This is a genomic window from Oerskovia gallyi (genome assembly GCF_014836745.1).
GTDB classification, from domain to species: domain Bacteria; phylum Actinomycetota; class Actinomycetes; order Actinomycetales; family Cellulomonadaceae; genus Oerskovia; species Oerskovia paurometabola.
Genome location: NZ_JACSQE010000017.1, coordinates 1 through 56,643, shown reverse-complemented (window position 1 = coordinate 56,643; position 56,643 = coordinate 1). Strand labels below are relative to the sequence as shown.

Below are 56,643 nucleotides of genomic sequence, written 5' to 3'. Positions count from 1 at the left end.
CGGTCCGGCCTCAGGGAGCGAGCGCGAGGTACTGGTGCGCGTACGCGATGACCATCCCGCCCTCGCCGACCCCCGCCGCGACCCGCTTGACCGAGCCCGAGCGCACGTCGCCGATCGCGAAGACGCCCGGCGCGCTCGTCTCGAGCGCGAACGGCCGCCGGTCGGCCGTCCACCCTGACGTGGCCGCCGCGTCCCCGCCCGTGAGGACGAACCCGTGCGCGTCCCGCGCGATCTCGGGCGCGAGCCAGCCCGTCACCGCGTCCGCGCCGATCATGACGAACACGACGGGCAGCGCACGCCGGGTCGTGGCCCCCGTCGAGGTGTCGAGCACGTCGACGGACTCGAGCGCCCCGTCGCCGTGCAGGTCGGCGATCTGGTGGCGCGTCTCGACGCGGATCCCGGGGTTCGCACCGATCTGGTCGATCAGGTACCGCGACATGCTCGCCCCGAGGGACGGCCCGCGCACCAGCATCGTGACCGACCGGGCGTGCCGTGAGAAGAAGATCGCGGCCTGCCCCGCGGAGTTGCCCGCGCCGACGATGCAGACGTCCTGCCCCTGCGCGAGCGCGGCGTCGCTGCGCGCGGCTCCGTAGTACAGGCCGTTGCCGAGGAAGCGCTCGACCGCGGGCAGCGCGAGCGAGCGCCACTCGACGCCCGTCGCGACGATCACGACGGGAGCTCGCACCGTGTCGCCGCCGTCGAGCACGACCCGGTGCGCGCCCGGGTCGACCGCGCCGACCGTGCGCGTCACGACGATCTCCGCCCCCAGGCGCTGGGCCTGCGTGAGGGCGCGGCTCGCGAGGTCGTCCCCCGAGATGCCGTACGGGAAGCCCGTGTAGTTCTCGATACGGGTCGAGGTCCCGGCCTGGCCGCCCGGTGCGAGGCTCTCGACGACGAGCGTGCGCAGCCCCTCCGCGGCCGCGTTGACCGCCGCGGTCAGCCCCGCAGGACCGGCCCCCAGGACGACGACGTCGTACTCGTCGTGCGCCGGTTCCACCGCGAGCCCCACCGCGCGGGCGACGTCCCGCATCGGGGGGTCGGCGAGCCGGGACCCGTCGCGGAGCTCGAGCACGGGGTGCACGACGTCAGCCGCGCCGTCGGGCTCGTCCTCCGGCTCGACCACGACCCGGTCGAACGGGACGTGGTTGCGCGTCAGGAACGTGGCGAGGTCCCGGACCCTCGCGTCGAACCGTGGGCCGATCACGCACGCCTGCGCGACGGGCTTCTCCGACGCGTGCGCCTGGAGCGCGTCGAGGTACGAGCGCGCGAGGCTCGCGACGTGGTCCGGCACGGAAGGGGCCATGGCCGCGAGCGTGTAGAACACGGGGGCCTCGAGCTTGATGACGCGCGACGCCTCGGTCGCGCGACCGCTCGCCGGGAACGCGGTGCTCAGCGTCATGGGGATCTCGCCGAAGAACGTGCCGGGCGTGCGCACCCCGATCACGCGTTCGGTGCCGGCCACCATCTTGGTGATCTCGGCCCGGCCCTCGATCACGACGAAGAACGCGCGCTCGTCGCCCTCGTGCGCGAAGTACTCCCCCGGCAGGAGGCGGATGTCCTCGACGGCGCTCACGAGGAACTCGAGAGGCTCGGGCGGCAGGGGCTCGAACATCGCGACGGCGCGGAGCTCGGCGAGCGTGATCATGCGTGCCTCCAGCGGGCGGGCCACGGCGACGAAGGTCCGCGACCCCGGTGCCGCGGCGCTGTCCCCCGGTGAACGTACCGCGCGCTCGTGATCTCGACATCCGCTCGCGCGGGACCTCCCTGGAACCAGGACATACCGCCCCGCTGTCCGCCCGCAGCGGCTAGGCTCGCCGGGTGACCCATTCCCAGGACTCACCGCAGACCGGCCCTCGCCCCACGACCGGAGCCCGCGACGGGCGCCCGCGGAAGGTCGCCGCGTTCTTCGACCTGGACAAGACGATCATCGCGACGTCGTCGACCGCGGCCTTCTCCAAGCCCTTCTACGCGGGCGGGCTCATCAGCCGTGGCGACGTGCTGCGCAGCGCGTACGCGCACTTCCTCTACATGGTGGGCGGCGCGGACGCGGACCAGACCGAGCGCATGCGCGCGCACCTGAGCGCGCTCGTGACGGGCTGGGACGTGCGGACCGTGTCGCAGATCGTCGAGGAGACGCTGCACGAGTACATCGACCCGGTCGTCTACGCCGAGGCGGTCGACCTCATCGTGAGCCACCACGACCGGGGGCACGACGTCGTGATCGTGTCGGCGTCGGGGTCCGAGGTCGTCGAGCCCATCGCCGCGGTCCTGGGCGCCGACCACTACGTCGCGACCCGCATGGAGATCGTCGACGGACGGTACACGGGTGCGATCGACTTCTACGCGTACGGCGAGAACAAGGCCATCGCGATCCGCGAGCTCGCCGAGACCCACGGCTACGACCTCGACGCGTCCTACGCCTACTCGGACTCGATCACGGACGCCCCGATGCTCGCCGAGGTGGGCCACGGCTTCGCGGTCAACCCCGACCGGACGCTGCGGCGGCTGGCGGGCGAGAGCGGCTGGGGCACGCTGACGTTCACGCGCCCGGTCACGCTGCGCACGCAGCTCTCCCCTCCCCGGACCGCGGCCGTGGTCGGGGGGGCCGTGACGGTCGCGGTCGTCGCGTGGCTCGTGTGGCGGGCCGTGCGCGGGCGCTCGGGCGGTGGGTCGCAGGAGGGCACCGCCGCGTAGCGCGGCGCCCCTGGTCCGAGGGCGTCGGCGTTCGAACCGAGTCCTCGTTGTCCGGGTCCTCCCGGGTCGGGATCGAACACCCCGTGGAGGTTCGCGCGTTCGGCTCCCCACCCCTTGCGCCGCACCTGGGACAGGCGTATCACAGAGGGACAACAGCACCAGGGGCGGGCGGAACCCACGCGCGAGAAGTCCACGCATAGGACTGGCTGACCGGGCTTGACCCGTTGCAGCACTACCCTCGCAGCACGCCTGCTAACCCTCGCCCCGCTGGCGAGCACGGCGTCCCCCCGGGGGCGCCGTTCCCGTGTCCGGGCACGTGTGCATCGGCCCGGGGCCCGGGCGACCGCCCCGCCCGCCCGCGTGCAGCGGACGGTCCCTCGCGCCGAATACGCTGGCTCCATGACCTCAGCGCCGAGCGTGTCCTCGTCCATCACCGTCCGCCTCCAGGTCGAGGCGAGGCCCACCGCGGTCAGCGAGCTCACGACCGCGATCGAGCAGACCGGCGGGATCGTCTCGGCGCTCGACGTCACCGCGTCGGGCCACGAGCGCATCACGGTCGACGTCACGGTCGCGACGCGCGGCGAGTCGCACGCCGAGGAGATCGTCGCGGCGCTACGCGCCCTGCACGGCGTGACGGTGGACCGGGTCTCGGACCGCACGTTCCTGCTGCACCTGGGCGGCAAGCTCCAGATCGAGTCCAAGGTCCCCATCCGCAACCGCGACGACCTGTCGATGATCTACACGCCGGGCGTCGCGCGGGTCTGCGAGGCCATCGCGGCCCACCCCGAGGACGCGCGCCGCCTGACGATCAAGCGCAACACGATCGCGGTCGTCACGGACGGGTCGGCGGTGCTGGGACTCGGGGACATCGGTCCGCTCGCGTCCCTGCCCGTCATGGAGGGAAAGGCCGCGCTGTTCAAGCGGTTCGCGGACATCGACGCGTTCCCCATCGCGCTCGACACGCAGGACACCGACGAGATCGTGCGCACGGTCAAGGCCATCGCGCCCGTCTTCGCCGGGATCAACCTCGAGGACATCTCGGCACCGCGCTGCTTCGAGATCGAGCGTCGGCTGCGCGCCGAGCTCGACATCCCCGTGTTCCACGACGACCAGCACGGTACGGCGATCGTCGCGCTCGCCGCGCTGACGAACGCGCTCAAGGTCGTGGGCAAGGACCTGGCCGAGGTGCGGATCGTGCTGTCCGGGGCGGGGGCCGCGGGGACGGCGGTCCTCAAGCTGCTCCTGGCGGCGGGCGCGCACGACGTCGTGGTCGCCGACGTCGAAGGCGTGGTCCACCCCGACCGCCCGGGCCTGTCGCCCGCGCTCGCGTGGACCGCGATCAGCACCAACCCGCGGCGCGTGAGCGGCACGCTCGTCGAGGCGCTCGTCGGGGCCGACGTCTTCATCGGCGTCTCCGCCCCGGACATCCTCACGGGCGACGACATCGCGACCATGGCGCCGGACTCGATCGTCTTCGCGATGGCCAACCCCACGCCCGAGGTGGACCCGGTCGAGGCCGCGCAGCACGCCGCGATCGTCGGCACCGGCCGCAGCGACTTCGCGAACCAGATCAACAACGTGCTCGCGTTCCCCGGGGTGTTCCGCGGCCTGCTGGACGCCCAGTCGCACAAGATCACCGACACGATGCTGCTCGCGGCGGCCCGCGCGCTCGCCTCGACGATCCACGAGGACCAGCTCAACCCGACGTACATCGTGCCGAGCGTGTTCAACCCCGAGGTCACGACCGTCGTGGCGGCTGCGGTCGAGGCCGCGGCCCGCGCGGAGGAGGCCGCCGCGTCGTCCACCGTCTGAGCGGCGGCCTGCCTGGCTGGACCTCTCGACGAGGCGAGCTGCCCGACGGCGCCGCGCACCGCCGTCGGGCAGCGTGCGTCTTCCCTGGGGCCGGCCGGGCGGAGAGCCGGGGTTCAGCGCGGCGCCGGCGCCCGTCGCAGGTCCGCGAGCGCGTCGACCCGCGAGCAGCACGCGGCGAGCAGCTCCTCGTCGTGGCTGATGAGGAGCACCCCCACGCCCTGGCCGGCGGCCTCGGCCTCGACGAGGCGCACGAGCGTCGCGGTCGTCGCGGCGTCGAGCATCGCGGTCGCCTCGTCGCAGATCAGGTAGCGGGGCTGCTGCGCGAGCGCCCGGGCGAGGCACGCTCGCTGGAGCTGGCCGTCGGAGACCTGGTGGGGTCTGCGCACGAGGAGGTCCGGCGTCAGCCCCACGCGCGCCGCGACGCCCTCGACGTCGATCGGTCGCCGGAGCACCTCGGCGGGCTGGGCGATGATCGAGCGCAACGTCAGCCGCGGGTCGGTCGACGCGCGGGGCGACTGGAACAGCATCGCCACGGACCCCCGCAGCTCCCGCTGGACCGCGAACCGCGTGCCCGTCGCGACCCGGTCGTCGATGCTCACGGTCCCCGCGCGCGGGGCGTCGAGCAGCGCCAGGACCCGCGCGAGCGTCGTCTTGCCCGTGCCCGAGGGGCCCGCCAGGCCCACGATCGTGCCCGCCGGGACGCTGATCGACACGTCCACGAGGACCGGGGGCTTGCGCCGGTAGCCGGCCACGACGCCGCGCGCCTCGAGGCTCATCAGGCCACCTCGTCGCGCAGCGTGCGGTACGAGCGGTCGCCGACCCGGACGAGGGTCGTCGGGCCGCCCGACTGCCGTGTCCCGGGGCGACGCAGGTGATAGACGCAGTCGTCGGGCAGGTCGGTGAGCTGCGGCGGCGACCCTGGCAGCGGGTGCAGCCCGCGCGAGGGCAGGGCGTCCAGGAGGTCGCGCGTGTAGTCGTGCCACGGGTCGTCGAACACCTCGGCCGCCGGTCCCGTCTCCATGAGGCGCGAGGCGTACATGACCGCGAGCCGGTCGGCGACGCCCGTGCGGACCAGGGACGCGAGGTCGTGCGTGATGAGCAGGACCGCGGCGCCGTCGTCGGCGCACTCGCGCAGCAGCCCCAGGACCCTGTCGGTCAGCGCGCGGTCGAGGCTCGCGGTGGGCTCGTCCGCGACGATCACCGACGGGTCCCCCGCGAGCGCCCCGGCCACGGCGACGCGCTGCGCCATGCCGCCCGAGAGCTCGTGCGGGTAGCAGTCCAGGGCCGAGGGGTCGAGGCCCACGCGCACGGCCAGCTCGTCGCTCGTGCGCGCCGAGCCGAGTGCCGCGATCGTCTCGTCGAGCTGCGAGCGCGCGGTGCGCACAGGGGTCAGGTGCGTGGCCGCCGACTGCGGGACGAGGGCCGCGTGCCTCCCCCGGAAGGGTTCGCCCGCGAACACGTCGATGACCCCGTGCGGGGTGGTGACCCTGATCTCGCCGGTCCGGCGGGCCCCCACCGGGAGCTGGTCCATGACCGCCGAGGCCAGGATCGACTTGCCGCAGCCCGACTCCCCCACGAGCGCCGTGACGGTGCCGCGCGGGACGTCGAGGCTCACGTCGCTCGCGGCATGGACCACCGACCCGGACGGCAGCGGCAGGCGGACGGTGAGGTGCTCGACGCGCAGGCTCGAAGTGCTCGAAGTGCTCATAGTCTCAGCTCCGAGGGCTGGGGCGGGGTGACGACCTTGCGCAGCGCCTGGCCCGCGAACGCGACCGCGAGCGTCACGACCACGAGCACCGCCGCCGGGAAGACGAGCGTCCACCACCCGCCCAGGAGCAGGGAGCTGCGCGCCTCCTCGAGGAGCGTGCCGAGGCTCGGCTCGTGCGGCGGGAGGCCGAAGCCCAGGAAGGACAGGGTGGACTCGTGCCACACCGCGTGCGGCAGCAGCAGCACGACCGCGATCAGCGCCTGCGGGGCCGTGGCCGGCACGAGGTGGCGCACCGCGACCTGTCGGCGGTTCGCTCCCGCGAGGACCGCGGCGTCGACGAACGGGCGCTGGCGCAGGCTGAGGATCTCCGAGCGGACGATGCGCGCGACCTGCGTCCAGTGGGTCAGCGCGATCGACAGGACGATGGCCAGGAGACTCCCGCGGAACATCGCCACGATCACGATGCCGAGCAGCAGGTGCGGCAGGGCGTTGACCGCGTCGGTGCTCCGCATGATGATCCGGTCCGGCCACCCGCCCCAGAACCCGGCGGCCGTGCCGACCACGACCCCGATCACGGTCGCGAGCAGCGCGCACAGCAGCGCCACCAGGAGCGAGGTCCGGATGCCCGACGCGATGCGCACGAACAGGTCGCGGCCCGCCGAGTCGGTACCGAACAGGTGCTCGGACGACGGCGCCTGGCGGGCCTGCGCGAAGTCCGTGACCCGGTCGTCGACGCCCGCGAGCCACGGGACCAGGACGGCGTAGAGCACCACGACCGCCAGGACCGCGCCCGCGACCACCAGGTGGCGCCTAGCCATCGGTGCTCACCCGGGGGTCCATCAGCGCGACGACCACGTCCGCGAGGAGGGACCCGAGCATGACCACGACCGTGGTCCCGATCGTCAGGAACGCCAGGAGCGCCATGTCGAGGTCCCGGGCCGACGTCACGATCGCGCCCGCCACCCCTGGCCAGCTGAAGACCTCCTCGACGAGGACCGCACCCACCACGAGCTCGGGCAGCCGCACCCCCACGATGTTGACGAACGGCGCGAGCGAGGTCGGCACGATGTGGCGGCGCGTGACCGCACGCGTCGGGATGCCGCGCGAGACGGCCCCCGCGACGAAGTCCTCGCCCTTCGACGTCACGACGGACTCGCGCACCGCGAGAAGCAGCCACGGCACCTGCGCGACCGCGAGGACCACGACCGGCAGGACCAGATGCCGCAGGACGCCACCGGCGGTGGGGTCGGCACCCGCGTCCGTGAGCCCCGCCGCGGGCAACCACCCCAGCGTGAGCGCCAAGACCGCGATCGCGGCGAGCGACAGGACGAACGGCGGCAACCCCTGCACCACGACGCACAGCGCCGTGACCGCCCGGTCCACGACCCCGCCGCTGCGCACGCCCGCCGTGATCCCCAGCAGGAGCGCGACCACGACCGCGAGCGCGAGCGCGGTACCCGCGAGCAGCAGCGTCCACGGCAGGCGTTCCGCGACGACCTGCGCGACCGGCTGGTTGAACGACCGCGACAGGCCCAGGTCCCCGCCGAACAGGTCCTGCAACCACCCCCAGTACGTCGAGTACCAGGGTCGGTCGAACCCGAGCTGCTCCGAGATGATCGCCTTGTCGGCCTCGGTCGTGGTCATGTACCGGGTGCCGAGGTAGCCGACGAGCGGGTCGAACGGCGAGTACTTCGCCGCCGCGAACAGGCCCGCGGAGACGGCCGCCGTGACGGGCAGGATGAACAGCAGGCGGCGCCCCACCATGGCCCAGACGTCGCGGTGGCGCCCGCGGCGCAGGTCCCGGACCGAGGGTGCGGCGTCCTCCCCGGGGCGGGAGGCGCCGTCGGGCTCGGCCGGCTCGGCCGGGCGCTCCCCGCGCCCTGCCTGGACCGTGGTCACCGGTCTCTCGTCCAGGACTGCAGCGACCACCACGGTCCCCACGTCACGCCGTGCGCGTGCGGTTCGAGGACCGGGCCGGACATCGTCCACCCCGCGTCCTTCGAGACGTACGTGTGGTCGAGGAACACGAGGTACACGTAGCCCGGGTCGTCGATGTACGCGTCCTGGACCTGGCGGTAGGCCGCGTCGCGCTCGGCCTGGTCGAGGCTGCGGCGCCCCACCTCCAGTGCGGCGTCGACCGTCGCGTCCTGGTAGTCGCTGGGATTGTCGTAGATGCTGCCGACGTCGGGCTGGACGAACACCGAGCTCAGGGCGCCGTACGCCTGCGTGTCGGGGTCGAAGGGCTCGTCACCGCCGCCCAGGAGCGTCGAGTCGGTGTTGATGCGCGGGTCGATCCGGTCCCAGGACAGCGCCTCGAGGTTCACCTCGACGCCGACCGCGAGCGCGTCGGACGCGAAGGCCTGCGCCAGGTCGCGGCGCACCGTGTCGACCGAGTTGTACATGAGCGCGATCTGCGCGCGCTGCCCGTCCTTGACGCGGATCCCGTCCGGGCCCACGACCCAGCCGGCCTCGGTGAGGATCTGCTCGGCCCGCGCCGGGTCGTACGCGAAGACCGCGCCGGGCTCGTACGCGTCGCCGTACACCTCGGGGATGGGGGTGGCGGCCACGCGCCCGTGGCCGCCCAGGACGTCGTCGATCATCGACTGCCGGTTCGCGGCCAGGTTGAGGGCCATGCGGACCGCGGGGTCGCCCGAGACGGGGTTGTCGGTGGGCAGGGACAGGCCGCGCCAGTCGGCCGAGGTGTGCGCGGTGACCGTCGTGCCGTCCTTGCCCTCGAACGTGTTCGCGAGCAGCGGCGGCAGGTTGGTGCCGTCGATCTCGCCCGAGGCCATGCGCTGCGCGCGCGTGTTGTCGTCGGGGACGTAGAGCAGCGTGAGCCTCTTGACCTCGGGCGCACCGTCCCAGTAGTCCTCGTTGGCCTCGAGGACCGCGCGGTCCGGGGACAGGTCGACGAGCGTGTACGGCCCGGTCCCGACCGGCGCGGTGTTGAGCGCGGAGTCGGCCGCGAGGCCGGGGGTCGCGACGGCCTCCGACGGCACGATGCCGATGAGCATCTTCGTCAGGAGCGGCGCGTACGAGTAGGCGAGGTGGAGCTCGACCGTGTCGTCGCCCACCTGGACGACCTCCTCGATCATGTCGAACGACGAGCGCGCCTCGGACGCGGACGCGGGGTCCAGGATGGCCTCGTACGTCGCGACGACGTCCTCGGGGCCGAACGTGCTGCCGTCGGAGAACGTGACGCCCGGGCGGATCTTCACGGTCCACACGGTCGCGTCCTCGTTGGCCGTGGGCAGCTCGGCGGCGAGCGCGGGCTCGAACCCTGGCATGCCCTCGCCCCCGGTGAGGCGGACCAGGCCGTCGTACATCTTGGCCTCGCCCGCGGCCCCGAAGCCCGCGACGGGGTTGTACCCCCCGAGCTCGTACCCGTCGGCGAGCACGATGCCCTCGGTGCTCCCGCCCGGGCTCGTGCCGTCGGCGCTCCCTCCCGGCGCGGTGCACGCGGCGAGGACCAGGACGCCGCCCAGGGCGACCACCGGAAGCACAGGACGTACTGCTCGAGACAGCGCCACGACGTTCCCTTCGCAGTGCGCAGCGCTGCGCACCTGGTCAGTAGTTCGGGTTCCCGCCATCGTGGCACCGTTGCGACCGTGTCGCATGAGGAACCGGCCCGACGACGGCGCGCACCGTTTTGTCAGCACCCTCGCCATTTTCGGGAAGCAGTGACGCCGGTCACCCGTTGGGGTCTAGACTCGCCCAGTCGGGGCAGGACAGGCCCCGTCGCTCGACGTGTCTCGCACCCCTCCCACCACCTCGCGGGCGGAGGGGATCTCACGTCACGAGCCCCGCACCAGAGTCGATGCGCACCGGAGGTAAGAGTGCCTGAGAATGTGACCACCACGGAGAACCAGGTCGACGGGCAGCCCGAGTCGCCGGGTCTGGAGAACCTTCTCCACGAGGAGCGCAGCTTCCCGCCCAGCCCTGAGTTCGCCGCTCAGGCCAACGCCCAGCCGGCCCTGTACGAGGAGGCCAAGGCCGACCGTCTCGCGTTCTGGGCGCGTCAGGCCACCGAACTCGTGTCGTGGCGGACGCCGTTCACCGAGACGCTCGACTGGTCGAACGCGCCCGTCGCGCGCTGGTTCGCCGACGGCACGCTCAACGCGGCGTACAACGCGGTGGACCGTCACGTCGAGGCGGGCAACGGCGACCGCGTCGCGATCCACTTCGAGGGCGAGCCGGGCGACACGCGCACCGTCACCTACGCGGACCTGCAGCGCGAGGTCTCGCGCGCGGCCAACGCACTGAACGCGCTCGGCGTGACCACGGGCGACCGCGTCGTCATCTACCTGCCCATGATCGTCGAGGCCGTCGTCGCGATGCTGGCCTGCGCCCGCATCGGTGCCCCGCACTCCGTGGTGTTCGGCGGGTTCTCGGCCGACGCGCTGCGCAGCCGCATCGCGGACGCCGAGGCCAAGGTCGTCATCACCGCGGACGGCGGCTACCGCCGTGGGTCCGCGTCGGCGCTCAAGCCCGCGGTCGACGAGGCCCTCGCTCCCAAGGAGGGTGCCGAGGCCACGACGGTCGAGCACGTCCTCGTGGTGCGACGCACCGGGCAGGACGTGGAGTGGACGCAGGGGCGCGACGTCTGGTGGCACGACGCCCTCGAGGCGGCCGACGTCCAGCACACGCCCGTGTGGGTCGAGGCCGAGCACCCGCTGTTCATCCTCTACACGTCGGGCACCACCGGGAAGCCCAAGGGCATCCTGCACACGACGGGCGGCTACCTGACGCAGGCGTCGTACACGCACAAGAACGTGTTCGACCTCAAGGCCGAGACCGACGTCTACTGGTGCACCGCGGACATCGGCTGGGTCACGGGCCACTCCTACGTGACGTACGGTCCGCTGCTCAACGGCGCGACGCAGGTCATCTACGAGGGCACGCCCGACTCCCCGCACCAGGGCCGCTGGTGGGAGATCATCGAGAAGTACAAGGTCTCGATCTTCTACACGGCGCCCACCGCGATCCGCGCGTGCATGAAGTGGGGCGAGGAGATCCCGAACAAGTTCGACCTCACGAGCCTGCGTGTCCTGGGCTCGGTCGGTGAGTCCATCAACCCGGAGGCGTGGATGTGGTACCGCCGCGTCATCGGCGGCGACAAGGCACCCATCGTCGACACGTGGTGGCAGACCGAGACGGGCGCGATCATGATCTCGCCCCTGCCGGGCGTGACCGCGACCAAGCCGGGCTCGGCCCAGGTGCCGCTGCCGGGCATCGTCGCGGACGTGGTCGACGACAACGCGCAGCCGGTGCCGAACGGTGGCGGCGGCTACCTCGTCCTGTCGGAGCCGTGGCCGTCCATGCTGCGCGGCATCTGGGGCGACCTCGAGCGCTTCAAGGACACCTACTGGTCCCGCTTCCCGGGCATCTACTTCGCGGGTGACGGCGCCAAGAAGGACGAGGACGGCGACATCTGGCTGCTCGGGCGCGTCGACGACGTCATGAACGTCTCGGGCCACCGCCTGTCGACCACGGAGATCGAGTCCGCGCTGGTGTCGAACCCGCTCGTGGCCGAGGCCGCGGTCGTGGGCGCCACGGACGAGCTGACCGGCCAGGCCGTGGTCGCGTTCGTCATCCTGCGCGGCGAGCACGCGGCCCGCGCGGCCGACCCGGAGGGGGCCGCGGCCGTCGAGCTCGAGCTGCGCAACCACGTGGCCAAGGAGATCGGGCCCATCGCGAAGCCCCGCAAGATCCTCGTGGTCCCCGAGCTGCCCAAGACGCGCTCGGGCAAGATCATGCGCCGCCTGCTGCGCGACGTGGCCGAGAACCGCACCGTCGGGGACGCGACGACCCTCGCGGACTCGTCCGTCATGACGCTCATCGCGTCGGGGCTGGCGAAGCCGGCGGGCTCGGAGGACTGAGGCGGGCCCGGCGCGCCGAGCTGGTCGGTGCGCCGGGCGACCGGCACCCGAGGCCCGACAGGCCTCGGGTGCGGACGCCGCACGTGGCGCGCGCTCCGCCGTCGGGCCTCGTGGCCTTCCCCGGCCCTGCCGGGCGCCCTACGCCGGCTCGGGAGCGGCGTCCTTCGACGGCCCGACGCCGTCGCTCGCCTCCCCCGCCTCGGCCGCCTCGTTCGCAGGGCTCGTCGCGAGGACCACGCAGCCCGCGAGCGCGACGAGCGCCGCGACGGCGACCGCCGGGTCCCAGCCCGAGCGGATCGTGTCACCCAGGACGGCGATGCCCACGGCCCCCGGGACGACGACCTCGACGACCGACAGGATCGCGGCGTTCGTCCCGACCTTGCCGTGCTCGAGCGAGCGCAGGTAGGCGAGCGCACCCACGACCCCGAACACGACGATGGCGATCGCGAGCGGCTGGAAGATCGTGTCCCAGATGTCCCCCGAGGCGTGCGCGCCTCGGGCTGCGACGGCCGCCCCCGAGTACCCGAGCGCCCCGATCAGCGCGAGCAGCACAGGGGTCCCGGCCTTGTAGAACACCAGCGCGAGGACCGCGAGCCCCACGGCCACCCCGATGAGCACGGGCGTGAACCAGTCCGGCGGGACAGGTGCGGGCTGCTCACCGCCCGCGATCCCCAGCACCACGAGCGCTGCCACGATGGCCGTCATGGCGACGACGTCGATCCGCCGCATGGGCACGGACAAGAACATCCTGGCGAGCAGCACCGTGACGACGAGCGAGCTCGCGAGCACGGCCTGGACCACGAACAGCGGCAGGTGGTCGAGCGCGACGAGCGAGAACAGCCACGCGACGAGGTCGACCGTGAACGCGAGGATCACGAGCGGCTGCCGCACCACGGCGAGCCCCTGCGCGCGGCGGGCCGCGACGGCCTGCATGACGGTACTGACGCCGTAGCCGATCGCGGCGGCGACGGCGGCGAGCAGGCTGAGGAGCACGGGACCAGTCTCCCCGGTGGGAGCGGGCGGCGCGCGGCGACGCGCCCCGGCCGGGTCGCCGCGACCAGCGAGGTCCAGGGGCCGCGCTCGCTCTGACCCGTCCGGGTGCGGGTTCTGTCACACGAGCCTCCCCTGCCGTTCACGGGGTCGAAACGCACCGTGGCTACGGTGACGGCCATGCGCATCGAACCCCTCACCTTCCCCGCGCCCGGTGGCGGCGCGCTCACCTCCCCGTCCCGCCACGGCGGGGCCACGGTCCGGTCGGGCCGTCCGGGGGATCCGGCAGGCCCGGCCAGGACGGCCGACCTACGCCGGGCCGCCCCGGTCCGAGCGCCCCTGCCGGGCTCTCGCTGCTCGACAGCCTCGCCGCCAGGACGGCCGACCTGTCGCACCTCGCCGACGTGCTGATCGACTGCGTCCAGGGCGGCGCGAGCGTCGGCTGGGTCGAGGCACCGACCAAGGAGGCTGCGACGGCCTGGTGGTCCGCGTTCCTCGCAGACCCTGACCACCGCACGTGGGTCGGTCGTGACGAGTCGGGGAGGATCGTCGCGACCGCCTCGCTCGCCCTGACCTCGAAGGCCAACGGCACGCACCGCGCCGAGGTCGTCAAGCTCCTGGTCCACCGTCAGGCGCGCGGTCACAGGTTCGCACCGGGGCTCATGGCGACGATCGAACGCTTCGCACGCGCCGAGGGGCTCACGCTGCTGACGCTCGACACCGAGACAGGCAGCCTGGCCGAGTCCCTGTACCGGCGCTGGGGCTGGACAGAGGTCGGCGCCGTCCCCGGGTTCGCGAAGGTCGCGGGTGGCGCGCTCGTGTCGACGACGATCTTCTACAAGCTGCTCGGCGGACGCTGACGGCACACGCCCGGCCTTCCGGCGCCCGGCCCGGGCACCGGACGCCGCACACCGGACGCGCGCTACCCCTCCGCGAGGACCTCCAGGATCGCGGCGCCGTACCGCTCGCGCTTGGCGGCGCCGATCCCGCTGACGTCGGACAGGTCGTCGATCGAGGCGGGGTGGCGCTGCGCGAGCGCCCGCAGGGTCGCGTCGTGGAAGACGACGTAGGCCGGTACCCCGCTCTCCTTCGCGGTCGCGCTCCGCCAGGCGCGCAGCCTCTCCATGCGCGCCGCGGCGTCGGGGGTCAGCTCCGCGTCGGCGGCAGCGGCCGCGGGCTTGCGGGTGCGCGAGGCCTTGGTCCGCACGTCCCGGCGCAGCCGGACCTCCTGCGCGCCTCCGAGCACCGGGTCCGCGGCCTCGGTCAGGCTCAGGGTCCCGTAGCCCTCGCTGTCGACGCCGAGCAGGCCCTGCGCGAGGATCTGCCGAACGACCGTGCGCCACTCGGTGGCGCTGAGGTCCGCGCCGACCCCGAAGACGGGCAGCTGGTCGTGCCCGAGCGAGGTGACCCGCGGCGTCGACTTCCCGGTGAGGATGTCGACGACGTGCCCGGCGCCGTAGCGCTGCCCCTGACGTTCCAGGCGCAGGACGGTCGACAGGACCTTCTGAGCGGCGACGGTCCCGTCCCACGACTCGGGTGGCGCGAGGCACGTGTCGCAGTTCCCGCACGCGGGCCCGTCCTGGCCGAAGTACGCGAGGAGCTGGACCCTGCGGCACGTGACGGTCTCGCACAGGGCGAGCATCGCGTCGAGGTTCGCGCCCATCCGACGCTTGTGCGCCGCGTCGCCCTCGGACGTGTCGATCATGCGCCGCTGCTGGACGACGTCCTGGAGCCCGTACGCGAGCCACGCGGTCGAGGGCAGGCCGTCTCGTCCGGCGCGGCCCGTCTCCTGGTAGTAGCCCTCGACCGACTTGGGCAGGTCGAGGTGCGCGACGAACCGCACGTCGGGCTTGTCGATGCCCATGCCGAACGCGATGGTCGCGACCATGACGATGCCGTCCTCGCGCAGGAACCTCGACTGGTTGGCTGCGCGCAGGGTGGCGGGCATGCCCGCGTGGTAGGGCAGCGCCGGGATCCCGTGCGCGTTCAGGTGCTCGGCGGTGGTCTCGACCGAGGCGCGCGAGAGGCAGTAGACGATGCCCGCGTCCCCGGCGTGCTCGGCCCGGATCAGGTCGACGAGCTGGGTGCGCGGGGAGTCCTTGGGCGCGATGCGGTACGTGATGTTGGGGCGGTCGAAGCTCGAGACGAAGGTGCGCGCGTCGTGCAGCTCGAGCCGTCGGACGATCTCGTCGGCCGTCTGCCGGGTCGCGGTCGCGGTGAGCGCGATCCTCGGGACGTCGGGCCACGTCTCGGCGAGCACCGTCAGCCGCAGGTAGTCGGGTCGGAAGTCGTGGCCCCAGGCCGAGACGCAGTGGGCCTCGTCGATCGCGAACAGGGACACCTTCCCCGCCTGCAGGAGACGCACGGTCTCGGGCACCCCGAGGCGTTCGGGGGCCAGGTACAGCAGGTCGAGCTCTCCGGCGAGGAAGGCCTCCTCGACCGCGCGGCGCTCGGGCAGCGACTGGGTCGAGTTGAGGAACCCGGCGCGTGCCCCGAGGGCGGACAGCGCGTCCACCTGGTCCTGCATGAGTGCGATGAGGGGCGAGACGACCACGCCTGTACCTGGCCGCAGGAGCGCGGGGATCTGGTAGCACAGCGACTTGCCCCCACCTGTGGGCATGAGGACGAGCGCGTCCTGCCCGCGCAGGACGGTGTCGATGATCTCCGCCTGGTCGCCCCGGAAGCGGTCGTACCCGAAGACGGTCGTCAGGACGTCGAGCGCGGTGCGCGTCTCGGGCAGGGCGGATGCTGTCACGGGGTGGGTGCTTCCTTCACGCTCGGGTCGGCCGGTGTCCGGGGGATCGCGGCCCATCCTTCCTCAGGAGGCTGCCCGCGACCAGCACGAGGTAGGCGACGAGCAGCGCTGCGGCGCCCCAGGACAGCGCGGCGTAGGACGAGACCGCGATGACGATCCCGGCGAGCACCCCGCCGACTGCTCCGCCGAGGTTCATCGCGAAGTCGGACAGTCCCTGGACCTGGGTCCGGTCGGTCGCGGGCGTCGCGTCGATGAGCAGCGCCGACCCGGCCACGAGCCCGCACGACCAGCCCACGCCGAGCAGCACGAGCCCGACGGTCAGCCGCGCCGAGTCGTCGCTCGGCGCCCCGGCGACGATCACGGCCGAGGCGAGCAGGATCGCGCCGCCCACCACGAGCACGCGGGAGTGGCCGACCTTGTCCGCGGCCCACCCGATCACGGGGCTGAGCACGTACATGCCCGCGATGTGCGCGCTGATGACGATCCCGATGATCTGCAGGCTCGCTCCGCCGTGCCCCATGTGCACGGGCGTCATGGACATGAGCCCGACCATCACGAGGTGGCTCACGACGATCGCCGCGAGCGCGAGCTGCGCGGCGGCGGACGCGCGGATCACGGCCCACCCGGCGGCGAGCCCGGCGCGGAAGCCCGGGCGCGGCGGCGCCGGGGTGCCGGTGGGGCTCGGCACGTCCACGAGGCCCGACGGCGCCGCGTCGGCGGGTGCGCGGGCGGCGGTCCGGCTCGTGCCCGCCACCGCACGGGCCGCGGCCACGTGGAGCGGGTCGGGGCGCAGGAGCAGCCACACGGAGGCTGCGGCCGCGGCGAACGCGAGGGAGGCGACGAGCAGCGGTGCGGCGGACGTGCCGTGCGCACCGTGCTCCCCGGCCGGGCCGGGCAGGAGGCCGAGCTTCTCGGTCGCTCCGGCGAGGTTCGGTCCGAGGACCGACCCGATGGTCGTCGCCCAGATCACGACCGAGAGGTCGGTGGCGCGGCGTTCGGGGCGGGCGAGGTCGGTCGCGGTGAAGCGGGACGCGAGGCCGGTCGCGGACCCTGCCCCGAACAGGAGCATCCCGGCGAGCAGGAGGGGCCAGGTCTGGAGAAGGGTCGCGGTCGCCGCAAGGAGCGCCCCCAGGAACGCGACGACGTACCCGGTGGTGAGCGACCGGCGTCGGCCGTGGCGTTCGGCGAGGCGTGAGAGCGGCAGGGCGACGATCGCAGCGCCGACGACGGCCGTGGTCTGGGCGAGGCCCGCGACGGCGTCGGAGCCCGAGAGCTCGGACGCGATGAGCGAGCTCACCGAGATACCGGTCGCGACCCCGATCCCACCGAAGACCTGGCTTGCGGCGAGGACGGAGACGGTCCGCCGCTGGACGCGGTCGACGGGCTGGTCGACGGTCGGGTCGGCAGGCTCGGGCAGGGGTTCGGGGGTCACCTCGGCAGCCTAGTGGCGGGCGCCACCACCGAGCTGTCAGGGCGAGCGTGACCTGGATCCCCCGCTGGTCCTGACATCTCCGTGTCGAGGACCCGCAGCACGGCCCGCACGGCCTCCCGCCCGGCCCGGTTCGCCCCGATGGTCGACGCGCTCGGCCCGTACCCGACGAGCTGGACGCGGCGGTCGGCGACCACGGTCGGCCCGTCCATCACGATCCCGCCCCCGGGGCCGCGCAGCCCCAGCGGCCCGAGGTGGTCGAGCGCGGCCCGGAAGCCCGTGGCCCACAGGATCACGTCCGCGCCCTGGTGCGTCACGCCGTCGGGACGGACGCCGGGGTCCCACGCCACGCCGTCGGGCACGACGCGGGAGAACATCGGCAGGCGCCGCAGGACGCCCGACGCGATGCCCGCCTCGTACGCGGGCGTGAGCGGCAGGCCCGTGACCGACACGACGCTCTCCGGCGCGAGACCCGCGCGCGTCCGCTCGTCGACGAGGGCCACGGCGTCGCGCCCCCGGTTCTCGTCGAACGGGCCACCGACCCACACGGGCTCGCGGCGCGTGACCCACGTGGTCGAGGCCGCGTGGGGAGCGATCTGGAGCAGGAACTGGGTCGCGGACGCGCCGCCGCCCACGACGACCACGCGCTTGCCCGCGAAGTCCTCGGCGGCACCGAAGTCGTGCGTGTGGAGCTGCGTGCCCGCGAACGTCTCACGGCCCGGGTACCAGGGCCAGAACGGCTTGGTCCACGTCCCGGTCGCGTTGACGAGCGTCCGGGCGCGCCAGGCCACGGGCCCGTCGGGCGTGGTCGCCTCGACGAGCAGCGCCCCCGAGGCGTCGTCGTGCACCTCGCGCACCGCGACGGGCCGCAGCACCCGCAGGTCGTTGACCTGCTCGTACGCGCCGAAGTACCGCCCGACGGCGGTGCTCGCGCTCTCCTGCGGGTCGCCCGCGTCGAGGGCCAGGCCGGGCAGGTCGTGCACCGCGTGCGTCTGCGCCATCGTGAGCGACGGCCAGCGGAACTGCCACGCGCCCCCCGGGGCGGGCGAGGAGTCGAGCACCACGAAGGTGCGCAGGGCTCCCGAGGCCGCACCGTCGTCGGGTGCGCTCGACGGACGGCCGTCACGCCCGAGCGGGACGAAGCCCCGCCGCCGCAGGTGGAACGCGGCCGAGAGGCCGGCCTGTCCGGCACCCACCACGAGGACGTCGACGTCGAACGGCTGTGCCTGGGCGGACGAGGTGCTCACTCCCGTTCCAACCCCGCGCGCGCCGGGACTCATCCGGGACCGCCCGTGACGCGCCGCACAGCGGGCCGGGCATGCGCGCGCACCGCGGGGACGGCCCGTGAACGTCCGGTGGACCTTGACGGCCGCCTGGGTGTCCGCCCGGTGCGACCTGTGCGCAGCGGGCACCCTGGAGGGGTGACCCCGTTCGACGTCCTTCCCGGCGCGCCCCTGCCGGGCGCCTCGCTGCTGTCCTCGTCCGTGCCGCTCCCCGAGCCCGAGACCGGCACGACCCTGCCCCCCGCGGTGCTGCGCGAGCTCGCGGGACGCAGCGACTGGGTGTCGTCGTGGTGGACGGTCGGGCTGCTCGCGGCTGCGGCGGTCCTGGTCGCGGTCCTCGTCGCGTGGGACCGGCGGCGGCGCGCTGCGGCGCGCCGCGCGGACCCCGGCGACGGCGCGGACGGCGGCGGCACGGACGGCAGCGCACGCGGGCGCGGCGCGTGGCGCACCTGGGTGGGGACCGTCGCGTCGGGGCTCCTCGTGATCCTGGCGGTCACGGCCGCGGTCAACGCCTACGCGGGCTACGTGCCCAACGTCGCGGCCTTCCGCACCACGATGGCCGGGTGGGGACTCGTCGACCCGCCGCCCAGCCACCGGGACGAGCCGTCGGAGCGCGACGGTTCCTCGAAGGCGGGGTCGGTGACCTCGACCCCCGTCACGGCCCCCGACCTGCGCATGGCCGACGGCACGACCTGGGTCTACACGCCGCCCGGCTTCGACCCTGCGGCGGCCACGCGCTACCCCGTCGTCTACCTCTTCCACGGCAGCCCGGGTCAGCCGAGCGACTGGTTCGCCGCGGCCGACAGCGCGAACGTCATGGACACGCTGCTGGAGGCCCGCCTGGTCGAGCCCATGATCCTCGTCGCGGTCGACGTCAACGGGAAGGGCCCCTCGGCGCGGGACACCGAGTGCCTCGACTCGACCACGGGCGGCGCCCAGGTCGAGACGTACGTGACGGACGTGGTGATCCCCTGGGTCGACGAGAACTTCCCGACCGTGCCCGACCGCGCGCACCGCGCGATCGGCGGGATGTCCTCGGGCGGCTTCTGCGCGCTCAACCTGGGACTGCGACACCTCGACACGTTCGGCGCGATCATGGCGCTCGAACCGTACGGCGACCCGGGTGACGGCGGCCGCAGGATGCTCGCGACGCGGCAGGAGTTCGACGCCAACTCCCCCAGCCACTACCTCCCCACCATGGACTTCCCCCAGCCCGTCGCGGTGTTCCTCGACGGCGGCACCGAGTCGCCCCGCAAGGACCGCGAGGCCAACCGCCGGCTCGCCGCGGTGCTCACCGAGCGCGGCCAGACCGTCGAGCTGCGCGAGGAGAAGGGCCAGGGGCACACGTGGGCCATGGTCCACGTGGGCCTGCCGTACGGGTTGATGTTCCTCTCCGAGCACCTGGCGCAGCCCTGAACCGGACGCTCGACGACCCGCCGACGACTCGGTGACCGCGTGCCCGACGTGATGGGATGGAGCCATGCGCTCCCCCCTCGAGATCGGCCCGCTCGACCTGGCCACCGCGGACGAGGTCCGCGCCCTGGCCGCGGCCGCCCAGGAGTCCGACGGCGTCGCCCCCCTCTCCGAGCAGCCCCTCCTGCGCCTGGGCGTCGACGACGAGGACCTCACGCACGTCGTCGCGTACGACGACGAGGGAACGGTCACCGGGTACGCCCAGGTCGACCGCGGCGGCGACGTCGCGAGCGCCGAGCTCGTGGTGCACCCGGCCGCGCGCCGCCGTCGGACCGGGCGCATGCTGCTGCGCACCGCGCAGCGCGACGCGACCCTGCCCGCGCGCTCGGGCGAGCCAGGCCAGCACGGTGGCGTCCTGCACGTGTGGGCGCACGGCGACCTCCCCGCCGCGCGGGCGTTCGCGGCCGACGCGGGGCTCGTCGTCGTGCGCGAGCTGTGGAAGATGGGGCTCGACCTGCGGTCCGGGACGTGGGAGCGCCCTGAGGTCCCCGCGGGCCTGAGCCTGCGCACGTTCCGCCCCGGTCCCGACGACGCAGCGTGGCTCCGCGTCAACGCGCGCGCCTTCGCGCACCACCCCGAGCAGGGCCGCCTCGACCAGGCCGACCTCGACGCCCGCGTCGCCGAGGACTGGTTCGACCCCGAGGGCTTCTTCCTCCTCGAGCGCGCGGACGGCTCGCTCGCCGGTTCGCTGTGGACCAAGGTGCCCACCGACCAGACCGGAGACGTGCGCGAGGGCGAGATCTACGTCGTCGGCGTCGACCCCGACGCCCAGGGCCAGGGGCTCGGGAAGGTGCTGACCGCCGTAGGGCTCGCGCACCTCGCCGCGCGCGGGCTCGACCGCGCCGTCCTCTACGTCGACGGCGACAACGCCGCCGCGACGAGGACCTACCTCGGGGCGGGGTTCGGCAAGGACACGGTCGACGTCCAGTACGGCCCGCCGGCAGTGAATCCCGTCACCCAAAGTTCACCGAGTGATGCCACCATGAAGTCATGACCGACTCCACCGTCCGTCCCGGCGTCCGCACCCCCGCGCGCCCGGACCAGCAGCCGGAAGCCGTCCGGGCGTCCAGCCCGCGAGCCGTCCTCGACCCCGAGCTCGCGGCGCACATCGCCGAGCACATCGCCGAGGAGGAACCGGTCACGGGCACGATCGACGTGGAGGTGCTCGACGCCGCGCCCCTACCGGCCGACCGCTTCGCCGACCGCGAGCTGAGTTGGCTCTCGTTCAACCAGCGCGTGCTCGAGCTCGCGGAGGACGAGTCGCAGCCGCTGCTGGAACGCGTGCGGTACCTCGCGATCTTCGCGTCGAACCTCGACGAGTTCTTCATGGTCCGCGTCGCAGGACTCAAGCGACGCATCGCGACGGGCCTCGCGGTCACGGCCGCGTCCGGGCTGACCCCGCGCCAGGTCCTCGACGCGATCAGCGAGCGCGCGCACGAGCTCATGTCCCGCCACGCCGCGGTGTTCTCCGACCAGGTGCAGCCCGCGCTCGCGACCGAGGGCATCTCGCTGCTGCGCTGGGAAGAGCTCGACACGCGCGAGCAGGAGCGCCTGCACAAGTTCTTCCGCAAGCAGATCTTCCCCGTCCTCACGCCGCTCGCGGTGGACCCCGCGCACCCCTTCCCGTACATCTCGGGGCTCTCGCTCAACCTCGCGGTCGTCGTGGTCAACCCGACGACGGGCAAGGAGCACTTCGCGCGCGTCAAGGTGCCGCCGCTGCTGCCGCGCTTCATCGCGGTCGACTCGCGCGGGCGCCCGTCCGCACCCAGCTCGCAGGCCGCCGACCCGGACAAGGGCCCCACGTCGTTCGTGCCGCTCGAGGACGTCATCTCGCAGCACCTCGACCACCTGTTCCCCGGCATGGAGGTGCGCGAGCACCACACGTTCCGCGTGACGCGCAACGAGGACGTCGAGGTCGAGGAGGACGACGCCGAGAACCTGCTCCAGGCCATGGAGAAGGAGCTGCTGCGCCGCCGGTTCGGCCCGCCCGTGCGCCTCGAGATCGCCGACGGGATCAGCCCTCGCATCCGTCAGCTCCTCGTGCGAGAGCTCGACGTCGCCGACGACGAGGTCTTCAAGCTCGCCGCGCCGCTCGACCTCACGGGGCTCAACCTCATCGCGGACCTCGACCGCGCGGACCTGCACTACCCGCGCTTCGTGCCGACGACGCACCGCTTCCTCGCGGAGGTCGAGAGCGCGAGCCCGACCGACGTGTTCGCCGCGATCCGCGACCGCGACATCCTGCTGCACCACCCGTACGACTCGTTCTCGACGTCGGTCCAGACGTTCCTGCAGCAGGCTGCTGCCGACCCGAACGTGCTCGCGATCAAGCAGACGCTGTACCGGACGTCGGGCGACTCGCCCATCGTCGACGCCCTGATCGACGCGGCCGAGGCCGGCAAGCAGGTCCTCGCGCTCGTCGAGATCAAGGCCCGCTTCGACGAGCAGGCCAACATCTCCTGGGCCCGCAAGCTCGAGCAGGCGGGCGTGCACGTCGTGTACGGGATCGTGGGGCTCAAGACCCACTGCAAGCTCTCGCTCGTGGTCCGCCAGGAGCCCGAGGGCCTCGTGCGCTACTGCCACGTCGGCACGGGCAACTACAACCCCAAGACCGCACGCCTGTACACGGACCTCGGGCTGCTCACTGCGGACCCCGAGGTCGGCCAGGACCTCACGCGGCTGTTCAACCAGCTCTCCGGCTACGCACCCCAGTCCCGGTTCCACCGGCTCCTCGTCGCGCCCCGCTCGGTGCGCTCGGGGCTCGTCGAGCGGATCGAGCGCGAAGCCGTCGCGGCTCGCGAGGGGCGCGACGCGTGGGTCAAGTTCAAGGTCAACTCGGTCGTCGACGAGACCATCATCGACGCCCTGTACCGGGCCTCGCAGGCCGGTGTGAAGGTCGACCTCGTGGTGCGCGGGATCTGCGCGATCCGCCCCGGGGTCCCCGGACTGAGCGAGAACATCCGGGTCCGGTCCATCCTGGGCCGGTTCCTGGAGCACTCGCGGATCTTCGCGTTCGCCAACTCGGGCGGGCCCGCGATCGCCGACGGCCCCGAGTCCGGGCCCGAGGTCTTCATCGGGTCGGCCGACCTGATGCACCGCAACCTCGACCGCCGCGTCGAGACCCTGGTGCGGCTCGTGGACCCCCAGCAGGTCTCGGACCTGATCGACCTCATCGACGTCTCGATGGACGACGGCACGGCCTCGTGGCACCTGCAGAGCGACGGGTCGTGGGAGCGGCACGCGGTCGGCCCCGACGGTCCGCTCATGGACATCCAGTCGACCCTGATCACCCGACAACGCCGGCGGCTGGGCATGGGTCGATGAGCTCGTCCTCGTTCGCCCCGCTCGTGGACACGCTCGGCCCCACGCACGTCCCCCACGCCCCCGTGATCGAGTCCGCGGGCGGGCTCGTGTGGCGGGTGCGCGACGGTGAGCTCCAGGTCAAGCTGGTGCACCGGCCGCGCTACGACGACTGGTCGTGGCCCAAGGGCAAGCTCGACCCGGGCGAGGCCTTCCAGACGGCCGCGGTGCGCGAGGTCGCGGAGGAGACGGGCAGGCCCGTCGTCCTCGGCGTACCGCTGCCGGGGCTCCAGTACCTCACGCCCGAGGGCCGTGTGAAGCGCGTGCACTACTGGGCCGCGCGGCAGGCCAAGCGGGTCCGCGACGCGGGCCCCCTCGCCGCGCGTGCGCCCGTGCCCCCGGTGTCCGTCGACGAGATCGACGACTCCATGTGGCTCGGCGTCGAGGACGCGGCCCGGCGCGTGACCCGCAAGGCGGACCGCGGGCCGCTCGCGGCGCTGGCCGAGGAGTTCGCCCAGGACCGGCTCGCGACCCGCGTGGTCGTGATCGCCCGCCACGGCAAGGCCGTGACCCGCGCGGCGTGGCACGGCGCCGAGGAGGACCGGCCCCTCACGCCCGCGGGGCACGCGCAGTCGGCCGCCCTGGTGCCCGTGCTCGCGGCGTACGGCGTCAATGCCGTGGTCACGAGCCGGTGGAACCGCTGCGAGCAGACCATCTCTCCGTACGCCGAGGCCGCGCGGCTGGACCGGATCTCGATCGACCACCTGTCCGAGGCCCAGCACGAGCGGTCGCCGTCGCGCGTCGCACGCACGGTGCGCGAGCTCCTCGAGTCCGAGCGGTCGACCGTGCTGTGCACCCACCGGCCCGTGCTGCCCACGGTGCTCGACGTCCTGGGCCAGCACTCGCGACGACCGGTCGCGAACGCGCTGCCGAGCAGGGACCCGTTCCTGGAGCCGGGCGAGATGCTGGTCGCGCACGTCGCGGACACGGCCAAGGGCCCGAGGGTGCTCGCGGCGGAGAAGGTCGCACCGCCGCTGCACTGACGCGGCGGGTGCCAGAGCGGGCCGACAACCGTCGTCACGCGCCGCGCAGGGCCTGCGTCGGCGAGAGCTTGGCCGCACGCGACGCCGGGTAGGCGCCGGCTGCTGCACCGACGAGCACCGCCAGGACGATCCCCACCACGCCCGCCCACAGGTCGACCTTCGGCGACATGCCGGTGGCGATCCCGTAGCCGAGCGTCACGAGCACACCGATCACCGATCCCGCCACACCGCCGACCAACCCGAGCAGCGCCGCCTCGACGACGAACTGGAGCCGCACCTGCCCGGACCGGGCGCCGACGGCGCGGCGCAGGCCGATCTCTCCGCGCCGCTCGAGCACGGCGATGACCATCGTGTTCACGATGCCGATCGCGCCGACCAGGAGTGCGATGGTCGCGAGTCCGAGCGCGAGCGCCCGATACGAGCCGTCGACAGCGGTCTGCGCCTTCTCCAGCCGGGACGGCGCCCCCACCTTCACGGCGAACGGTGCGGCGGGGTTCGCCGTGGCGGGGATCACGGGTCGGACCGTGGTCGCCTCACCGCTGCGCGTGCGGACGTAGATCGTGGTGATCGCCGCCTCGTCGACGTTGGCCAGGGCCCACCGGTCACCGATCAGGGCCTTCGTGTCGAGCTGGGGCGCGAGCTGCGAGGGCGAGAGGATCCCCAGCACCCCGTACCAGGCGTCGCCGATCCAGACCCGCTGCCCGATGCTGGACACCCCGAGCAGTCGGGCGGTCGAGGACCCGAGGACGACTGCCGGCAGCGCCGAGGTCGACTCGTCGAACCACCTGCCGTCGGCGAGAGTCAGGTCCATCGTGACCGCGAGCTCCGGCTCGACGGCCGCGACCGTGAGCCCGTTGCCCATGGTCCCGGGGACGAGGTCCGTACGGTACGCGTGCAGGCCTTTGAGGTCCCGGGTCGCTGCGGCGCCCTCGACGGGTCCGATCCGGCGGATCATCTCCGAGGCGGTGTCGGGGAGCGGGACGACCCCGTCCGGGCCGTCGCCGGGCGCGACCTCGAGCACGTTGGACCCGAGGGCCTCGAGCTGTGCCCGCGTGTGCGCCTGGTTGGTTCCGGCGATTCCCATGACCGCGACGAGAGTGGCGATCCCGATCCCGATCCCGAGGATCGACAGGAGGGCTCGCAGGGGACGCGACCTCGGGCCGAGCGTCGCTGTGCCGACCATGTCGGCGAAGGACAGGCGCGTCGTCATGCGAGCGTCCCCTGGCGGACGTCCTGCTCGATCCGCCCGTCGCGCACGCGGACGAGCCGGGGCAACGACGCGGCGATCGTCTCGTCGTGCGTGATGACGACGAGCGCCGTCCCGCTGAGGCCCCGCAAGAGCTCCATGACGGACGCGCCCGTCGCCTGGTCGAGGGCGCCGGTCGGCTCGTCGGCGAACACCACCTGTGGGTCGTGCGCGAGTGCTCGGGCCACGGCCACACGCTGCTGCTCACCGCCCGAGAGCTGCCCCGGTCGGTGGTCGGTGCGGGAGCCGAGCCCCACGCGATCGAGGGCGTGCCGTGCTCGTTCGTGACGTTCCTTGGGCGCGAACCCGGCGTACAGCAGACCGAGCTCGACGTTCCGGGTGGCGTTCACGTGTCCGATGAGGTGGAACTGCTGGAAGACGAACCCGAAGGCCCGCGACCGCAGGGCCGCCTTGTCGCCGTCTGTCATCGTCGCGGTCGATCGACCGCCCACGACGACGTCTCCCGTGGTCGGGCTCTCGAGGGTGCCCATGATGGACAGGAGCGTCGACTTCCCGGACCCCGACGGCCCGACGACCGCGACGTGCTCGGACGGGCCGATCTCGAGGTCGATCCCGTGGAGCACACGCAAGGTTCCGCCCCCTGTGGGGAACTCCTTGGTGACGTCACGGATCGCGATGGCCGGGGCGCCGTCCGTCGTCACGGGATCTGCACCCGGTCGCCCGCCTCGAGCGCGTCCGAGGAGACCTGGACCCGTGCCTCCGCGATGAGCCCGAGCTCCACGGCGACGAGCTCCACACGACCGCCCTTCGTCACGCGCTCGACGGCGTAGCCCCCTTCGGCGAGCGCGAGCAACGCGGTCACCGGGACGATGAGCGCGTCCTCCGCGACGTCGGTCGACACCTCGATCGTGACCGCGGACCCCGCGAGCGGGGCAGCTGCCGCCTGGTCGGCGATGTCCACCCGCAGGACCGTCTTGGCCCCTGCGCCGTCCCCGCCCGTACCTGCTGCGCCTCCACCGCCGTCGCCCTCCTCGCCGTCACCGGCGTCGGCGTCCGCCGAGGCACCGGGCGCCGAGCCTACGGCCGCGATGGTCCCCTCGAGCACGTCTCCGGAGGGGACACGGACCTGGACGACGCCGCCGATCGAGAGCGCGGCCTGCTGGGACGCCGTCACGGGCGCCTCGACGAACGTCGTCATGCCCGTCCACTGCGCGATGTCGGCGTTGGCCGCCCCTCCGAGGCGGCCCGCGACCTTCTCGACCCGGATGGAGGGAGAGCTCAGCACGGTCACCTGGCCGGGCCCCACGGACTGCGCACGAGCGACCGCGAGCGTGTTCTTCGCTGCCACGACCTGCTGCTCGGCGTCCTTGACGGCTTGCTTCTGCACGGTCAGGTCGGGCGGCGCGTCGAGTGCCTTGCGCGCCTTCTTCGCGGCATCGAGCTGCGCCTGCGGGAGCGTGGTGCTCGCGCCGCTCGCGGCTGCCTCGTCGAGCGCCGTCGCGGCGTCGGCCACAGCGGCGTCCGCCTGGGCGATGGTGAGCGCGTCGGGCCGGACGTCCGCGGCGAAGAGCGCCTTCTTCGCGGTCACCACCCCCTGGTTGGCGGCGACCAGTCCGGCCTGCGCGTCATCGACGGACTTCTTGCCCTCGCTCGTCTCCGAGGGTGGCGTCTTGCCGGCGGCACGGTAGAGGGCTGCGACGGCGTCCGAGGTCTTGGTGTCGTAGACGTCGGAGGAGGCATCGCCGACGTCGTGGCCGAGGGCCGCGAGCGAGGACTTGAGGATGAGCACGTCCGGGCCGGCGTCCCCGAGCTTGAGCGCCCGCCACAGGGGGGTCGTCCCGGTCAGGAGGAAGACCGGCCTCCCGTCCACCTCGTAGAGCACCTGCCCGGCCGCGATCTCCGCCCCGGCCGCGGGGAGGGCCGTGAGGACGCCCTCCCCGGAGCCGGACAGCTGCGTGACCGCCCCGCGGGTCAGGTTCCCCGTCAGCCGCATGCCCGCCGAGAGCGCACCGCGTTCGACGACGGCGGTGCGCACCTCGGTCGACGCCTTCTTCTCGTCCTCGTCCGCCCCGGCGAGCCACGTCCCGCCGAGCGTCGCCGCGCCGATCACGCCGAGCGTGCTGAAGGCGATGACGAGCTTGGCGATCCGCTTCACGGGGCCTCCGTGCCGCCGTCGGACGGCGCTCCCCCGCTCGGAGGTCCCCCACTCGTGACGTTCGCGTAGATCGGTCCCTCGATCGCCTTCATGTACGGTGCGATGTCCAGCCCGCCGCCCTCGACCTTCACGGCGGCCTGGTAGTCGAAGTGGGGCGTGGGGTCGCCCGCGTCGGCGATCGGCTTCGAGCACGCGCTGCCGAGCTGCTGCGCCTGCTCGACCGTGAGCCCCTCGGGGATGACCACCATGTCCACGACCGGGTCGGCGATCATCGCGAACCCGGCGTCGCGGGCACACTGGGCCCACGCCCGGCTCGCCGCGGCCACGTCGTCGTCGACGAGCGTGTCCTCGACGGGGAGGTCGACCGTGGTGGACGCGTCGAGCAGGTCCTTCGCGCCGGAGAACTCGGCACGGCACTTCTTGATGTCCGCGTCCCGGTCCTCCCCGTCGACTCCGATCGGCGAGGTGTCCGTGTCTCCGAGGATCTGGGCTCCCTCGATCACGAGGAACCCCTTGAACGAGCCCTCGGTCTCGGCGTGCACGCTCAACCCGACGTCCGTCAGGCAGTCCGCGTAGTCCGCCGTCTTCTCGTCGGCGTACCCCCCGCGCACGGCGCCGCCGCCCTCTTCCTCCAACGAGGCGACCCCGTCCGAGGTCGAGGAGCAGGCGCTCAGCAGCAGCACGAGCCCCAGGGTCCCGACGAGGCCCGACCGGGCCGCGGCACGACCGCGCGCGCCCGCCCTCACTTCTGCCCCTCGAGCACGTAGTGGTCAATCGCCAGCTGGATCTCGTTCATCGAGTCCTCCACCCCTTCGAGTACTTCTCCATGCTCGGTGACGAGGCGTTCCTGCGCCTCACCGACGGCCGAGAAGAACGCCTCGTCATAACCTGACTGCTGCCTGCACCCCACGTCGATCCTCGCCGCCTCGACCTCGTCGACGGGCGCCGGCCGCATGTGGGAGTCACCGGTTCCCGCCCAGCCCTCACGGGCGTCCACGGTCTTCAGCACCGAGACCCGAAAGTCGAGGGGCGTGCCGCCCGCGTCGCCGACCGGCGGATCCGCCTTCACGACGCACTCACGCCACCGCTCGACGCTCGTCGTGATGCGGATGCGCTGGTCCTCCAGGGCCATGTCCTGACTCTTGGCGTTGAGCTGCAGCAGCACGTTGGCGGGGGACGCGATATCCGGCACGGGCCCGCGGGACTCCTCCGTGCACGCCTGCTGTGCTTTCGCGTATCTCTCTTCCTCACCGGGTGGAATACTCCCGGAAAGATCAGCCGGCGGCTCGATCAAACGCGGGTCCCTCGGCGCCCGATAGCCGAATTCTTCGATAACGTCCCGCTCGAGGTTCGGATACCCCAGAGCGCTGAACGCGTGCACCGCGGGCTGATTCACGTCCCATGTCCCCACCGTGTATTCCAGCCCGGACTCCGCCATGCATTCAGCCATGAATGCGTCGACCGCAGCACCGTAGAGCGCGAGGTCGACGAAACGACTCTCGAGCGGGAGGGCGAAGGGTGAGTCGAACCGGCCGGACGCGGCCTCGCCGCCTGCCGCCGCTCCGGAGCACCCGGAGAGCAGCAGGACGGCGAGGGCGCACCCGGCCGTGAGTCGCACAGACCTCACGGAACCGTCGCGTCTCAGATAAACCGTGCCGACGTGATCGAGTCCTGGAGCCACGAGCCGGCCAGGTCCGACGACACGTAGCCACGGTTCAGGACCCAGGTCCTACCGGTGTAGTTGAGGTCCTGGGACCAGGCGGCGTTGGACGTACGTCCACTGTTCTTGAGCGAGCTGGCCATGTCGTCGAACCCGAAGTTCCGCATGTCGGGGATCCCGTACTGGAACGACACCTTCTTGCCGACGTTGCCCGGGTTGTAGTTCGCGTGCTCCCATGCACACGCATACCCGGCGGCACAGTCGGACGAGGCCGAGGCGGGCGCGGCGGCGATGACGCCACCCCCTCCGATGGCGGCAGCGACTGCTGCTGCGGCCATGAGCTTGCTGATCTTGCGCATACGATATCCCCCAAATGTATCGAGTGAACAAAAGATCTCCGAGAGCGATCCGGCACGTCAACTGTGCCGGCGGGCGTCCGGAGAAGTCCCAATAATGACCGACCGGTAGTGAAGTTTCGGAGCCATTCGTTGGCGACCTCGGGAAGCCTATTGGGCCCCTTCAGAGCGTGTCAAGGACACATTCTGCTTCACTTCGTCACGGAAAAGCTCGCACCTGCCACGAGCATGGTCCGGAGCAAGAAGAGATGCCGTCCGACCACCTGGGACACGGCGACGAGCGGAAGAGGGCGTCGCACGGCGCGGCCGCGGGCCCCACGGCGCGGCGACCGGGCAACACGACGGGGATTCGGGCGGCACGACGGGGCATTCGGGCGGCACGGCGCGCACCGAGCGACACCGCTGCTCACGATGCTCTCCCCGAGGGAGACACGCCCCGGGCGTGCCCTCGGCTCGCGATACGGGAAGGGTGCACGCCGACGTGAGCGACGCGCTGCCGGGCCGGCCCTGCGCCCGGCGTCCGGCGTCGTCGTTCAGGGGCGGCCGCTCTGGACCAGGTCGCCGAGCGTCGCGCTCCCGGTCGCGCGGACCGCGACGCACCGCCCGGCGACCTGGTCGGTTCAGAGCAGGATCGGCGACAGGATCCAGTACATGATCGCGGCCACGAGCGCGGCGGCGGGGATCGTCAGGACCCACGCGATGCCGATGTTCTTGGCGACGCCCCACCGCACGGCCGACAGGCGCTTGGTCGCGCCGACGCCCATGATCGCGGACGTGATGGTGTGCGTCGTGGAGACCGGGGCGTGCAGCGCGAACGCGTTGACGTAGAGCACGATCGCGGAGACGGACTCGGCGACGAACCCGCGCGCCGGGTCCAGCTCGATGATCTTGCGGCCGAGGGTCCGCATGATGCGCCAGCCGCCCGAGTAGGTCCCGGCGGAGATCGCGGCGGCCGCGGCGAGCTTGACCCACAGCGGGATGCCCTCGTCGGGGCTTGCCCAGCCGACCGTCAGGAGCGCCATGAAGATGACGCCCATGGTCTTCTGCGCGTCCTGCAGGCCGTGGCCCAGGGCCATGGCCGCGGCGGACACGGTCTGCGCGAGGCGGAAGCGGCGCGTGGTCTTGGAGGGGGCCGCGCGGCGGAACGCCCACAGCAGGCCGACCATGACGATGAACGCGAGGCCGAAGCCCACGAGCGGGGAGAAGATCATCGGCAGGACGACCTTGTCGACGATCGAGGCGCCGTAGATCGCGAGCCCGCCCGCGAGCCCGGCGCCCACGAGGCCGCCGATGAGCGCGTGCGTCGAGGACGACGGGAGCCCGAACCACCACGTGATGAGGTTCCACACGATCGCGCCGACCAGGGCGCACAGCACCACGACGAGCGCCGTGTGCGGTGGCACGTCCTCGAGGTCGACGATCGAGGTCGCGATGGTCTCGGCGACCTCGGTCCCCAGGAGTGCGCCGGCGAAGTTCATGACTGCCGCCATGATGAGCGCGGCGCGCGGCGTGAGGGCCCTCGTCGAGACGGATGTGGCGATCGCGTTGGCCGCGTCGTGGAATCCGTTCGTGTAGTCGAAGCTCAGCGCGAGCGCGACGACGAGGACGACCAGAGCGAATTCCACGGGGCTCAGGACTCCTTGAGCGCGATGGTCTCGACCATGTTCGCGACCTTCTCGAACGCGTCGGCGGCCTGCTCGAGGATCTCGATGACCTCCTTGAGCTTGATCAGGAGGATCGGGTCGGAGACGTTGTCGAAGAGCTCGGCGAGGAGCTTGCGGTGGATCTTGTCGGCCTGGTTCTCGAGGCGGTTGACCTCGACCCAGTACTCGGCGAGGTCGTTGAGCGAGCGCAGGCGCGGCATCGCCTCGGCGGTCAGCTCGGCCGCGCGCTGCAGGACCTGGACCTGCTCGCCGACGCGGGCGGGCAGCTCCTCGATCTTGTACAGGACGATGAGGTCCGCGGCCTCTTCCATGTAGTCCATGCAGTCGTCGAGCGCGGAGGCCAGCCCGTAGATGTCGTCGCGGTCGAACGGCGTGACGAAGGTCTGGTTGAGGCGTCGCATGATGGTGTGCGTCGCGTCGTCGGCCAGGTGCTCGGTCTCCGCGAGCTTCTTGGCGAGCTCCTTGCGGGTCGGGCGGTCTGCGCCGAGCAGCTCGGCCAGGAGGTTCGCCCCGGTGACCAGGTGCTGAGCGGAGTCGGCGAGGAGGTCGAAGAACGAGGTATCGCGCGGGGTGAGGCGCAAGCGCACGGGAGGCTCCGAAAGGGCTGGACGCTGGTGGGTTTTCACAGGCAGATGACGACCGCACGAAGCGATCGTCACCCGGATGTCACAGGTGTTCTGTTGGAAGGTGACGCTGTGGTGAGTTGCGCCGAGAGGGCGCGTTAACGCATCTCTAACGCTCGTCAAATGTAACCGAACTGTCGCCTGAACGTTCAATCGCTCGCGGCGACCGGCGGGAGCCGCCGAGGGCCTCGAAAGGGCAGGCCGGACGGTGCTCACGTCGTGGTGGGAGCGACGCCGGGCCGGGAGCGCCTGTCGGCGCGAAGGCCGCTCGAAGCGGCTGATGTTGGAGCCCGGGGCTACCGCGACCCGACGTCGTGAACCATCGTACGCCCGCGTCCCGGAGGCTTCGAACCCGCAGGTCACAGGGCCCGTCGAGCCGTGGAGCGGGCCCCGGGGTCCCGACGCTCGGGGAACGCGGAGCAGCCCGACGGCGCCGCGTCAGTCGAGCTTGTCGGCCCGCCACAGCGCGGCGGAGTGCTCGAGCTCCTCGGCCGTGCGCAGCAGCGACGAGGCGCCGCGCGTCATGCGCAGCGCGGAGTCGGGGTCGCCGGCCTCGCGCGCGTCGGCGTCGAACGCGGCGCCCGTGGCGAGGATGCGGCAGAACGCGGCGGCTCGTTCGAGGGCCACGGCGAGGTCGCCGGCGAAGACGCCCGAGAGCACGGCGTCGGCGAGCTCTCGCACGTCCTCGGGTCCGGGCGGGCTGACGACGCCGGCGACGACCTCCTGGACGGGGGCCGCGTCGACGCCGAGACGGTAGCGCAGCGCCACGGTCTGCGGGTCACGGCGCACCCACTCGCGCAGGACGTACAGGCGCCAGAGCGCGCCGGGGAGGGTCGCGGGGGCCGAGTCGGCCCAGAGGCCGGACACGACGTCGAGGCCTTCGGTCTCGACGAGGCGGATGAGGCGGTCGACGACCTGGGGGTCCTCGGCGGCGCGCGCGCCGTGCACGATCGCGGCGGCGGTCGTGTGGGCGATCTGGTCCCGCAGCGCGGGGTCGAGGTCGCCGGGGAGCTCGTCGGCCTCGCGCGGGTCGAGCATCGCGGGGCGGCGCGGACGGTGACTGGGTGTCGGTTGTTCGCTCACCTCTCGATCGTACGCAGGGTGCCCGACGGCGGAGCGCGGGGCGGGTGCACAGGTGACTGGTCGTCGCCGGGCCGCGGTCGACGGCCGACGGCCGACGGCCGACCCGACCCTCGCTCCGGTACAAGCGTCCCGACAACATGCTCGCTGCAACTATTGCCTTCAGCAACCATCTGGGTTTATGGTTGCTTGCAGCAACTAAGGAGTTCTCTCGCGTGCCCCTCTCCCCCATCCCCTCCCTCGACGCCCCCGCCACCCTGACGGCCGACCCCTCGACGCCACTGAGCACCCCCCACAGCCACGTCCTCGACCTGCCCGTCAAGGAGCTCACGGTCGCCCTCGAGGAGCTCAACCGCGCCCAGCGCGAGGTCTCGGCCCGCCTCGCGCGCGAGCTGGACTTCCCCCGGGCATCGCTCGGTGCGCTGCGCCTCCTGCAGCGCTGCGGCCCCCTCCAGGTCACCGAGCTCGCGCACCACCTCAAGGTCGACCTGTCGGTCGCGAGCCGACAGGTGACGCACCTCGTCGACGCAGGACTGGTCGAGCGGACGGCGTGCGACGACGACCGACGTGCCCGCAGCGTGACGCTCACGCCCGAGGGCAGGGAGAAGGTCGACGAGACCTTCCGCCTCCTCATGAGCCGCACGGCCGAGACGTTCGCCGGCTGGACCGCCGAGGACCTGCGCGCCTCGATCGACCAGCTCGGACGCCTCACCGAGGCGCTCTCGCGCGCCTGACGACCCGCCCCCTCGCGCCTCGCGCCCCAGAACTACCGCCCAGGGCGACCCGCCCACCCGTCCCGGCCTCCGCCGTCGGGCACCGCTATGACGTCTCGACGACAAAGCACGACCTATGAATGTGAGTCCCGTATGAGCGCAACCACCACCATGACCCGCAGAGAGGTGCTGGAATCACTGTCCGGCATCCTCCTCGGGATGTTCGTCTCGATCCTCGCGACCTCCGTGGTCTCGAGCTCGCTGCCCAAGATCATCAACGACCTGAACGGGTCGCAGTCGTCGTTCACCTGGGTCGTCACCGCGACCCTGCTGACGACCACCATCTCGACCCCCATCTGGGGCAAGCTCGCCGACCTGACGAACCGCAAGGTCCTCATCCAGCTCGCGCTGGTCGTCTCGGTCGTCGCGTCGGCCCTCGCGGGCCTGTCGCAGAACGTCGGCACCCTCATCGCGTTCCGCGCCCTCCAGGGCATCGGTGCCGGTGGGCTCATGGCGCTCGCCATGGTCCTCATCTCCGACATCATCTCCCCGCGCGAGCGCGGCAAGTACATGGGCCTCATGGGCGCGATCATGGCCGTGAGCCAGATCGGCGGCCCCCTCCTCGGCGGTGTCCTGACCGACACCGTGAGCTGGCGCCTCAACTTCTTCGTGGGCCTGCCGTTCGCGATCGCCGCGATCGTCGTGCTGCAGCGCACGCTGCACCTGCCGCCCATCCCCCGCCGCGTCGTGAAGATCGACTACTGGGGTGCGCTGCTCATCAGCGTCGGCGTCTCGACCCTGCTGCTGTGGGTCACGTTCGCGGGCAACAACTTCGAGTGGGTCTCGTGGCAGAGCGCCGTCATGGTGATCGGGTCGCTGCTCGCCCTGGTCGCGGCCGTCCTCGTCGAGAAGAGCGCGGTCGAGCCCATCATCCCGCTGCACCTGTTCAAGAACCGCACGTTCGTCCTCGCGGTCCTCGCGAGCGTCGCGGTCGGCGTCGCGATGTTCGGCACCGCGGTCTTCCTCAGCCAGTACATGCAGGTCGCGCGCGGCAAGACGGCGACCGAGTCGGGTCTGCTGACCATCCCGATGATCGTCGGGACGTTCATCGCCTCGACCCTGATCGGGCAGCTCATCACGCGCACCGGCCGCTACAAGGCCTTCATGGTCACGGGTGGCGTGCTGCTCGTCGGGTCGCTGTTCGCGCTGTCGACGATCGACTACCACACGAGCTTCGTGCTCATCAGCGTCTACCTGTTCTTCCTGGGCGCGAGCATGGGCATGCTCATGCAGAACCTCGTGCTCGCGGTCCAGAACACCCTGGACGTCTCGGAGATGGGCGCCGGCACCTCGACCGTCGCGTTCTTCCGCACGCTCGGCGGAGCGATCGGCGTCTCCGTCCTGGGTGCGGTCCTCGCGAGCAAGGTCACGAGCTCCATCCAGGAGGGCCTGGCCAAGATGGGCGTGCCGAGCGACGGGACGGGCGGCACCGTGCCGGACGTCTCGACGCTCCCCGCCCCGATGCGCGACCTCGTCGAGCGCTCGTACGGCGAGGGCATCGCGGAGATCTTCCTCGTGGCCGTGCCCCTCGCGGTCATCGGCCTGATCTGCGTGCTGTTCCTCAAGGAGGTCCCGCTCGGCACCAAGTCCGGTCTCGACGAGCGCCTCGAGCGCGAGCTCGCGGCCGGCCTGCCCGACCTGACCGACGAGATCGAGCAGGAGCACGAGGGCGACTTCGCGGCCGCCGAGGGCTCGGTCCTCACGGGGGCCGGGGACAGCCCCGCTCGTGGGGGCAGCACCTCGCGCTGACCTCCTTCTCGCAGGACCTCACCCGGGGCCGTCGTGGATGCGTGTTCCACGGCGGCCCCGCCGCACGCCATGATGGGGCGTGTGATCCCGCCCTCGCCGACCGACCAGCCGGAGCCGACTGTGTCCTCAACGCCCACCACGCCCCCCGCCGACGAGTCGCCGCTCTACGCGCTCGAACGCGAGCTCCGCGTCCTGACGCGCCGAGCGGGCTCGTCCGCGAACGCGATGGCCAAGCGCATCCACCCCGACCTCGACGCGAGCGCGTACCCGCTGCTCGCCCACATCTGGGCTAACCCGGGCGTGCGCGGGTCGGACCTCGCGCAGCAGTTCGGGGTGGGGCGCGCGACGATCTCGCGGCAGCTCGCCCGGCTCGAGTCGGTCGGGATGGTGGACCGCGAGGTCGACCCCGAGGACTCCCGCGGCCAGATCATCACGCTCACCGAGGCCGGGGAGACGCTGCTGCGGACCACGCACGAGCGTCGCGTCGACTCGATCTCCCAGGCCCTGAGCGACTGGTCGCCCGACGACGTCGCGGCCCTCGCCGCCCTGCTCCACCGGTACTCGGAGGACGTCGTGCGCTGGCAGGCGTCGCGCTGACATGACGTCGGGTGACGCGCCGACGGGGCGGCCGGGCGTCGCGCCCCCGGCGTGGTCTGCCCGACGGCGCAGCCGCCTCCGCGTCCTGGCCCTCCTCGCGGCCGTGGTCGCGCTGGGCCTCGTGGTGACGACGCAGGTCCCCGACCCCGTCGGTGACGTGGTCGGGGACCTGCTGTACGCCGTCGCGGTCTACGTGGCGCTCGTGCTCGTGGCCCCTCGGCTGCGGCCGTGGGTGGCCGGGACCGTGGCGCTCGCGTGGTGCTGGCTCGTCGAGGTCCTGCAGGCGACGCCTGTCGTGGCGGCCGTGCTGGACGTCGTGCCCGCGGCCGCGTGGGTGCTCGGGAGCACCTTCAACGCGCGCGACCTGGTGCTCTACCTCGTGGGCGTGCTGCTCGCGGTCGGCCTCGACACCCTCGCAGGTGTCAGGACGTCGGAGGTGTCAGAACGAGCGTGACCTCGAGGTCACGCTCGTTCTGACAGGTGCTGCAGTGCCGCGGGCTCAGGCGCCGGCGTCCTCGAACGTCAGGCTGAGGCTGTTCATGCAGAACCGGTCGCCCGTCGGGGTCTGCGGCGCGTCGTCGAACACGTGACCCAGGTGCGAGCCGCAGTTGGCGCACCGCACCTCGGTACGGACCATGCCGTGGCTCCGGTCCTGGATCAGCTCGACCGCGTCCGACTCCTTGGGCGCGTAGAAGCTCGGCCACCCGCAGTGCGAGTCGAACTTGGTGTCCGACCGGAACAGCTCGTGCCCGCAGGCCCGGCACCGGTAGACGCCCTCGCGCTTCTCGTCGAGGAGCTCGCCGGTCCAGGGGCGCTCGGTACCGGCCTGCCGGAGCACCGCGTACTCGTCAGGAGCCAGCTCCTCTCGCCACTGGGCGTCGGGCTTGGCCACCGGATACACCTTCTGCGAGAACAGGCTTCCGGTCGTGTCGTGGGTCTCGTTGGTCATGCTCCACCTCCGACAGCGACAACCGTGCCGGGTCTCCGGCTGTTCCCGGACGGTCCTGCCGCCGAGGGTGACGGGGCGCTTCCGCCGGGACGCAGAGGACCCCGGTGATGATCCGAAGATCACCACCGGGGTCCTCAAGCACGTCGTCACCCTCGGCGACGGAACCCGTCACGCTCGGCGGGCGAGCGGACGAGCGCGTCCGTCAGTACGACGACGACGAGTACACCGTCGCCGAGCCGCCACCGCGCTGCGCGCGACCGCGACCGCCACGACGACGAGCCTGCGCACCAGCGCCACCCTCGCCGCCCTGCGCCGACTGGCCGCGACCACCCTGGGCGCGCTGCGCCGTCGGGCCTGCGGACTTGGCCGGGGCCGACGTCCGCGTCGCACGCGTCCCACCGTTGCGCGACGGCGTGCCACGACGGGCCTGCGTCTGCGGCGGCGTGATGTCCGCGGGGCGCACGTACTCGGCGACCTCGCCGACGAGCGACGTGATCGCCGCGTCACCGGGGGCGACGGGCTGCGGCTGCGCCGTGATCTTCGCCTTGCGGGTCAGGTCCTTCACGTCGCTGCGCTGCTCGGGGAGCATGACGGTCACGACGACGCCCTCGGAGCCGGCGCGAGCCGTACGGCCCGAGCGGTGCAGGTACGCCTTGTGCTCGGCCGGCGGGTCGACGTGCACGACCAGCTCGATCTCGTCGACGTGGATGCCGCGCGCCGCGATGTCGGTCGCGACGAGCACGCGGACCGAACCGTTCGAGAACGCCTCGAGGTTGCGCTCACGCGCGCCCTGGCCGAGGTTTCCGTGCAGGTCGACCGACGGGATGCCCTGGGCCGTGAGCTGCTTCGCGAGCTTCTTGGCCTGGTGCTTGGTGCGCGTGAACAGGACACGACGGCCCGTGCCCGACGCGAGCTGCTGCACGACGTCCTTCTTCGCGTCCGCGTCACGGACCGCGAAGATGTGGTGCGTCATGTTGGAGACGGGCGACTCGGCCGAGTCGACCGAGTGGCTCACCGGGTTGCTCAGGTACCGCTTGACGAGCTGGTCCACGCCGTTGTCGAGCGTCGCGGAGAACAGCAGGCGCTGGCCGCGCGTCGGGGTCTTGTCCATGATGCGCTTGACGCCGGGCAGGAAGCCCAGGTCGGCCATGTGGTCGGCCTCGTCGAGGACCGTGATCTCGATGCCGTCGAGCGACAGGACGCGCTGGTTGAGGAGGTCCTCGAGGCGGCCCGGGCACGCGATGACGATGTCGACGCCCGCGTTCAGGGCGCTGACCTGGCGGCTCTGCGCGACGCCACCGAAGATGGTCGTCGTGTTCAGGCCCAGGGCCTTCGCGAGCGGCTCCATCGTGGCGTTGATCTGGTTCGCGAGCTCACGCGTCGGGCACAGGACCAGGGCGCGGGGGCGACGAGCGGCACGGCGCGTGTCCGACTGGGACAGGCGCGTGACGACCGGCAGCGAGAACGCGAGGGTCTTGCCCGAGCCCGTGCGGCCACGGCCCAGGACGTCGCGGCCCTTGAGCGTGTCCGGCAGCGAGGCCACCTGGATGGGGAACGGCGACTCGATGCCCTGGCTCGAGAGCTCACGGACCACCGTGGTCGGGATCGCGAAGTCGGCGAACGTCAGGCCCTCGGGCACGACGGTCGGGACCGACGAACGCTCCACGGCGGGACGCTGCTCGCGCTGCTCGCGGGGAGCGCGCTGCTCACGGTTGCCACCGGCAGGGCGGCCCTGGCCGGCGCCGCGGCCGTCGCGCGAGTCGCGCTCACGGACCGGGCGACCGTCACGGGTCACCTTGGCGGGACGCGAGTCGCGGTTGTCGCGCTCGTCGCGGGCCGGGCGGGCCCGGTCGTCACGAGCCGGGCGGTTGGTGTCGCGGGACTGCTGTCCCTGCGACGAGCTGGTACGGGGGGCTGCGGCGTTCGGGCGCACGGCAGCACGAATGGGGTTGTTCAAGGGTTTGCCTCTCGGGCGTAGGGTCGGGGTTCGCCGCAAGAAATCCAGGGAACTCCACGACGCTGGGCGCGCAGAGATGCGCAGCCACGGTCCCCACTCTCTCATGACTGGGGCGCGCGTGCGTCGATGGTGATCGACGTCTCCACATCCCTCACCGATCCCTCACCTCCCCGGTGGCTCGCCCAGGAGCTCGCCCGGACCTCGCACGTCCCGCACCTGCGGGCGTGGTGGAATGTCGCCCGTGGACTTCATGAGCTCCGTGGGCGACGTCATCGGTCAGATCTGGTCGGCGGCCACGACCCCCGTGCCCGCACCGGCCTCCGCGGTCGTGCTGTCGATGTCGCTCGTCGCGCTGATCGTCGTGGTGTTCACGCCCGTGTGGCGGGTCGCCCGGCACGTCGTGACGATCGCGCACGAGGGCGCGCACGCCATCGCGGCCCTGCTCACCGGAAGGCGTCTGACGGGCATCCGCCTGCACTCCGACACGTCGGGCCTGACGGTCTCCTACGGCAAGCCGCGCGGCTTCGGCATGGTCCTCACGGCCTTCATGGGCTACGTCGGCCCGGGCCTCGTGGGGCTCGGGGCGGCCGCGCTGCTGCGGGCGGGCTACGCCGTCGGGCTCCTGTGGCTCCTCGTGCTGCTGCTGACCCTGATGCTGCTGCAGATCCGCAACTGGTTCGGCCTGTGGTCCGTGCTGGTGAGCGGCGTGGCGCTCGTCGTCGTGTCGTGGGCCGCGACGCCGCCCGTGCAGAGCGCCGTCGCGTACGCCGTGACGTGGTTCCTGCTGCTGGGCGCGATCCGGCCCGTCCTGGAGCTGCAGATCTCCCGCAGCCGCGGCAAGGCCCGCCAGTCCGACGCCGACATGCTCGCGCGGCTCACCGGCATCCCCGGGCTCGTGTGGGTCGGGGTGTTCCTGCTCGTGACCGTCGGAGCCGCTGTGCTGGGCGGGTACTGGATCGTGTCGCCGGCGGCTGCGTGAGCCTGCTGGCCCACCGCAGCGGGTGACGGTCCCAGGGCGAGCCTCACCCACCCTGCCTAGCATCGGGACATGGCTCTCTCCCCCGCGTCCTCCGCCGTCTCGCTCGCGGCGCTGCTCGGCTCGTCCGGCGTCGTGCACCTGGTGCGTCCGCAGGTCTTCGAGCCCTTGATCCCCGACGCTCTCGGGGACCCGCGCCCGTGGGTCACGTGGAGCGGCGTGGCCGAGCTGGCGTGCGCGACGGCGCTGCTCGTCCCGGCCACGCGTCGCGCCGGGGGCCTCGCGAGCGCCGCGCTGCTGGTGGGCGTCTTCCCCGGGAACGTGAAGATGGCGCTCGACTCGCACCCCGGCGCCCGGTCGTGGGCCCGCAGGCCCGTGGTGGCGTGGGGACGCCTGCCGGTCCAGGTGCCGCTCGTGGCGTGGGCGCTGGGAGTCGCGCGGCGCGGCTGAGCGCCCTTCGCCGTCGACGTCGTCAGAGCGCACGACGACGGGCCGCCCGCTGTTCGCGGACGGCCCGTCGTGGTGATCGGGTGCGTAGCCCTGGCCGGGCCGGGAACCTTCCGAGGAGGAGGGGGGTCGGCTCCCGGGACGGGCGGGCCGCGCAACCGGTCGAGACGTGGTGCGGGCTGTCAGGCCCCGCAGGTGGTGCCGGGCCGGTCAGGCCTGCGGCGCGGGCCGGTCAGGCCTGCGGCGTGAGGACGAACCCGGGGCCCTCGGTCGCACGAGGGTCCGTGTCCAGCGTGAGGTTCGCGAGCGCGATCGAGGTGGTCGGCTCGACGAAGACTCGTGCGTCGCCGCTCTCGACGACCGTGTCGTCGGGCTGCGGGCTCGGGACGAGGGCCAGCTCGAAGTCGCCGGACTGCGGCGCCGACTCGGCGATCCGGAGTCCGCCACCGTCGGGCACTCCGGCCCGCGTGGTGAGGTCCTGGACTGCATCGCGGGCGTTGTCGGTCAGGGTGAGCATGGAAGCTCCTCTCGGTTGCCTGGGGACGCACGGGCAGTCTTGCGACGAACCCTCGGCGTGCGCCTTTCGGTTGCCTCCAACCAAACAAGGATCGGGCCCGATCGCAAGGCCAGGGACTGATTCACGGCGTGTCTCTCAAAAAATGGGATCGAGCGCGACAAGCCCTCGCGGATCGGGTTAGGGTCCGCGCCCGCGGGAGGCGCGGGCCCCCGCGGCCGCCGCCGCTGGGCCGCCGTCGGGCCGCCGCTGGGCCGCCGTCGGGCCGCCGTCGGGCCGCCGTTGAGTGCGGAGTAGTTGTCGTGCATCGTGCCGTTTCACGACAACTACTCCGCACTCGACCCCGGCCGTCGGGCGCCGGTGGGAGCATGGGCCGTCTACAACGCCGCCCAGCCGGGCCGCGGCGTCCGGGCTCTGTGCCGCGAGGTGATGGCGCTCGCGGGTCCGGGAGCGGGCAGGCAGGCGATCGACCTGGGGTGCGGCGCGGGCGTCGAGTCCGCCGCGCTGCTGGCTGCGGGGTGGCGTGTCCACGCGGTCGACGGCGACCCGGCCACCCCGTCGCTCGTCCGAGCCACCGCGGGCGGCGAGGGGGGAGACGCGCTGAGCGTCCCCGTCGTGCCGTTCGCCGACCTGGTGCTGCCACCCGCCGACCTCCTCTATGCCGGGTACTCGCTGCCGTACGCGTCGCCGGACGACTTCCCGCGCGTCTGGGCCGAGATCCGCCGCGCGCTGCGCCCTGGCGCGTGGCTGGCGGTGAACCTGTTCGGCGTGCACGACTCGTTCGCGGGGACGATCGACGGGACCTTCCTGACGCGCCCCGAGGCCGAGGCCCTGTTCGACGGGCTCGACGTCGTCGAGGTCCGCGAGGAGGACGAGGACGGCGAGTCGTTCAGCGGCCCCAAGCACTGGCACGTCTTCGACGTCCTCGCGCGCGTCCCGCGCTGAGGCTCCGCCGGGGCTTCCCCGGCCCGACGACGCCGCTCACCACTCGTGGTCGGGTCGCCGTGGGCAGGGGCTCGGCGCGTAGACTCTGCGCGGGCCTTGGTGCCGCCTCGGACGAGGCGCGCGCACGGTGCCCGGGCCTCTAGCTCAATGGCAGAGCTGCGGACTTTTAATCCGTAGGTTGTGGGTTCGAGTCCCACGGGGCCCACCGTCCTGATCTCACCGCACGGGCCGCTTCCCCTCGAAGAACCGGTCGAGGTCGGCTCGCCGCATCGCGCCCTCGCCCCCTCCGACGGTGAGCTCGGCGACGAGCCGCCGGGACAGGTCGCGCAGCGGTTCGTTGTTCACGCTCGAGTGGTGGCACATGAGGTCGAACGCCTCGTCGGCGGGCAGCCCGTAGATCGCCATGACGGCGCCCTTGGCCTGCTCGATCGTCGAGCGGCTCGCGGAGGACGCCCGGATCGCGGCCGTGGCCTCGCGCTGGGCGAGCTCGCGCTGTGTCGTCGTGAGGTCGATGAAGTAGCCCGAGACGTGCGTCGTCTCTCCCGTGCGGCGGTCGAGGCGCCCGCGCCCGACCACGCCGAGCGTCCGGGTGCGTCCCAGCGCGTCGACGATGCGGTGGACCGAGCTGAAGGGGTCACCGGTGGTGACGGCGGCGAGCAGGACGTCCTCGACCCGTTCGCGGTCCTCGGGGTGCTTGTGCGCGAGCATGAGCGCGGTCGTGGGCATGATCTCGCCGGGCCGGAAGCCGTGCATGGCGTACAGCTCGTCGGACCACCACCAGCTCTGGTCGGACAGGTCGAGGATGAACTGGCCGACGATCTGCGGTGCGCCGCGCAGCAGGGCCTCGGCGAGCTCGGGGTCGAACCGGCGAGACGGGTTGTACGAAGTGGTCAAGTAGGCCCCCAGGGCATGGGAAAGGAGCGGGCCTACTTCCAGACTCCTCGGTGATACTAGCCCGGATCCGTTGCCTCACCAGCGAGGACAGCGTCCCGACGGCGGAGCGCCGGCGCGTGGGCAGGCTCGCGGTCGTGCGGGTCGGGGAACGACGAAGCCCCCGTCGGCCGGGGCCGGACGGGGGCTTCGTGAACGTTAGGTGGTGGCGCGATGCAGGGGGTACTTCGCGCCACCGAGGAAGACATTACCCCCAACCGGCGCGGGTTGACGAACCGCGTTCGGATGGCGGGCAATCGGACGCACTCCTGCCGATCTCACCCGCTCCCCGCTCCCCGCTCACCCGGGCAATCGGCCGAGCTCCTGCCGTCGCCTAGGGCAGCACGATCTCGAACGAGGGGTCGACGGTGTCGAGGAATCCGAGGAGCCGACCCCATGCCCCCGCGTCACCGTCGACCTCGACGGTCCCCGCAGCCGTCAGGTCACCCAACGTCTGTGGCGCGACGACGGCCTGGAGGAAGCCCGGCTTGGCGGCCGTGAACGTCGCCTCGGGGGCCGTCGCGTCCTCCGCGCCCGGGACCTGGTGCGTGAGCACACCGTTCGCGAGGCGCACGCGGTGCCGCTCACCGTCGACCACCCAGTCCAGGAGCACCGTCGCGTCCCACGCGCGCGGCCCGTCGATCCGGATCGCGATCGAGTCGAGCGCCTGCTCGACGGAGAGCGCCGCCAGGATGTCGGGCGCGGCCGACGCGGTGGGCGTCCCGAAGTTCCCGTCCCGGAGCTCGACGGCCCCGGAGAGGAAGAAGTTGCGCCAGGTGCCGTTCTCGCTGCCGTACCCGAGCTGCGTGTAGGCCTGCACCTGGAGCTCGCGCGCCTCGGTGTGCGCCGGGTCTGCGAACAGGACGTGGTTGAGGACGGTGACGACCCAGCGCAGGTCGCCGGCCTCGAACGACTCGCGCGCCTTCGCGACCGTCGCGTCCGCGCCGCCCATGAACTCGACGTAGCGCCGCGCCTCCTCGACGGGCGGGTGCTCCCAGAGGTGCGCGGGGTTGCCGTCGAACCACCCCATGTACCGCTGGTAGACCGCCTTGACGTTGTGGCTCACGCTCCCGTAGTAGCCGCGGGCGTTCCACGCGCGCTCGAGAGCGGGCGGAAGGACGATCTGCTCGGCGATCTCCTTGCCCACGAGGCCCTGGTTGAGCAGGCGAAGCGTCTGGTCGTGCAGGTAGGCGTAGAGGTCCCTCTGGGTAGAGAGGAACCCGACGAGCTCGTCCCGACCCCACGTGGGCCAGTGGTGCGAGGCGAACACGACGTCGGAGCGGTGCCCGAACAGGCGGATCGCCTCGGTGAGGTACTCGGCCCACACGTGCGGGTCGCGCACGAGCGCTCCGCGCAGCGTGAGCGTGTTGTGGAGCGTGTGGGTCGCGTTCTCCGCCATGCACAGGGCCGAGCGCTCGGGGAAGAAGAAGTTCATCTCGCTGGGGGCCTCGGTGCCGGGCGTGAGCTGGAAGTCGATCGTGACGCCGTCGACCACCTCGCGCTGCCCCGTCTCGGTGACGTAGAGCGAGGGGAGGATGAGCGAGACCGTGCCCGTGCTCGTCGTCTGCCCCAGGCCGGCCCCCACCTGGCCGCTCGGACCCTTGGCGAGCGCCGCCCCGTACATGTACCCGGCCCGCCGTGCCATGGCGGTGCCCGCGTAGACGTTCTCGGACACGGCGTGCTCGACAAAGCCCGACGGCGCGATCACCGGCACGGTCCCCGCGTCGACGTCCTCCTGCGTGGTGACGCCCTTGACGCCGCCGAAGTGGTCGACGTGCGAGTGCGAGTAGATCACCGCGGTCACGGGGCGCTCGCCCCGTTCGCCGCGGTAGAGGGCGAGGGCGGCCGCTGCCGTCTCGGTCGAGATGAGCGGGTCGATCACGATGACACCGCGTTCCCCCTCGACGAAGGTGATGTTCGACAGGTCGAAGCCTCGGACCTGGTAGATCCCCGGCACGACCTCGAAGAGCCCTGCCTTCGCGACGAGCCCGCTCTGCCGCCACAGGCTGGGGTGGACCGTGCCCGGGGCCGGCCCGTCGAGGAACCCGTACCCGGTGGTGTCCCAGACGACCCGACCGGCGTCGTCGAGCACGTGCGGCCGGGAGGGCTCGGCCAGCAGGCCACGCGCCGCTGCCTCGACGTCACGCGTGTCGTCGAACGGCAGGGTCTCCTGGGCGGTGCGGAACGACGCCGCGACGCTCTCGACGACAGGATCGGACATGGAGGCTCCTCGGACGACGCGGGGCCGCTCCCCGTCGAGCGGCATCTCCCACGCTAGGCCCGAGGCGCGAGGGGCGCGCGGGCTGGTCCCGGACAGGCGCCGTGCGCGCGTGACGACTGACCTGCACGTCCCATGCATAGACGTGGTGTCGTCCCACTCAGTGAGCGCCGCCAGCATTCCCAGGATCGACACCTAGGGTTTGAACGACGGCCCGCCCCCTGTGTGGCAGAAAACACCACGTACCAGGAGGTTCTTCGAATTGCGGGCAGCGGCCTCCTACATGCAGAGTGGGACAATGGTATGGGTTACGGTAGGGCTGGTTCTCGTGGTGCTCGGCGTGCTCCTCGCCGCCCGCGCCGCGTGGGCCGTGCGTGCCGGTGAGCAGCGCGGGCGTCCTAGCACCGGCGGTCACGGCATGGGCATCGCCCTCGGCGCAGGCATCGCCTTCTGGGGAGCGGTGATCACCACGATCGCCCTCATCGTCGGCTGACCTCAGAATCAGCTGACCACGCCCTGACCTGACCTGTCAGGATCGGACGCATGAAGCGATCCTTCGACGACCTCGTCTCCGAAGCGGCCACCGTCTCCGTCGACGGCTGGGACTTCTCCTGGCTCGACGGTCGTGCGACCGAGCAGCGGCCCTCCTGGGGCTACGCCCGTTCGATGGGCGAACGGATGGCCACCGCGAGCGCAGCCCTCGACCTCCAGACGGGCGGCGGCGAGGTCCTCGCCTCGATCCCCCGGCTCCCGCGGCTGACGGTGGCGACCGAGGGCTGGCCCCCGAACGTCGCCCAGGCCACGCGGCTCCTGCACCCGCTCGGCGTCGCGGTCGTCGCCGATGCGGACGAGCCACCCCTGCCGTTCGCGGACGAGGCCTTCGACCTCGTGGTCAGCCGCCACCCGGTGAAGCCGTGGTGGTCGGAGATCGCTCGCGTCCTCGCCCCCGGCGGCACGTACTTCGCGCAGCACGTGGGCCCGTACAGCGTCTTCGAGCTCGTCGAGCACTTCCTGGGCCCGCAGCCCGAGGAGGTCCGCAACGGCCGCCACCCCGACGCCGACCGCGCCGCCGCCGAGGCTGCCGGGCTCGAGGTCGTCGACCTGCGGTTCGAGGAGCTGCGTACCGAGTTCTTCGACATCGGCGCGGTCGTCTACTTCTTGCGCAAGGTCGTGTGGATGGTCCCCGGGTTCACGGTCGAGGAGTACCGCCCGCAGCTCGCCGCGCTGCACGAGCAGATCGAGGCCGAGGGGCCCTTCGTCGCGACGACGACGCGCTTCCTGGTCGACGCACGCAAGCCGGGCTGAACGTCCGGACGGCCGCGGCGCCGTCGGGCACGGGGAGAGGTGTCTCCGTTGACACCCCGGCCGAGCCGCCGGCGTCGGCGCCGACGCGGCCGAGCGGGTCTCAGCCGCCGAGCCCAGCATGCCCCCGCGTGAGGTCTCCGAGGGCCGCGAGCGCCCGGCGCTTGCGGTCCGCGGGGTCGATCGTGCGTTCGTCCCCCGGGTTGGCGCGGCGCACGGGCTTGCCCGCACGGTCGGCGGACTCCACGACGCGGGGCATGCCGGGGGCGCCTGCCGCCCGTGTCGACCGGGAGCGCCGGTGCGGGGTGCTCGGGGCGAGGAAGTAGGGGCGTTGCGTGCTCATGGGCTCTCCTCCGGTCGTCGCCGCCCCGCTGCCGGGGCCGTCAGGTCGATCGTGAAGCACTGTCGTTTCGTCCGTGTTGCGGGCGCAGGACGTCGACGTGTCGTCCGTGGGTGCGTGCGGCACACCCGGTGCCTACCGACCAGTAGCCTCCTCGCATGACGACGCACGAGCGCGAGATCACGTCCCCGGTCGACCTGTGCCTGCCCGACGGCCGACTGAACCCGGACGCGGTCGGGTGGACGCGCGCCCCCCTGCACCGTGCGAACCTGCGCGGCTGGGGGCGGACCAAGCGCTGGGAGTACTGGGGCGTGGTCACGCCGACCCACGTGGTCGGGATCGTCGCGTCCTCGATCGACTACGCGGGAGTCCACGGCCTGTACGTCCTGGACCGGACGACGGGCGAGGAGACGGTGACCGACGTCGTCGTGCCCCTGGCCCGGGGCGTGGTCATGCCCGAGCGCAGCGGATCCGGTCGCGTCGAGGCGCGCGCGAAGAGGCTCGCGATCGTGATCGACCAGGCCCCCGAGGCCACCCGCATCCGGGCGGCCTCGCGCGACGTGAGCCTCGACCTGACCGTCCCGCTCCCGCCGGGGCACGAGTCGCTGGGGGTCGTCGTCCCGTGGGGCGACCGGCTGTTCCAGTACACGGTCAAGGACGTGGCCCGCCCTGTCCACGGCTCGCTCACGGTGCGCGGCACCCGGCACGACGTCAGCGCCGACGACTCGTTCGCGGTGCTCGACCACGGGCGCGGCCGGTGGCCCTACGCCATGACGTGGAACTGGGCCGCGGGCAGCGGGCACGGCCGCGGCATCCAGCTCGGCGGCGGATGGACGGACGGCACGGGCTCGACCGAGAACGCGCTCCTGGTGGACGGGCGGATCCACAAGATCGGTACGGAGCTGGACTGGACGTACGACCGCACGGACTGGCTCGCGCCGTGGCGCGTCTCGGGGGACGGGGTCGAGGCGCTGTTCACGCCCTTCCACGAGCGGGTCGCGCGCACCGAGCTGCTCATCGTGGGCAGCGAGACGCACCAGTGCTTCGGCACGTGGTCGGGCCGCGCCCGCACGGACGAGGGCGCGTGGGTGGACCTGGACGGCATGGTCGGCTGGGCCGAGGAGGCACGGCAGCGCTGGTAGCCGCGCCGTTCTCAGCAGGCCCGACGGCGCCGCTCGTCTCACATATGGACCGCGCCTCGGCGCGGCGCGCTCCCGGTGCCAGACTGCCGCCCATGGCGACCGTCCACGACGAGATCACTCCCCGGCTCTCCCGCTTCGTGCTGTCCCAACCCGTGTTCTTCGTGGGCACGGCCCCCCTCGCGGGGGACGGGCACGTCAACGTCTCCCCCAAGGGCATGGGCGGCACGTTCGTCGTGCTCGACCCGCACCGGGTCGCCTACCTCGACTACACGGGCTCGGGGGCGGAGGTCGCGGCACACCTGCAGGAGAACGGGCGCATCGTGGTCATGTTCTGCGCGTTCGAGGGGCCACCGAACATCGTGCGCTTCCACGGCCGGGGCCGGTACGTCCTCGCCCGCACCCCCGAGTTCGACGTGCTGCGCCCGCTGTTCGCCAAGGAGCGGGAGTCGGGGCAGCGCGGCATCGTCGTGGTCGAGGTGGACCGGGTCTCCGACTCGTGCGGGTTCTCGGTGCCCCTCATGGACTTCGTGGCGGACCGTGACGTCCTGGACCGCGCGCACGACCGTCGAGAGCCCGAGTACTTCGACGCCTACTGGCAGAAGAAGAACGCGACGAGCATCGACGGGCTGCCCGGCGTGGACATCGCGCCGCTGGGCTGAGAGGCGCGAGCGCTACGTCGCGTCGAGGTACGCCCGACCGCGCGGCGAGATGCGGTAGCCCACGGGCAGGCTCTCGGTGAGGCCGAGCTCCTTGAGCCGCCGGACCCGGATCTTGAAGTAGTCGCGCTCGACGCCGATCGAGGTCGCGAGCTCGCGTGCCACGACCTCGGGCCGGGCGACGATCAGGTCGAGGTAGTCCCGTGTCCACGGCGCGGGCGCCGCCCGGTCCATGCGGGCGAGCCGTGCGCGGAGCGCCTCGACCTCCTCGGCGGACAGGTCGGCGTCCTGCCGCAGCGCGACGCGCGGGTCCTCCCCCACGCGCCGCAGCCCGATCCGGTACAGATCCCCCTCGCCCTTGGCGGCAACCCAGGCGAGCGCCGCGTCGGCCGAGCGGAACCCGGCGGCGCGCGCGTCGTCGTCGGGCAGGTCGGGGACCCCGTCCACCTCCGGGACCCGGTCGATCGACGTGACCTCCACGACCCCGATCCGCGTCCTCATCCGGCTGCCTGCCCGCACGCGCGGCGCGAGCCAGCGGCGGTACGCGAGGGACACCGTGCCGTCCTCGAGCCCGCTGAGCGTCTGCCGGGTGAGCAGCATGTCCCCAGCGTACGAAGGCTCGCCCGACGGCGCAGCACCGCTCCCCGGCCCTCGCCCCGACGATCGGGGAACGCCGGGCCGTCAGGTGGGCTCGGCGTCCGGCCCCTTCGGCCGACGCGTCCCGGCCGGGGCCGCCCCGCGCAGGAGCTCGACGCGCACGACCGCTCCCCCGCCGGGCCGGGCCACGACCAGCAGCCTGCCGCGGTGCGCCTCCACGATCTTGGCCACGATCGCGAGCCCCAGGCCGTTGCTGCTGCGGTCGGGCCGCGCGTCGTGCTGGGCGGTCCGTGCGTGCGCGAGCCGGTCCACCTGCCGGGCGAACGGTTCGAGCGCGATGCGCAGTCCGTCCTCGGTGAGCGGTCGCCCGCTGTTCTCGACGGTCAGGACCACGGGTGCCGTGTCCTCGAGGCGGATCGTGACCCAGCCGCCGTGCGGCAGGTTGTGCCGGATCGCGTTGCGCAGCAGGTTGTCGACCACCCGGGCGAGAAGGACCTCGTCGCCCGGCACGATCGCGGGCGTGCTCTCGACCGCGATCCGGACCCCGCGGTCGGTGGCCTCGCGCGCGACGTCGTCGACCGCGTCCTCGACCACGACGTCGAGATCGACCGGCGCACGGGCGACCGGTGCCCGGTCGAGGGCCGCGAGCTGCAGGAGGGCCGCGACGAGGTCGCTCGCCCTCCTGTTGGTCACGTCGAGGCGTTCGAGCAGGCGCGGGAGGTCGACGGCGTCGGGGTCGGCTCGCGCGACGTCGAGCATGGTCTGGGTCACCGCGAGCGGGGTCCGCAGCTCGTGCGAGGCGTTGGCGGCGAACCGCTGCTGGGCCGCGAACGACCGTTCGAGCCGTTCGAGCATCGTGTCGAACGTGTCGGCCAGGTCGGTGAACTCGTCCCGCCCCCGCCTCGTGTCGCGGGCCGAGATGCGGTGCGACAGGTCGCCCGACGCCGCGACCTGCGCCGCGGTGTTGAGGTCCGCGAGGGGGCGCAGCACCCGCCCGGCGACGAGCCATCCGCCCGCCGTCCCCACGACGGCGAGCACGCCCATCGCCACGGTGCAGGCCTGGATCAACGCGTCGAGGATCTGGCCCCGCGACGCGATGAACAGGTGAGCGTCCGACGGGTTCGCCGCCGTGAGCGGGTAGTTCGGCACGAAGCGCATGACGGCGTACACGATGACGGACATCGCGAGCCCGGCGGCGAGCAGGAACGCCACGTAGCTCAGGGTCAGGCGGAGCCGGGCGGTCTGGCGCAGGATCCTCACGGCGTCTCGACGCTCGGCGCCCCGACGCGGTAGCCCACGCCCGGCACGGTGTGCACGACCCAGGGGTCGCCCAGGCGCTTGCGGAGCGTCGAGACGGTCACCCTGACGGCGTTGGTGAAGGGGTCGGCGTTCGCGTCCCACGCACGTTCGAGCAGGTCCTCGGCGCTCACCACGCCACCGTCGGCCGCCAGCAGGACCTCCAGCACCGCGAACTGCTTGCGGCTCAGGCGCACGTGCTCACCGTCGCGGTACACCTCCCGGCGGAACGGGTCCAGCCGCACCCCGGCAGCCTCCAGCACGGGTGGGAGCGGGGCCGGGCGGCGTCCCAGTGCCCGCACGCGCAGGATCAGCTCGGGCAGCAGGAACGGCTTGGTCAGGTAGTCGTCGGCGCCGATCCCGAAGCCGCGGGTCTTGTCGTCGAGCGTGCCCGCCGCGGTGAGCATGAGGACCCGGGTCGGCAGGCCTCGGGCCACGATCGACCGGCACACCTCGTCGCCGTGGACCCCGGGCAGGTCGCGGTCGAGCACCACGACGTCGTACGCGGTGTGGCTCAGGTTCTCGAGCGCCTGCTCTCCGTCGAGCGCGACGTCGGCCGCGACGGCCTCACGCCGCAGCCCGGTCTGCACGGCCTCGGCCAGGAACGGCTCGTCCTCGACGACCAGCACCCGCATCGGTCCTCCACCTCGCTCGTCGGCCCGGCCCCTCCGACGGCGGGCCTGCCCCGCCAGTCTAGGAAGTGGGGTGTGTCGAAAACGTCTGCGAAAAGTGAGACACCGGGACAACATGCCGACGGGTGCAGTGGTGGTCATGGACACACGTACCCCACCGCCCTCGTTCGCCCCGGTGCCCACCCCCGCACCGCCGCTGGACGGCCCGGCCCGACCTCCCCGCCCGAGCGCCCGCAGGCGCCGTCCACCCCTCCTCGTCGCGGTCGTCGCGGTCCTCGCGGTCCTTGCGTCGCTCGCGTGGGCCTTCGGGCCCGACGCCGACCGCGGCCTGCGCACGTTCGTCGCCGACACGCTCGGCACCGAGGTCCCGGCCCCCGGCGCCGGAGCAGCGGGTGCCGAGGGCCGGGCGGCCACGGACCTCCCCGCGCAGGACGACCCGCGCCAGGAGGACGACACGATCGACCCGTTCGACACCACGCACCCCGCGATCTCGGGCCTCGACGACGACCTGCGCGCCGCGCTCCAGGCCGCCGCGCAGGACGCCCGGGCCGCAGGCGTCGACTTCTGGGTCACATCCGGGTGGCGCAGCACCGGCTACCAGCAGAGCCTGCTCGACCGGGCGGTCGACCGCTACGGCTCGCTCGACGAGGCCCGCAGGTTCGTCAAGACGCCCGAGACGTCGGAGCACGTCTCCGGCCAGGCCGTCGACATCGGTCCGACCGACGGCGCCGACTGGACGATCCGCAAGGGTGCGCGCTACGGCCTGTGCCAGACGTTCGCCAACGAGATGTGGCACTTCGAGCTCGCCACGACGCCCGGTGGCGAGTGCCCGCAGCCGCTCCCGGACGCGGCGGGCTGACCAGGCTCAGCCCAGCCGCAGCTCGGCGTTGACCGCGCGCACCAGGCCGGCCGGGAGCTTGGCGACCTCCCGGTCGTAGGTCAGCAGCCCGTTGGTCTCGTCCTCGACGTCCGAGAGCTGGGTGTACACCGTCGCGGCCAGACCGCGGGCGATCGCGGGGAGGATCTGCTCACGGTGCAGCGCCTCGAACGCCGCGCCCAGCGCCTCGGGATCGCCGTACCCCTTGTACCCGAAGTCCTTCTCCCCGGCGACGTGCCCCTCGACCCGCAGGTTGTAGCCGCCGTACTCCGAGAGCACGAGCGCCCGCCGGTCACGCCGCGGCGGCACGCGGAACGGCTTGAAGTACACGTGCAGGCTCCGCAGGTTCCCGGCGCCCTGGTCGTGCCAGCCGCTCGCGTGGTCCACCGACCGCGTGGGGTCGAGGGCCTTGACGCGGGCCGCGACCTTGGCCGCGTCGAACTGACCCCAGGCCTCGTTGAACGGCACCCACACGGCGAGCCCCACGGCGTTGCGCAGGTGCTCGACGGTCGCGTCGACCTCGCGGAGGAACTCCTCGCGCCCCTCGGCGTCGCCCCGGCCGAACAGGGCGTGGAACCGGTCGCTCAGGCGCAGCGGCAGGAGCACGGGCGCCTTGACGACCGCGGGACGGTACGGGCCGCCCCCGTTGACCATGTCCTGCCACACGAGCATCCCGAGCCGGTCGCAGTGGTGGTACCAGCGCAGGGGCTCGATCTTGATGTGCTTGCGCAGCATCGTGAACCCGAGGTCCTTCATGGTCGCGATGTCGTGGACCATGGCCTCGTCCGACGGCGCGGTGAGCAGCCCGTCCGACCAGTACCCCTGGTCCAGGACCCCGGCGTGGAAGTACGGCTCGCCGTTGAGGAGCAGACGCGGCACCCCCTGCGCGTCGGGTCCGACGCCGAACGACCGGAGCCCCGCGTAGCTGCGCACCTCGTCGTCGCCGAGGGTCACGGTCACGTCGTACAGGTGCGGGTCCTCGGGCGTCCACAGGTGCGGGTCGGGCACGGGGACGCGGGCGACCACGCCCACGGGCGCGTCGACCTGCGCGACGAGCGTGGCGCCGTCGTGCACCTGGATGCGCGCCACGGGCGCGTCCTGCCCGACGCCGCCGCTCGCCCCCGCGGGCCCCTCGCCCGCGTGGACGGTCACGTCGAGGCGGCCGCCCGGGAGATCGGGCACGAGCGTGAGCCGGGCGACGTGCAGGGCGGGCACGGCCTCGACCCACACGGTCTGCCAGATGCCCGACTGCGCCGTGTACCAGATGCCGCCCCGCGCGAGGTTCTGCTTGCCGCGCGCGTGGAAGCTGGTGTCGCTGACGTCGGTGACCTCTACGAGGAGCTCGTGCGCCTCGCCGGGCGCACCGGCGAGGGCGTCCGTGACGTCGCACGCGAACGGCAGGTAGCCGCCGGTGTGACGCCCTACCTCGACGCCGTCGACCAGGACGCGGCACGACTGGTCGACCGCGCCGAAGTGCAGCAGGACGCGGCCGTCGCCGGGCACGAACCCGTCCGGGAGCGACAGGTCGCGGCGGTACCAGAGCGCCTCGTCGGGCTGGACCTGCCGCTCCACCCCGGACAGCGGCGACTCGGGCGAGAACGGCACGACGATCTCGCCGTCGAACACCTCGGGCGCGGTGCCGCCCAGCGAGCCCACCGGACCGGGACCCTGCGCCGTGACGGCGTACTCCCAGACCCCGTTGAGGTTCAGGTAGCTGTCGCGGGCGAGCTGCGGGCGCGGGTACTCGGGCAGCGGCGCGGCACGGTCGAGCGTGGCGGTCCAGCGCGTGGGCAGGGTCGCGCCCCCGCCGCTACCCCCGGCCACGGGCCGCGTCCAGCACGGGCCGGCGCGCGACCGTCAGCACGTGCGTGTCGGGCCACTCGACCGTCTCGCCCGTCGCGGCGTCCGTCAGCGTCGCCACGGGCGCGAACGAGTGCTCGACGAGCCACTCGTTGCGCCACGCACCGCTCTCGGGCCCCAGCTCGAAGCCGGCCCCCGCCAGCAGGTCGGCCCACGCGTCGCCGTCCAGGTCGCAGAACCGCTCGTGGCACTCGGACAGCCAGTTGTCGGCGTAGTCCTTGGTCGTGAGGAACTCCATGGCGTCGCGCAGCGTGAGCCGGAACGTCGCGGGCGCGACCTCCTCGACCGCGAACGACGCACCGGACAGGCGCGGGAAGTCGTGCGCGAACTGGCGCATGCGCGAGGCCGTCGACAGCCCGCGGACGTGCGCGGCGACGTCGGGCCGCGCCCACGCGTCGAGGTCCGTCACGACGCCCGGGCGCGCGCCGTCGTCGTCCCGGAGGGTCAGGTGCACCACGCGGTCGCCGTCCGCCGGACCGCACACGTCGCTGTTGATCCACACCCCGCCCGGGCGGGTGTGGACGAACGTGCGCTGGGCGAACCGTCCGACGTCGGGGACGCCCTCGCCGTACGAGGAGATCTCGTGCGTGAGCGCGATCGTGACGGTCGTGTCGACGCTGCGCTCGGGCATGACCTCACCGCGCAGGATGTTGGCCTGCACGAACCACACGTTGGGGTTCGCGAACACGCCCTGCGTCTTCTTGTGCTCGGCCTCGGCCACGAGGTGGCGTGCGACGTCGACCCCGAACAGGTCCGACTCGTGCAGGCGCGGCTCGGCCGCGACGTGCTCGAGCAGGCCGCCCGTCGCGCACCCGATGTCGACGATCCGCCCGGGGAGCACGTACGGGCGCACCTGCTCCCACTTGCGGCGCGAGGCGTCCTCGAACGCCGCGGCGTACGTCCGGTAGTCGCGCGTCGCGGTCAGGTCACCGTCGCCCGAGACGACGGGGTCGGCGAAGACCTGGGCGATCTGCGCCTCGAGCCCGTAGCGCCGGAAGAAGCCCGGCACGACGGGGTGCGCGACGTCGGTCCACGTCGGGTCGCCCGCAGCCAGGCGCCCGACGGCGTCCCACGGGCGGGCCGGGCCGTCGCCCTGGGCGTCGGTCGCGTCGAGCTCGACACCCACGACGCGGTACCCGAGCTCCTGGTAGGCCGCGATGACCTCCGGGGTCGAGCAGGCCACGACCGTGTCGTGCGGGTCGAGCGTCACGGCGTGACCGGTCGCCGTCTCGACCGTGGTCGCCACGAGGTGCGCGAACCGCGGGTGCGGCGCCACGTCCGGCACCGGGACCACGAGGCTCGGCAGGTGCTCGACCGCCGTCACGTGCTCGATGAGCGCCTCGCGCCGGTGCCCCGGGACCGGGTTGCGGCGCGTGCCCGCGTGGTTCGCGGACGTCACGGCCCACACGACCACCGCGTCCGGGGAGCAGCGGACGGGGACGCCGTCGAGGTCGCTCACCAGCCCGGCGCGCAGCGCCCGCAGGTAGTCGACCTGGAAGCGGGTCACGAGGTGGTGGCGCCCCGGGAAGAGGACATGACGGACGAGCGGGGCTGAAGGCACCCGCGTACCTTCGCTCGCCGACGGGGTCCATCGCAAGCGGGACGCCTCCCCTCGTCACCGTCGGCGTTCCGTGCCATCGTGGAAGTGGCGCCGACGACGCCACCCCCTGTGGATCTGCCGTGGACAAGGAGCACCCGATGGTCTCGACGACGAACGCATTCAGCAGCTTCTCGGTGAACGACCTGGACGCCGCGCGGGCGTTCTACGCCGACGTCGTGGGCGTCGAGGTCGACCAGACCCCCATGGGCCTCGACCTGCGCCTCGGGTCGGGCGGGCACGTGTTCGTCTACCCCAAGAAGAACCACGTCGCGGCATCGTTCACGGTGCTCAACTTCGGGGTCGACGACGTCGAGGCCGCGGTCGACGAGCTCATCGCGAAGGGCGTCGAGTTCGAGCGCTACGTCGGGTTCGACCAAGATGCCAAGGGCATCGCCCGCGGTCCCGAGGGACCGGCGATCGCCTGGTTCAAGGACCCGGCGCGCAACGTCCTCGCGATCCTGAGCAACCCGTGAGCACCGCGGTCTCGTCGCACGAGCACCTCCTGGCGGCGCACGGCGACGCCATCGGGGCGTTCGACCACCTGGTCCGGCGGGTCCAGGACGACCAGTGGGACCTGCCCACGCCCGACGACGAGTGGAGCGTCCACGACCTCGTCAACCACCTGGTCTCCGAGCAGCTCTGGGCTCCCGAGCTGCTCGCGGGCCGGACGGTCGCCGACGTCGGCACGGTCTTCGACGGCGACGTCCTGGGGGACGACCCGGTCGACGCGTGGATCGACGCGTCGACCCAGTCGCGCGAGGCGTTCCTGGCCCCCGGCGCCCTGGACCGTGCGGTGCACCTGTCGTACGGCGACGCCCCGGCGACCGAGTACGCGCACCAGATGACGTTCGACCTCACGGTCCACGCGTGGGACCTCGCGCAGGGCATCGGCCTCGACGCGGACCTCGGCCCGCAGCTCGTGTCGTTCGTCCTGGGCTACGCCCAGCGCCGCAAGGGCATGTTCGCGGCGAGCCGTCTGTTCGCGGGCCCGCTCCCCGTGCCCGACGACGCACCCGACCTCACGAGGCTGCTCGCCCTGGCCGGACGTCAGGCCTGAGCGTCGCCGGCCGCCTCGGTGCTGGTGGCTTCCTCGGTGCTGGTGGCTGCCTCGGTCTGGCGGCGGGCGATGCGGATCATGTCCTCGCGGGGCACGACCTTGATGCGCTCGCGCCCGT

52 protein-coding genes and 1 tRNA gene are annotated in these 56,643 nt (G+C 72.7%); 23 read left to right on the top strand and 30 right to left on the bottom strand.

Features of this window, described 5'->3' with window-relative positions; translation table 11 throughout:
* Positions 1-10: 10 nt before the first annotated feature.
* Positions 11-1,669 carry an FAD-dependent oxidoreductase gene (locus H9640_RS18010; protein ID WP_318243837.1) on the bottom strand — a complete coding sequence of 553 codons (1,659 nt, stop codon included), beginning with the start codon at positions 1,667-1,669 and terminating at the stop codon, positions 11-13.
* A gap of 149 nt (positions 1,670-1,818) precedes the next feature.
* Here H9640_RS18010 and H9640_RS18005 point away from each other — a divergent pair, with 149 nt between their 5' ends.
* Entirely contained in the window at positions 1,819-2,694 is an 876-nt protein-coding gene (locus H9640_RS18005; RefSeq protein ID WP_191792144.1) for an HAD family hydrolase, read from the top strand.
* Between the two features lie 399 nt (positions 2,695-3,093).
* Positions 3,094-4,506 (top strand): NAD-dependent malic enzyme, encoded by a 1,413-nt coding sequence (locus H9640_RS18000; RefSeq protein WP_191792143.1) that lies wholly within the window; start codon positions 3,094-3,096, stop codon positions 4,504-4,506.
* A gap of 113 nt (positions 4,507-4,619) precedes the next feature.
* Here the strand turns inward: H9640_RS18000 and H9640_RS17995 are convergent, their stop codons facing one another.
* The 5 genes from H9640_RS17995 to H9640_RS17975 are packed head-to-tail and all read right to left on the bottom strand — an operon-like array spanning position 4,620 to position 9,717.
* Positions 4,620-5,282 (bottom strand): ABC transporter ATP-binding protein, encoded by a 663-nt coding sequence (locus tag H9640_RS17995; RefSeq protein ID WP_191792142.1) that lies wholly within the window; start codon positions 5,280-5,282, stop codon positions 4,620-4,622.
* Positions 5,282-6,214, bottom strand: a complete 933-nt coding sequence (locus H9640_RS17990; RefSeq protein WP_191792141.1) for an ATP-binding cassette domain-containing protein — start codon at positions 6,212-6,214, stop codon at positions 5,282-5,284. The genes H9640_RS17995 and H9640_RS17990 overlap by 1 nt, the downstream gene beginning before the upstream one ends.
* The gene (locus H9640_RS17985) at positions 6,211-7,032 is read right to left on the bottom strand and encodes an ABC transporter permease (protein WP_191792140.1); all 822 of its coding nucleotides are present in this window, start codon (positions 7,030-7,032) and stop codon (positions 6,211-6,213) included. Before H9640_RS17985 ends, H9640_RS17990 begins: the two co-directional genes overlap by 4 nt.
* Positions 7,025-8,113: an ABC transporter permease gene (locus H9640_RS17980; protein WP_318243836.1), complete on the bottom strand. Its 1,089-nt coding sequence runs from the start codon at positions 8,111-8,113 to the stop codon at positions 7,025-7,027. The genes H9640_RS17985 and H9640_RS17980 overlap by 8 nt, the downstream gene beginning before the upstream one ends.
* Positions 8,110-9,717 carry an ABC transporter substrate-binding protein gene (locus H9640_RS17975; RefSeq protein ID WP_318243835.1) on the bottom strand — a complete coding sequence of 536 codons (1,608 nt, stop codon included), beginning with the start codon at positions 9,715-9,717 and terminating at the stop codon, positions 8,110-8,112. Before H9640_RS17975 ends, H9640_RS17980 begins: the two co-directional genes overlap by 4 nt.
* Before the next feature lie 345 nt (positions 9,718-10,062).
* Between H9640_RS17975 and acs the strand changes: the two genes are divergently transcribed.
* Positions 10,063-12,093 (top strand): acetate--CoA ligase, encoded by a 2,031-nt coding sequence (gene acs, locus H9640_RS17970; protein ID WP_191792138.1) that lies wholly within the window; start codon positions 10,063-10,065, stop codon positions 12,091-12,093.
* A 138-nt stretch (positions 12,094-12,231) separates the two neighbouring features.
* On the opposite strand, the gene H9640_RS17965 is transcribed toward acs, so the two are convergent.
* Positions 12,232-13,086 (bottom strand): hypothetical protein, encoded by an 855-nt coding sequence (locus H9640_RS17965; protein ID WP_191792137.1) that lies wholly within the window; start codon positions 13,084-13,086, stop codon positions 12,232-12,234.
* A gap of 401 nt (positions 13,087-13,487) precedes the next feature.
* Between H9640_RS17965 and H9640_RS17960 the strand changes: the two genes are divergently transcribed.
* Entirely contained in the window at positions 13,488-13,943 is a 456-nt protein-coding gene (locus H9640_RS17960; RefSeq protein ID WP_318243834.1) for a GNAT family N-acetyltransferase, read from the top strand.
* Between the two features lie 62 nt (positions 13,944-14,005).
* Here the strand turns inward: H9640_RS17960 and recQ are convergent, their stop codons facing one another.
* The 3 genes from recQ to H9640_RS17945 are packed head-to-tail and all read right to left on the bottom strand — an operon-like array spanning position 14,006 to position 18,514.
* Positions 14,006-15,895, bottom strand: coding sequence for a DNA helicase RecQ (gene recQ / locus H9640_RS17955; protein ID WP_191792136.1), 1,890 nt, complete (start codon positions 15,893-15,895; stop codon positions 14,006-14,008).
* A complete protein-coding gene (locus tag H9640_RS17950; protein ID WP_204807431.1) occupies positions 15,855-17,270 on the bottom strand; it encodes an MFS transporter in 1,416 nt (471 codons plus the stop codon). Before H9640_RS17950 ends, recQ begins: the two co-directional genes overlap by 41 nt.
* Complete coding sequence (locus H9640_RS17945) at positions 17,267-18,514, bottom strand: NAD(P)-binding domain-containing protein (RefSeq protein WP_318243833.1); 1,248 nt, start codon at positions 18,512-18,514, stop codon at positions 17,267-17,269. Before H9640_RS17945 ends, H9640_RS17950 begins: the two co-directional genes overlap by 4 nt.
* A gap of 174 nt (positions 18,515-18,688) precedes the next feature.
* On the opposite strand from H9640_RS17945, the gene H9640_RS19795 reads away from it, so the two are divergent.
* The 4 genes from H9640_RS19795 (at position 18,689) to H9640_RS17925 (ending at position 24,366) form a co-directional block, all read left to right on the top strand.
* Entirely contained in the window at positions 18,689-19,966 is a 1,278-nt protein-coding gene (locus H9640_RS19795; RefSeq protein WP_191792134.1) for an alpha/beta hydrolase, read from the top strand.
* 64 nt (positions 19,967-20,030) lie between these two features.
* On the top strand, positions 20,031-21,017 hold the full coding sequence (mshD, locus tag H9640_RS17935) for a mycothiol synthase (RefSeq protein WP_191792133.1): 987 nt from the start codon (positions 20,031-20,033) through the stop codon (positions 21,015-21,017).
* Positions 21,014-23,347 carry an RNA degradosome polyphosphate kinase gene (locus tag H9640_RS17930; RefSeq protein WP_225227437.1) on the top strand — a complete coding sequence of 778 codons (2,334 nt, stop codon included), beginning with the start codon at positions 21,014-21,016 and terminating at the stop codon, positions 23,345-23,347. Before mshD ends, H9640_RS17930 begins: the two co-directional genes overlap by 4 nt.
* Positions 23,344-24,366: an NUDIX hydrolase gene (locus H9640_RS17925; RefSeq protein WP_191792132.1), complete on the top strand. Its 1,023-nt coding sequence runs from the start codon at positions 23,344-23,346 to the stop codon at positions 24,364-24,366. Before H9640_RS17930 ends, H9640_RS17925 begins: the two co-directional genes overlap by 4 nt.
* Positions 24,367-24,400: 34 nt before the next feature.
* Here the strand turns inward: H9640_RS17925 and H9640_RS17920 are convergent, their stop codons facing one another.
* From H9640_RS17920 to H9640_RS17880, 9 genes are all read right to left on the bottom strand, one after another.
* Positions 24,401-25,576, bottom strand: a complete 1,176-nt coding sequence (locus H9640_RS17920) for an ABC transporter permease (protein WP_191792131.1) — start codon at positions 25,574-25,576, stop codon at positions 24,401-24,403.
* Positions 25,573-26,274, bottom strand: a complete 702-nt coding sequence (locus H9640_RS17915) for an ABC transporter ATP-binding protein (RefSeq protein WP_191792130.1) — start codon at positions 26,272-26,274, stop codon at positions 25,573-25,575. Before H9640_RS17915 ends, H9640_RS17920 begins: the two co-directional genes overlap by 4 nt.
* Positions 26,271-27,728: an efflux RND transporter periplasmic adaptor subunit gene (locus H9640_RS17910; protein ID WP_191792129.1), complete on the bottom strand. Its 1,458-nt coding sequence runs from the start codon at positions 27,726-27,728 to the stop codon at positions 26,271-26,273. The genes H9640_RS17915 and H9640_RS17910 overlap by 4 nt, the downstream gene beginning before the upstream one ends.
* Positions 27,725-28,474 (bottom strand): hypothetical protein, encoded by a 750-nt coding sequence (locus tag H9640_RS17905; RefSeq protein ID WP_191792128.1) that lies wholly within the window; start codon positions 28,472-28,474, stop codon positions 27,725-27,727. The genes H9640_RS17910 and H9640_RS17905 overlap by 4 nt, the downstream gene beginning before the upstream one ends.
* On the bottom strand, positions 28,471-29,346 hold the full coding sequence (locus H9640_RS17900; RefSeq protein ID WP_191792127.1) for a hypothetical protein: 876 nt from the start codon (positions 29,344-29,346) through the stop codon (positions 28,471-28,473). The genes H9640_RS17905 and H9640_RS17900 overlap by 4 nt, the downstream gene beginning before the upstream one ends.
* A 23-nt stretch (positions 29,347-29,369) precedes the next feature.
* Positions 29,370-29,747 (bottom strand): peptidase inhibitor family I36 protein, encoded by a 378-nt coding sequence (locus H9640_RS17895; protein WP_191792126.1) that lies wholly within the window; start codon positions 29,745-29,747, stop codon positions 29,370-29,372.
* A 617-nt stretch (positions 29,748-30,364) separates the two neighbouring features.
* A complete protein-coding gene (locus tag H9640_RS17890) occupies positions 30,365-31,369 on the bottom strand; it encodes an inorganic phosphate transporter (protein WP_138826192.1) in 1,005 nt (334 codons plus the stop codon).
* A gap of 5 nt (positions 31,370-31,374) precedes the next feature.
* A complete protein-coding gene (locus H9640_RS17885) occupies positions 31,375-31,995 on the bottom strand; it encodes a DUF47 domain-containing protein (protein WP_030151734.1) in 621 nt (206 codons plus the stop codon).
* A gap of 474 nt (positions 31,996-32,469) precedes the next feature.
* Complete coding sequence (locus H9640_RS17880) at positions 32,470-33,069, bottom strand: hypothetical protein (RefSeq protein ID WP_191792170.1); 600 nt, start codon at positions 33,067-33,069, stop codon at positions 32,470-32,472.
* A gap of 257 nt (positions 33,070-33,326) precedes the next feature.
* Here H9640_RS17880 and H9640_RS17875 point away from each other — a divergent pair, with 257 nt between their 5' ends.
* The 4 genes from H9640_RS17875 (at position 33,327) to H9640_RS17860 (ending at position 36,684) form a co-directional block, all read left to right on the top strand.
* Complete coding sequence (locus H9640_RS17875; RefSeq protein WP_191792125.1) at positions 33,327-33,845, top strand: MarR family winged helix-turn-helix transcriptional regulator; 519 nt, start codon at positions 33,327-33,329, stop codon at positions 33,843-33,845.
* Between the two features lie 132 nt (positions 33,846-33,977).
* Positions 33,978-35,633 (top strand): MDR family MFS transporter, encoded by a 1,656-nt coding sequence (locus H9640_RS17870; RefSeq protein WP_225227435.1) that lies wholly within the window; start codon positions 33,978-33,980, stop codon positions 35,631-35,633.
* A 120-nt stretch (positions 35,634-35,753) separates the two neighbouring features.
* Positions 35,754-36,230 (top strand): MarR family winged helix-turn-helix transcriptional regulator, encoded by a 477-nt coding sequence (locus H9640_RS17865; RefSeq protein ID WP_318243832.1) that lies wholly within the window; start codon positions 35,754-35,756, stop codon positions 36,228-36,230.
* Between the two features lies 1 nt (position 36,231).
* A complete protein-coding gene (locus tag H9640_RS17860) occupies positions 36,232-36,684 on the top strand; it encodes a DUF2809 domain-containing protein (RefSeq protein ID WP_191792124.1) in 453 nt (150 codons plus the stop codon).
* Between the two features lie 45 nt (positions 36,685-36,729).
* Here H9640_RS17860 and msrB read toward each other — a convergent pair whose 3' ends face one another.
* Together msrB and H9640_RS17850 are read right to left on the bottom strand one after the other, a co-directional pair.
* Entirely contained in the window at positions 36,730-37,179 is a 450-nt protein-coding gene (msrB, locus tag H9640_RS17855; protein ID WP_051703022.1) for a peptide-methionine (R)-S-oxide reductase MsrB, read from the bottom strand.
* A 202-nt stretch (positions 37,180-37,381) separates the two neighbouring features.
* Positions 37,382-38,806: a DEAD/DEAH box helicase gene (locus H9640_RS17850; protein WP_204810308.1), complete on the bottom strand. Its 1,425-nt coding sequence runs from the start codon at positions 38,804-38,806 to the stop codon at positions 37,382-37,384.
* 562 nt (positions 38,807-39,368) lie between these two features.
* Here H9640_RS17850 and H9640_RS17845 point away from each other — a divergent pair.
* Complete coding sequence (locus H9640_RS17845) at positions 39,369-40,115, top strand: M50 family metallopeptidase (protein ID WP_191792122.1); 747 nt, start codon at positions 39,369-39,371, stop codon at positions 40,113-40,115.
* 69 nt (positions 40,116-40,184) lie between these two features.
* The gene (locus H9640_RS17840) at positions 40,185-40,562 is read left to right on the top strand and encodes a DoxX family protein (protein WP_191792121.1); all 378 of its coding nucleotides are present in this window, start codon (positions 40,185-40,187) and stop codon (positions 40,560-40,562) included.
* 229 nt (positions 40,563-40,791) lie between these two features.
* Here the strand turns inward: H9640_RS17840 and H9640_RS17835 are convergent, their stop codons facing one another.
* Entirely contained in the window at positions 40,792-41,076 is a 285-nt protein-coding gene (locus tag H9640_RS17835; protein ID WP_191792120.1) for an iron-sulfur cluster biosynthesis family protein, read from the bottom strand.
* A 306-nt stretch (positions 41,077-41,382) separates the two neighbouring features.
* Here H9640_RS17835 and H9640_RS17830 point away from each other — a divergent pair, with 306 nt between their 5' ends.
* Positions 41,383-42,018: a class I SAM-dependent methyltransferase gene (locus H9640_RS17830; RefSeq protein WP_318243831.1), complete on the top strand. Its 636-nt coding sequence runs from the start codon at positions 41,383-41,385 to the stop codon at positions 42,016-42,018.
* A gap of 133 nt (positions 42,019-42,151) precedes the next feature.
* Positions 42,152-42,223 (top strand) — tRNA-Lys (locus H9640_RS17825).
* 11 nt (positions 42,224-42,234) lie between these two features.
* Here H9640_RS17825 and H9640_RS17820 read toward each other — a convergent pair.
* Positions 42,235-42,912: a PAS and ANTAR domain-containing protein gene (locus H9640_RS17820; RefSeq protein WP_191792119.1), complete on the bottom strand. Its 678-nt coding sequence runs from the start codon at positions 42,910-42,912 to the stop codon at positions 42,235-42,237.
* Between the two features lie 370 nt (positions 42,913-43,282).
* Positions 43,283-45,169: an alkyl/aryl-sulfatase gene (locus H9640_RS17815; RefSeq protein ID WP_191792118.1), complete on the bottom strand. Its 1,887-nt coding sequence runs from the start codon at positions 45,167-45,169 to the stop codon at positions 43,283-43,285.
* 295 nt (positions 45,170-45,464) lie between these two features.
* Between H9640_RS17815 and H9640_RS17810 the strand changes: the two genes are divergently transcribed.
* Both H9640_RS17810 and H9640_RS17805 read left to right on the top strand, forming a co-directional pair.
* Positions 45,465-45,659, top strand: coding sequence for a hypothetical protein (locus H9640_RS17810; protein WP_191792117.1), 195 nt, complete (start codon positions 45,465-45,467; stop codon positions 45,657-45,659).
* Between the two features lie 50 nt (positions 45,660-45,709).
* Entirely contained in the window at positions 45,710-46,471 is a 762-nt protein-coding gene (locus tag H9640_RS17805; protein ID WP_191792116.1) for a class I SAM-dependent methyltransferase, read from the top strand.
* 100 nt (positions 46,472-46,571) lie between these two features.
* Here H9640_RS17805 and H9640_RS17800 read toward each other — a convergent pair whose 3' ends face one another.
* The gene (locus H9640_RS17800) at positions 46,572-46,811 is read right to left on the bottom strand and encodes a hypothetical protein (protein ID WP_191792115.1); all 240 of its coding nucleotides are present in this window, start codon (positions 46,809-46,811) and stop codon (positions 46,572-46,574) included.
* 155 nt (positions 46,812-46,966) lie between these two features.
* Between H9640_RS17800 and H9640_RS17795 the strand changes: the two genes are divergently transcribed.
* Positions 46,967-47,950 carry a DUF2804 domain-containing protein gene (locus tag H9640_RS17795; protein WP_191792114.1) on the top strand — a complete coding sequence of 328 codons (984 nt, stop codon included), beginning with the start codon at positions 46,967-46,969 and terminating at the stop codon, positions 47,948-47,950.
* 92 nt (positions 47,951-48,042) lie between these two features.
* Positions 48,043-48,609 (top strand): pyridoxamine 5'-phosphate oxidase family protein, encoded by a 567-nt coding sequence (locus tag H9640_RS17790; protein ID WP_191792113.1) that lies wholly within the window; start codon positions 48,043-48,045, stop codon positions 48,607-48,609.
* A gap of 12 nt (positions 48,610-48,621) precedes the next feature.
* Here the strand turns inward: H9640_RS17790 and H9640_RS17785 are convergent, their stop codons facing one another.
* The 3 genes from H9640_RS17785 to H9640_RS17775 all read right to left on the bottom strand — a co-directional run bounded on the left by H9640_RS17785 (position 48,622) and on the right by H9640_RS17775 (position 51,134).
* Positions 48,622-49,206: a hypothetical protein gene (locus H9640_RS17785; protein ID WP_191792112.1), complete on the bottom strand. Its 585-nt coding sequence runs from the start codon at positions 49,204-49,206 to the stop codon at positions 48,622-48,624.
* 81 nt (positions 49,207-49,287) lie between these two features.
* Positions 49,288-50,463 (bottom strand): sensor histidine kinase, encoded by a 1,176-nt coding sequence (locus H9640_RS17780; RefSeq protein WP_318243830.1) that lies wholly within the window; start codon positions 50,461-50,463, stop codon positions 49,288-49,290.
* Entirely contained in the window at positions 50,460-51,134 is a 675-nt protein-coding gene (locus tag H9640_RS17775) for a response regulator transcription factor (protein ID WP_191792111.1), read from the bottom strand. Before H9640_RS17775 ends, H9640_RS17780 begins: the two co-directional genes overlap by 4 nt.
* A gap of 136 nt (positions 51,135-51,270) precedes the next feature.
* On the opposite strand from H9640_RS17775, the gene H9640_RS17770 reads away from it, so the two are divergent.
* Entirely contained in the window at positions 51,271-51,990 is a 720-nt protein-coding gene (locus tag H9640_RS17770) for a M15 family metallopeptidase (protein WP_191792110.1), read from the top strand.
* A gap of 6 nt (positions 51,991-51,996) precedes the next feature.
* Here H9640_RS17770 and H9640_RS17765 read toward each other — a convergent pair whose 3' ends face one another.
* Together H9640_RS17765 and H9640_RS17760 are read right to left on the bottom strand one after the other, a co-directional pair.
* Positions 51,997-53,832 (bottom strand): glycoside hydrolase family 2 protein, encoded by a 1,836-nt coding sequence (locus tag H9640_RS17765; protein WP_191792109.1) that lies wholly within the window; start codon positions 53,830-53,832, stop codon positions 51,997-51,999.
* Positions 53,819-55,429 carry a methyltransferase domain-containing protein gene (locus H9640_RS17760; protein WP_191792108.1) on the bottom strand — a complete coding sequence of 537 codons (1,611 nt, stop codon included), beginning with the start codon at positions 55,427-55,429 and terminating at the stop codon, positions 53,819-53,821. The genes H9640_RS17765 and H9640_RS17760 overlap by 14 nt, the downstream gene beginning before the upstream one ends.
* Positions 55,430-55,566: 137 nt before the next feature.
* Between H9640_RS17760 and H9640_RS17755 the strand changes: the two genes are divergently transcribed.
* Together H9640_RS17755 and H9640_RS17750 are read left to right on the top strand one after the other, a co-directional pair.
* Entirely contained in the window at positions 55,567-55,941 is a 375-nt protein-coding gene (locus H9640_RS17755) for a VOC family protein (protein WP_191792107.1), read from the top strand.
* Positions 55,938-56,525: a TIGR03086 family metal-binding protein gene (locus tag H9640_RS17750; RefSeq protein ID WP_191792106.1), complete on the top strand. Its 588-nt coding sequence runs from the start codon at positions 55,938-55,940 to the stop codon at positions 56,523-56,525. The genes H9640_RS17755 and H9640_RS17750 overlap by 4 nt, the downstream gene beginning before the upstream one ends.
* The last annotated feature ends 118 nt before the right edge of the window (positions 56,526-56,643 follow it).

What these genes read in the sequence shown, in the direction of transcription:
- H9640_RS18000 (WP_191792143.1), top strand. Translation starts at nt 3,094, where the DNA reads ATGACCTCAGCGCCGAGCGTGTCCTCGTCCATCACCGTCCGCCTCCAG.
- H9640_RS17995 (WP_191792142.1), bottom strand. Translation starts at nt 5,282, where the DNA reads ATGAGCCTCGAGGCGCGCGGCGTCGTGGCCGGCTACCGGCGCAAGCCC.
- H9640_RS17990 (WP_191792141.1), bottom strand. Translation starts at nt 6,214, where the DNA reads ATGAGCACTTCGAGCACTTCGAGCCTGCGCGTCGAGCACCTCACCGTC.
- H9640_RS17985 (WP_191792140.1), bottom strand. Translation starts at nt 7,032, where the DNA reads ATGGCTAGGCGCCACCTGGTGGTCGCGGGCGCGGTCCTGGCGGTCGTG.
- recQ (WP_191792136.1), bottom strand. Translation starts at nt 15,895, where the DNA reads ATGGGCCGCGATCCCCCGGACACCGGCCGACCCGAGCGTGAAGGAAGC.
- mshD (WP_191792133.1), top strand. Translation starts at nt 20,031, where the DNA reads ATGCGCTCCCCCCTCGAGATCGGCCCGCTCGACCTGGCCACCGCGGAC.
- H9640_RS17930 (WP_225227437.1), top strand. Translation starts at nt 21,014, where the DNA reads ATGACCGACTCCACCGTCCGTCCCGGCGTCCGCACCCCCGCGCGCCCG.
- H9640_RS17925 (WP_191792132.1), top strand. Translation starts at nt 23,344, where the DNA reads ATGAGCTCGTCCTCGTTCGCCCCGCTCGTGGACACGCTCGGCCCCACG.
- H9640_RS17920 (WP_191792131.1), bottom strand. Translation starts at nt 25,576, where the DNA reads ATGACGACGCGCCTGTCCTTCGCCGACATGGTCGGCACAGCGACGCTC.
- H9640_RS17895 (WP_191792126.1), bottom strand. Translation starts at nt 29,747, where the DNA reads ATGCGCAAGATCAGCAAGCTCATGGCCGCAGCAGCAGTCGCTGCCGCC.
- H9640_RS17880 (WP_191792170.1), bottom strand. Translation starts at nt 33,069, where the DNA reads ATGCTCGACCCGCGCGAGGCCGACGAGCTCCCCGGCGACCTCGACCCC.
- H9640_RS17870 (WP_225227435.1), top strand. Translation starts at nt 33,978, where the DNA reads ATGAGCGCAACCACCACCATGACCCGCAGAGAGGTGCTGGAATCACTG.
- H9640_RS17860 (WP_191792124.1), top strand. Translation starts at nt 36,232, where the DNA reads ATGACGTCGGGTGACGCGCCGACGGGGCGGCCGGGCGTCGCGCCCCCG.
- msrB (WP_051703022.1), bottom strand. Translation starts at nt 37,179, where the DNA reads ATGACCAACGAGACCCACGACACGACCGGAAGCCTGTTCTCGCAGAAG.
- H9640_RS17845 (WP_191792122.1), top strand. Translation starts at nt 39,369, where the DNA reads ATGTCGCCCGTGGACTTCATGAGCTCCGTGGGCGACGTCATCGGTCAG.
- H9640_RS17840 (WP_191792121.1), top strand. Translation starts at nt 40,185, where the DNA reads ATGGCTCTCTCCCCCGCGTCCTCCGCCGTCTCGCTCGCGGCGCTGCTC.
- H9640_RS17835 (WP_191792120.1), bottom strand. Translation starts at nt 41,076, where the DNA reads ATGCTCACCCTGACCGACAACGCCCGCGATGCAGTCCAGGACCTCACC.
- H9640_RS17815 (WP_191792118.1), bottom strand. Translation starts at nt 45,169, where the DNA reads ATGTCCGATCCTGTCGTCGAGAGCGTCGCGGCGTCGTTCCGCACCGCC.
- H9640_RS17810 (WP_191792117.1), top strand. Translation starts at nt 45,465, where the DNA reads ATGGTATGGGTTACGGTAGGGCTGGTTCTCGTGGTGCTCGGCGTGCTC.
- H9640_RS17805 (WP_191792116.1), top strand. Translation starts at nt 45,710, where the DNA reads ATGAAGCGATCCTTCGACGACCTCGTCTCCGAAGCGGCCACCGTCTCC.
- H9640_RS17800 (WP_191792115.1), bottom strand. Translation starts at nt 46,811, where the DNA reads ATGAGCACGCAACGCCCCTACTTCCTCGCCCCGAGCACCCCGCACCGG.
- H9640_RS17795 (WP_191792114.1), top strand. Translation starts at nt 46,967, where the DNA reads ATGACGACGCACGAGCGCGAGATCACGTCCCCGGTCGACCTGTGCCTG.
- H9640_RS17790 (WP_191792113.1), top strand. Translation starts at nt 48,043, where the DNA reads ATGGCGACCGTCCACGACGAGATCACTCCCCGGCTCTCCCGCTTCGTG.
- H9640_RS17785 (WP_191792112.1), bottom strand. Translation starts at nt 49,206, where the DNA reads ATGCTGCTCACCCGGCAGACGCTCAGCGGGCTCGAGGACGGCACGGTG.
- H9640_RS17775 (WP_191792111.1), bottom strand. Translation starts at nt 51,134, where the DNA reads ATGCGGGTGCTGGTCGTCGAGGACGAGCCGTTCCTGGCCGAGGCCGTG.
- H9640_RS17770 (WP_191792110.1), top strand. Translation starts at nt 51,271, where the DNA reads ATGGACACACGTACCCCACCGCCCTCGTTCGCCCCGGTGCCCACCCCC.
- H9640_RS17755 (WP_191792107.1), top strand. Translation starts at nt 55,567, where the DNA reads ATGGTCTCGACGACGAACGCATTCAGCAGCTTCTCGGTGAACGACCTG.